Here is a 52,291-nt window from a genome sequence, read left to right as displayed (position 1 = left end):
GTATTTATATAGATAAGTTGTTTCATAATCAGGGCATATGCTGTACTGAAAAATGTTTAAAAGTGTTATCTGGTGTTGAGTCTTGTGATGAAGAGTTGACAGGGCGTGAGCGACAATTTTGCATGCTATTAAAAAGTGAAGATAAAATGAGTCGCCACATTGGTCTAAAAATGATTGATAAAGTTGACTTGGATTATCTGCTGAATACAGGATATATTGAGTTAACCGAACAAGCTATTCAAATGCAGTATCAGAATGAGCGGCAGTCTAAAAATATGAATAGCCTTATGGCAACCCAAGCTTTAACTGCACATAGTCAGGGTAGTGATTTAGAGCTAGTAGATATTGAATATACAGAGGCTAATATCCTTCTAAAAGAAGGTGATGATGCTGTTTCAGCACCATCATCAGTGGATGATATTGATCCAATATTACAGCTTGCCGCTGGCAATATCTAAGCATTTACATACCATCAAAAGGCTCTATTTTTATAGGCTGTATTTTTGAATTTAGAGTCTCCTCTTGTTTTCTACTTGGCTTTTCCTCTAACTATCACTGATTGACTAGTTTTCAAAACATGATTATTTAACCATTATTACTGAGCCATTTGCTCGCTTGGTTAGGGTAAAATTCTTGTTTCCAAATCGGAATGTCTGCTTTAATGGCATCTAATAACCATCGGCAGGCATCAAACGCAGGGTAGCGGTGGCTTGCAGTGACTCCAATCCACACCGCCATATCACCAATGTTTAGCTCACCAATACGATGAATGGCAATGGCGTGTTCAATGTCAAAGCGTTGTTTTGCCTCTTCAATAAGCAGTTTGCCTTGATTCAGTGCCAGTTGCTCGTAGCCATAATAGGTTAAGTGGCTAACCGATTGAGCGTTATTGTGGTTACGTACCCAACCCTCAAAGGTAGCTAATGCCCCGCAACTGTCATTATTTAATGCCTTTTTTAAGCGTCCTTCATCAATGGCAATATCCAATAAGGCAAAGCCATCATTAATGGCAATCTGATACGCCTCGTCATGACTACAGGCAATTTTCATGGCTTGTTGGTGTGGATTGTTTAAGTTTGAATCTGAGTTTTGCAATCCTTGTAATTCTTGCAATTCTGAAGAGTCATTAGACATGATTAACCTCCCGCCACAGGTGGGATAAAGGCAATGCTATCACCTGCTTGAATCTCGCTTTGCCAATCACAAAAGTTATCATTAATGGCGATGCGTAGTTGTGATTGGGATTGTTTAAAGTTGTGTTTGACTTTAAGGGCGGTATACAGCTCGGTTAGGCTGGTGTTTGGGTCGATATTTAGGGTTTCGCTGTCGCAACCTGCTTGCTCGGCAAGGCTGGCAAAGTAAAGTAGGGTAATGGGTTTTAGGGTGTTCATAGTTGATAATCCGATTTTCCGCCTGTTTTCTGTAATAGTTGAATATCACTAATGATGATGTCATGCGATAAGGCTTTGGTCATATCATACAAGGTAAGACACGCCACAGACACAGCAGTAAGGGCTTCCATTTCTACCCCTGTTTTGTGGGTGACTTTGACGGTGGCGGTTACTTGTATGCTGTGGCTGTCGTCTTGATAATCAAAGGTAAGGTTAATGCCGTCAAGGGGTAGGGGGTGGCACAATGGAATCAGCTCGTGGGTGCGTTTACCCGCCATTATCCCTGCAATATGGGCGGTCTGTATGATACTGCCTTTTTTACTCATACCATCATTGTCTTTGATTTGTTGATACACGGCTTGTGGAAATATCACCCGACCCTGAGCGGTGGCTTGACGCTGGCTGGCGGTTTTATGGCTCACGTCTACCATGTGTACATCACCTTTTGCGTCAATATGGGATAGGTTATGGGTTAAGGTGTTGGGCGTTTTTTGCTTATTAATTGACATGATTTTCCTTAGAGATAAAAAGGATATTAGAGTTTAATAACTGACACGCTTGTATAAACTGCTCAGGGGTGTTTATATTGACCAGCCCTTGCCAATCTTTGGGCAAATCAATAGTGATCTGATAAGGCTTGATAAAGCTCATCACCCGTTGTGAGCCTGTGTGCAAATAGTCTAATAACGCCTGTTTTAAAGCGTACGGATATAAGCCGAGTAATGGGTAGCTGTGCTCACTATCAGCAAAACAAAAAATATGTGGCTGATTTAATAAAGGCTTTGTTTGTAAAGTTTGCAAATAAGTATATAACGTTTGCCAAATTTCATTTGCTGTCACCATCGCATCACAGCTCAACACCAATAGATAGGCATTATCTGTTTGTGGCTCAAATTTTTGTTTTGTATTTAGCTTTTCACTAAGTTTCTTATTAGGTTTATCACTGGCAAGCATTGCCCCTGCAATGGCTGATAATGCCCCTTGTCCTGCTTGATAATCATCAATACTGATGATGGGTATCTTACTATTAATAGGTTTTATTTTAGCTAAGAAATTCTTTTGGTTATCAGCAATTAAAATAGGTACACCCAATTTATCAGCGAGCGTTATTGCCCCATCAATATGATGCTCAAGTAAGGTTTGCTTTGAGGGCAACGTGAGTAGGGCTTTATCTGCACCCATTCGCCGAGATTGCCCCCCTGCTAATATTAGTATGGCTTGTAGGTGTATCATTTTTTATTGGTTATGAGCCATGTGATGGATTATTGCGTAAAAAATGTGGCACAAAGTTGCAAGGGCGGGTGCGGTTATCTAGTTGCTCTTTTAAAATACCTTCCCACGCACAACGACACGCCCCAGTCGACCCCGGTAAGCAAAAAATCCCAGTGGCATTTGCCATACCTGCAATGGCACGAGATTGAATGGTTGCCATGCCGATGTCATCTTTGGAGATTAGGCGAAACATTTCACCAAAACCAGCAATCTGTTTATCAAATAACACACTTACCGCCTCAGGCATGCTGTCACGAATATAAAATCCTGTACCGCCTGTGGTGATGATGGCGTGAATATCAGCATTGGCAATCCAATCGCTGATTACTGCTCGAATGTGATAAATATCATCAGTAATCAATTTACGCTCGGCAAGGTTGTGCCCTGCTTGGGTAATTTGCTCAACCAAATAGCTACCTGAGGTATCTTCATCAAGGCTACGGGTATCAGAAACAGTAAGCACAGCAATATTAAGCGGGATAAATTCGGCTGGTTTTTTTGTCATGGGATTGTCCTATTATATGAGTTTAGCTATTTTTATAAATGTCTAACCACCAATCAGCGATAAATTGTGCATTAGCCCGCTGTCTTGCTCTTGTAAGTGGTGATGCTCAGGTTTAATTGGCATTAAAGATTGTAAGGCATCAATCAGTCCCTCAACGTCATCATTTTGCAAATAAGGGCGAATGTCATAACTGGCATTGTCAAATAGGCATAGATGCACTTTACCTTGACTGCTGACCCGTAGGCGGTTGCAACTGTGGCAAAACTGCGGGGCATACGGGGCAATAATACCAATGCGACCTGCGTAATCAGGGTGACAATATTCAATAGCAGGACCATCGGTGATGCCACGCTGTTTGGCTTGCCAGCCATTTCTAATCAGATGCTCGCTAATCAGCGGTGTTTGGGCGTGTTGGGCAAAAAACAAATCGGCATTATCACTGGTCTGCATAAATTCAATAAAACGAAAGCTAATCGGACGCTGTTTGATATAGTCGAGTGCTGAAATCAGCGTGTCATAAGCCGTTTCAGCCATTAAAATGGCGTTCATTTTTAGGCGAATGTCGGTGGTTGCTAGTAATGTATCTACGTCATCTAATAGTTGTGGCAAAATATCAAAGCCAGTGATTTGCTTAAAGGTGTCGGGAGTAAAGCTGTCGATACTCAGATTAAGCTGGTTCAGTCCTGCTTGTTGCCAGTTTTGGATATGTTTACCGAGTTTGTAGCCATTACTGGTGATGGCAACGGTGTTGATGCCTTGAGTTTGTTTGGCGGTAGCGATGATGTCGCTAATATCTTTGCGAATGGACGGCTCACCCCCTGTCAGGCGGATTTTTTGTGTACCAAGTTTGGCAAAAGCGGTCATTAAAGTTGCCATTTCAGCAAGGGTAAGCTCATCATCAGGTCGGCGACCCTGATAACCATTAGGTAAGCAATATTGACAACGAAAATTACAAAAATCCGTCACCGATAAGCGTAAATAGGTCAAATGCCGAGAAAAGCTATCGGTTAGAGTTGGGGTCATAATGCCTGTACCGTTTTGTTATGAGTGAGTGGTGTGCTTTAAGCGTTGCCTCAGGTTGTGAAAAAATTTGTGCCTGCCATTATGTCAAAATAGCACCCATAATGACACTATACTAATGGAATCTCTGATGGAAAAAAGATACTACTTTGGTGGTAGTATTATTAATCTAACATTCCCCCGTCATTGATCTAGTATCAACCCAACCGCCATGTAAATGGTTGTACGTTGACCGTTTCGCCTGCTTGCACGTTACCACTGTCCTCATCCAATACAATTAAGCAGTTGGCATTGCTTAACTGTTTGATGCGGTGTGATTGCTGGCTGGCAAGGGCGGTGACTTGATAGCTACCATCGGTAAGTTGAGTGAGTACGCCCCGTTGAAAATCCAGTCGTCCTGCTGACTTTTTAATGTCATTGTTGACGGTGGCTTTTAGGGTGAGCGTAAGCGTAAGCGGTAAATCATCTTCAGCCACACCACTCATTTGCCATAATGCAGGCATCACCAGTTGCAAACAGCTTACTACTGCTGATAACGGATTGCCCGGTAAGCCAAAGTAAAAGACGGTATTATTATCTTGTGGCGATTTGTCTGCTTGTAGCGGATTTTGTTTTTTGCCTTGTAGCTCACCAAAGACAAAGGGTTTGCCTGGTTTCATTGCCACTTTATAGTGGTTGATTTTGCCCAGTTTTTCAATCGCAGTGGTCAAAAAATCATAATCGCCTACCGATACCCCCGCACTAGAAATCAGCACGTCACATTCTTGTGAAGCGGTGATAAGACATTGCTCAATCTCAGATAAATCATCTTTTAAAATGCCATAATCTTTGATGCTAATAGGTAGCTTAGATAGTAAGGCTTTAAGGGTGGGGGTATTAGAATTATAAATTTGTGCTAACGAGGTTAACGGCTGACCCAATGCCACCAGTTCATCCCCTGTTGCCAATAAACCAACCACTAACGGCTGATAAATTTGCACCTGTGCTATTCCTAGATTTGCCAATAGGCTAATATCAGTGGGGTTTAATAGTTTGCCTTTGTTTAATACCACGTCACCGAGTTCGATTTCATCGCCTTGTTTGCGAATGTTGGCGTTTGCTTTGGCGGTTTGGCTCAAAGTGATGTGATAAGGCTTGGATTTATCTAATACTTGTTGGCTATTTTTATCCGCTTGTGGGTCAGGGTTTTTGAGTTGTTCAAAATTGGTATTTTCTTGAATCACCACTGTATCACAGCCTTCTGGCACAATCGCCCCTGTAAAAATCCGCACTCCTTGTCCTGTTTGTAACTGTTGTTGGTTGGTGAGTTGAAACGGTTGTCCTGCTTGCGATTCACCGATGATTTCTATTTGTTCACCCTCTGCAAGCGAGCTGTTTTGAGCAATGGCAAAACCGTCCATTGATGATAAGTTTTGTCGAGGAACATCAAAAGGGGCGGTGATATCTTCTGCTAATACATGCCCCATACTGTCTAATAAATCCACATTTAACCTTTGCCGATGTTGATAAAATGACGTGTCATAATAACTGGCAATGCGTGCTTTGATGGACGTTTTTAGCTGGGAAAGGGATATCATGATGACCTCTGTTTAATATCAGCAAATAAATGAATAGATAATAAAATTTGTATTGTCGAAATTGTGAGTTATTAGTGGTCTTTACGATTTACGTTTATCTTTTACAAACATCTGTGAGCGATTGTTAGATAACTTGACCTCAAATAAATCAATGGCTTTTACAAGATCACTAAGTTTGGCGTAACCATAGTTTTTACTATCAAAAGAAGTTTGGTTACTGATAATACTACCAACGGCACCTAGATTAGCCCAACCTTCTTCATCACAAGCATGAGAGATGGCATCTCGTAATAGATTCATTAAAGAGGTATCACATTTAAGCTCACTACCTGATTTTTTGGCTATACCAGTATGGTTGGCATTGTCATCTTTTGCATCAAGATATAAAAAACGGCTACAAGCTTTGACCAAAGATAATGGTGTTTTTTGTTCACCAAAGCCAATAACCTGTTTTCCTTCCGCTTTGATACGCATGGCTAAAGGGGTAAAATCGCTGTCTGATGAGACGATACAAAATATGTCAATTTTGCCACTGTATAGTAAATCCATCACATCAATGGTCATTGCCATATCAGTGGCATTTTTACCTTTGGTATAGTCAAACTGTTGTATCGGTTGGATGGCATATTCTAGTAAGATATCTTCCCAACCTTGTAAGGTTTGATTTTTCCAGTTGCCATAGATTTTGCGTATCATGACAGCCCCATAACTAGCCAGCTCATTGATAATTAAATCAATTTTTTTTGCTGGAGCATTGTCTGCATCAATAAATAAGGCAACCGTAATTTGTTGATTCATAATAAACCTAACGTTATTTAAATATCTTGGTATAAATTTTGACACCAGTAAAATCAATAGTTTAGGAAAACAAGTTGAAAGTGGAGTAACTTTATATAGATTTACTTCATGTTTTTTGTAAAATTTATATAAACTTTCCTTGTTTATATATTAATTAATTGGTTAGTATTCCCACTTGTATTAACAAGAGTTACCTGCGTTCATTACTTTGATTAAAACACTGCTTGTAAAATCAGCCTCTCAATTTTTCTACAAAGTTCAACATACCTTAGTATAAAACCATTTCCACCTTGTTCATTGTGATGTACTAAGATAGAATACGATTTATGTCACTCATCGTTTTTTATAAACCGTTGAGTATCATTTATAGACCACTTGTAATGATAAGGTTATATGAAGTTTTAGCAATTTTTATTATTTTAATAAAGTTTTTTAAATTTTGTCATGTATTATCAATTATATGATGTTATATAAAGATTGTATAGGTATCTAAAATTCAAGAAAGGAGGTTTACCTATCAAAAAGTCATAAGTCATATATGTACTGATTAATATATCCCAAGGAGGGGTTATGGTACACACAAAAGGAACAAACAACATACGTTTGCCGTTAATTTTGACCAAACTCAAAGCACCGTCTGACTTTCGGCATTTATTACAGCGTCCACGCCTGATAGATAAGCTTATCAGTGCCATCGACTACCGAGTAATGCTGATTCAAGCACCTGCCGGCTTTGGTAAGACCAGTCTTGCCATGCAATGGCGAGAGCTATTAATTGAGCGAGGTTATCATGTTGCTTGGCTAAGTCTAGATAATGAAGATAACGACCCTGAGCGTTGTATTAGCTATATCGTTGGGGCAATTCATAGTGTCGCTGAGTGTATCAGTGTTGATACCACCGCTCTATCAGGGTGTCATTCTCATCAAGCCATTAAGTTTATTTTGACTGAGCTGATTAATCAAATTACTACCTTTGATAAAAAAATCTATCTGGTACTAGATGATTGGCATTTTATTGACAATCCAGTCATTCATGACGCTCTAAACTTTCTGGTTGAAAGTGCCTCTGATAATTTTCATCTGATAATTTGTAGTCGCAAACAGCCCCCATTACCCATTTATACTCTACAAGTTAAACATCAACTGTGCGTGATTAACAGTACTGATTTGCGGTTTGATGAAAATGAAACTGCGGATTTTTTACGCAAGGTCAATCAGATTAATTTGGGCTCAGCAGACATTCATAGCTTATGGCAAAAGACTGAAGGTTGGGTTGCCTCATTACAGCTAATTTTATTGATATTACGCACCCAAAAACGTGAAGATGGTGTGTTAAATGTATTTGATAATATTGAAAATACCCACTCTATCAGTGAATATTTGACTGAAAATGTGTTGGATAACTTACCTGCTGATACTTTGGAGTTTTTATTAAAAACTTCGATTTTAGAGCGATTAAATGGTGATTTATGTAATGCCATCACTGCTCGTACAGACAGTCAAAATTTATTAAAACAGTTATATAAACAAGGTTTGTTTGTTCGTCCATTGGACCCAGAGCAGCATTGGTTTCAATACCATCATTTATTTGCCGAGTTTTTGCAGCGACGTTTAAAACGGCAAATGCCTGAACAGCTCAAACCTTTGCATTTATTGGCTGCCCAGTGGTTTGCCAATATTGAGCATACAGATGAGGCGGTGCAACATGCCATCGCCGCTCAAGAGATGGAGCTTGCCATCTCATGGGTAGAAAAAGATGCCATGTGGCTGGTTGAACACAGCTTTATGGGTACATTGCTGCGTCTTAAAGACAAATTACCCGCCAAAAATATCCAAACTCGTTGCCAGTTACAAATGGCCATCGCATGGGCATATTGCTTGACCCATCATCAGCATGAGGCACAGCAAGCCTTAGATATTGTCAAGCAGGTATTGGCAGATAAAGAGCATGCCAATGAGAAAAGTATCCGCATAGAAATGCAGGTGTTGCAGGCATGTATTGATATGTATGCTGACCGCTTGGACAGGGTTGAGCAGTTATTACCCACCCAATTTGATGAGGAAGAAAACCTTAATCCTTGGGTGAGGGTAGTTGCTAATAACATCATTACTTATGTGCTGATACATAGTAATTGCTATACACAAGCAATACAGCTACAACAACAAACCAGCCGTTTTCATCAGCACACACGAGGGACATTTAGTAGTGTGTTTAGTGATTGCTTTGCAGGGATTGCTTATCTGGAGCAGTGTCAATTTGACATGGCAGAGCAATGCTTTAAACAAGCCCAACAAAAAGCATGGGAAAAAACAGGCAAACACTCACATGCCGCTTATTTATCGGGGGCATTGTTGGGGCAAGTGTATTATGAACGCAACCAAATTGATGATGCCACGCCCTTATTGCTTGATAGCCGTAAATTAGGCGTTGAGGGGGGAATTGTTGATTTTTATATGGCAACGTATTGTTTTGGCAGTCGGATTGCCATGCAACAGCGTCATTTTTCTGAGGCCCACGCTATTTTAGACGAAGGTCAGAAAATTGCCCAAAAGCTAAAGCTTATCCGTTTAGAGTTTGCTTTAAAAGCTGAGCTAATCAAATTATACCTATTAGATAATAAAGTAAAATCAGCAGAACAACTGATGAGACAGTGGCAACAGCAAATCATACCTGTCGAATATGCTCGTTTGGGTGAGCGAATACTGGATATTCGCCGTTGTGCCAATGCCCGCCTGCTATGTCGTAATGGCAAGCAAATGCAAGCCATTGAACAGCTTAGTACAATGCTACACAATCATATTGAACAGCAAAGACATTATGCTGAAATGGTAACCCGCACATTATTAGCAACCATTATGAATAAGGCTGGACGCTATGCTGAGGCAGAAGAAATGCTACTGCCTGCACTACAGCAAGGCTTTGCACAAGGTATTATTCGTACTTTTATTGATGAGGATGAAGATACCATCAAAGTCATTAGCAGGCTTGCCAAACGCTGTCGTCAAGAACCTGATAGCAAATCCGATATAACAGAAAATAGCGACACTCATGATACGACAACTTATAATAATGCGGAATTTAGCCGTTGGTTAGTGGGCTTAATCGCACTGTATAAAAAGCAGGCAAGTGACAGTAATGCACCATCAGCAAAAGATGATAATGCCACGACAACCAATCAAAACGAGGAAGTATTGATTGAGCCATTTAAAGATAAGGAAATCCATATCATTAAGATGTTAGAAAAAGGACTGACCAATAAAAAAATCGCCCGAAATCTAAATGTCAGTGTTGATACGGTCAAATGGTATCTAAAAGCCATCTATAGCAAGCTGGGTGTATCTCGGCGTACACAGGCAGTGATTGAAGCAAGAAAACTGCGGTTATTGGATTAAGGCTATCTGTTAACACATGGGTTGCGAAGTTGGTTTTGATATGATATTGTTATGTTATAACATTATTTTTATAAAATGCTAAAAGTAGTATTGAAAATAATGCCCTTTCAAATCAAACAAAATCACCTTTAGTCAAAAAATATTGCTTAATCATCAACATTTTTTGGCTGTTTTGTCATGCTACCCATGTATGACTACCCGTTTTTACCCTAATTATTACCCACTTGTGTAGTTCGCTACACCGTCACTCTTGTTATTATTAACTCGTTCTCAATTTATATGCCCACTATTTCATAACATGATGATAGTTATTAATTAGTTGAGAGCAAGGCTGGTTGATGAGAAGGATTTAATCGACCATATAAAACAAACATCGGAAGTGTCTCTAAAATCATGCTGTTTTTGTTGAGCCATTAGCTCAAATACACAGCTTTATTACCCACGTCTTCCTTCTGCCAATCTTATGGCAACACTGGGAATAAAGTGGCATGTTTTAGAACACCACCTAAATAATCAAGGGAGTGAAACCATAATGCTCATAAATATCGATAACGGGGGCACACTGACAGACATCTGTGTCGTCGGTAAAGATGAGGTGTATTACACCAAAACGCTCACCACCCCGATTGATCTCTCAGAATGCTTTTTTGAAGGTATCAACAAAGCGGCCAAAGTTGTGTATGGTGAAGGCAGTTTTGCCACCCTTTTACATAACAGTTCTTTAATTCGTTATTCATCAACTCAAGGTACTAACGCACTTGTTGAGCGTAAAGGCCCTAAAATTGGCTTGATTACTGATGAAGCAGACCTTGTCGAAAGACTTAACAAAACAGACGCTGAAAAAGACATGTTCAAAAGTCTTGTTGGCGACCGTGTTGCTGTCTTAAAACAGACCGATGATCATGAAGAGATGGATCAGACGTTGGTCGCTGCAATTAATGACTTGACCACTGCTGGTGCAGAACGTTTGGTCATTGCCATCCACGATAAGGAAAAAGAGAAGGAATATAAGCATTTCTTCTTACTACGTTTCCCTCGTCATTTGCTAGGCTCTGTACCTGTCTTGTTCTCATGGGAGTTTACCACTGACCCTTCTCGTGAAAGACGTATTTGGTCAGCCATTATCAATACTTTCTTACATCCAACCTTAGAAAACTTCTTATATTCTGCTGAAAACAGACTAAGAGCCCATAAGGTGAAAAACCCACTACTTATTTATCGCAATGATGGTGCATCATCTCGTGTTGCCAAATCTGTGGCATTAAAAACCTATTCTTCAGGCCCTCGTGGCGGTTTGGAAGGTACGCGTGCATTGGCAGAAGCTTACGGCTTTAACCATGTATTGATGATTGACGTCGGTGGTACAACCAGTGACATTGGTGCAGTGGATAATTTAAGTATTGTTGCTGACCGTCGCGGTAAGGTTGAAGGCATCGCTACCTCATTTGAGCTAAGTGATGTGCGTTCTTACGGTGTGGGTGGTAGCTCTATCATTCGTGCTAAAGATGGCAAAATCGAAGTTGGCCCAGAGAGTGTGGGTGCTGCACCCGGCCCTGCGTGTTTTGGCTTTGGGGGCAAAGAAGCAACCATTACTGATGTGAACTTACTATTAGGTATCCTAGACCCATCAACTTACTTAAATGGTGAGCTAAACCTTGATACTGAGCGTTCTCGCCAAGTCATTAAAGCCAATGTTGCCGACCCATTAGGGGTTAGTGTTGAAGAGGCCCTATTCTTAATGCAAGAAGCCTTTGCAACTAAGATGGCAGACAGCTTTAAAGATTGGAAACATGATGGTGATGAAACGGTACTAGCAGCCTTTGGTGGCGGTGGTCCAATGAGTGCCTGTCAAGCTGCTCGTAAAGCAGGTATCAAGCGAGTCATCATTCCAAAATTGGCAGCGATTTTCTCAGCTTATGGTCTAAGTTTCTCTAACGTCTCGCAAGAGTTTGAAGAGGACATCACAGGCTTTAGTGACGAAGAAATGCAGCATTCAAGAAAACGTCTGCTTAAACAAGCCAAACGCCACATGTACCAAGAAGGTTACTCACTTAAAGATGATTGTGACGTTCACTGGAGTGTGATTGTTGAAAACGCTGATGGTAGTGAAGATACACGCTTAACCCTAGAAGAAGATGCCAATCATACCGATGACCAAAGACGGATTTTGGTATTAGAAGCAAGCTATGAGTTAGCACACCCAACCTTAGATGCGACATTACCTGATGGCAGTAATAATGTTGAAGCCAAAGCCTCTGGCACTCGCAAAGTGTTGATAAAAGATGAGGGTGAAAAAGACGTGCCTGTGTATGTGCTTGATGACCAAGACGCTAACGCCTCAGCACAAGGACCTGCCATTGTTGAAGGCCCATTCTTTACCGCTCGTGTTACTAAGGGCTGGAGTTTTGTGGTCACTGATGCAGGCGACCTTATCTTAACTGACAATGCTTAAACCTAATAGTAACTCTTAGGATATTTAGAGTAAAAGCCAACTAGGAAATAAATCTAATAGAAGGAAAAATTCAATGAGAGTTCCAATGACAGAGTATTTGCTGATCGATTTAGACAGCGAACGTTGGGTATGTCGTATCTGTGAGCATGATTTTGGTGATGCTCGAGATACCTATAAAAAAGGTACATTGGTTTACGACCGTAACCCAGAAGAGATTCACCCACCAGTAATTGATCCAAAACGTTACAAATATACATTCTCGCCAGATCCGAATTATTGCCGTATCTACGAGTATTACTGCCCCGGTTGTGGTACACAAATCGAAACTGAGTATGTACCACCAGGACACCCGCCCACCATTGATATGCTTTGGGATATCGACGATTTACGCCGCCGTTGGGAAGAGATTGGCGAAGATCCTGAAGAAATTGTTAACTATGGTCCAGGTGAAAATGCACAAGTTGACTTACGTGAAGGCTGTCGTCATCACGGTCATGGTCATCATCGTGCACCGAAAAAACTATAAAGGGGGAGAACATTATGAAAAGAATATCTGTTGATATTGGTGGTACATTCACCGACTGCTTTTTCGCATGGGACGACTTATACATTGAGTCAAAGTCACTAACCACTCACCACAACTTAGCTTTAGGGTTTAACAACGCACTTGATAATGCGTGTAAACGTGCCGGCTTAACGCGTGAGCAAGTGTTAAAAGAAGTCGATTCAGTACGTTATGCAACCACATTGGGTACTAACGCTTTGATTGAAGGTAAAGGTCCTCGTGTTGCTGCGATCGTCACTCATGGCTTTGAAGACACCATTCACATTTCACGCTCAAAAGGCTATGGTGAAGGTTTAGACCCTATCAAACAAGGGGATATGGCAGATGCAGAACGCCCTGAGCCTATCGTACCTCGCAACATGGTACGTTCCATCAAAGAGCGTATTGATACCATCGGTGAAGTGCTAGTACCACTACAAAAAGAAGACGTACGCGAACAGGTACGTGAGCTGATTAGTAACGGTGCAGAAGCGATTGTGGTTGCTTTGGTTAATGCGACAGAAAATCCAGAGCATGAACAGTTGGTATTAGAAACCATCTTGGAAGAATATCCCGCTCACGAATTGGGTTCAATTCCAGTCATCTTAAGTAGCCAAGTATCTGGTCGTAAAGGTGAATATGTACGGGCAAAAACAGCGATTATTGACGCTTTCTTGCACGCCATCATGTTTAATGCCTTAAACCAGTTATCAGGTAACTTGCGTACTTCAGGTTATGAAAAGCCCATGCTTGTGGTGCATAACTCAGGCGGTATGGCTCAGTCAAACTCAACTGACGCACTACAAACCATCCACTCAGGACCTATCGCAGGGGTTGGTGGGGCTCAGCATTTATCAGAAAGTACTGGTATTGGTGACGTTGTGACTATGGACATGGGTGGTACATCATTTGATATTGGTCTGGTGCCTGAAGGTGGTGTTAAGCACTATGACTTCCATCCTGTTATTGGACGTTGGTTAGTCTGTGTACCTATGATTCACCTAAATACGCTAGGTGCAGGTGGTGGTTCGATTGCCAGCTTTGACCGTATTCACAAAGCTGTGAAAATTGGTCCTGAATCAGCAGGTTCTGACCCCGGTCCTGCCTGTTATGACCGTGGTGGCTTATACCCAACCGTAACTGACGCTGACTTACTGCTTGGTTACTTAGACCCAGAAAACTATGCCAATGGCTTTATTAAGCTAAATCCAAAACGTTCACGTTTTGTGATTGAAGAACAGCTTTGTGATGAGCTTGATTTAGACGTCATTGAAGTTGCTAAAATCATCAAACGCAGTGTTGATGAGCAAATGGCGATTGGTATCGAGATGGAGCTAAGAAGTAACGGTGGTGTGGTCGAAGACTTCACCATGGTTGCTTATGGTGGTAATGGTCCATTACATGCTTGTGGTATTGCCAACCAAGCTGGTATTTCAAAAATCTTATTCCCTCCATTTGCCTCAGTATTCTCAGCACTGGGTGCAGGTAACATGAAACCATTGCACATTCATGAGCGTAGTGCTTATGTGGTGCTATATGAGCCATTATCACGCACCTTGTTTGATGAATATGACCGCTTTAACGGTTATGTCGAAGAGCTTGAGAAAAAAGGCCGTGAAGACTTAGTCCGTCAAGGCTATGATGTGGAAAAAGTTGAGCATGGCTTAGAGCTAGACATGCGTTATGGTAACCAACGTGTCACCACTTCGGTTGCTCTAGATATCAATCGCATTGAAAACGTTGGTGATGTATTGCATGTTATCCGTACATTCTCTGACATCTATGCTGACCGTTATGGTAAAGGTATCGAAGCCCCAGAAGCTGGTGTACGTGTGCAAACCATTCGTGTTGCCTCATACATTGATGGTGAAGTGGTACGCTTTGATGAATTGGAGTACGCAGGAGAGCGTACTGAGCCGACACCAGTGACTCATCGTAAAGCTCACTTCGTTGGTGAAGATAAAGCCGTAGAAACGCCTGTTTATGATGCCACAGCATTAAGTGAGAAATATGTGGTACATGGACCTGCCATTATTACGACAGAAAGTACGACGTATCTGATTGAAAGAAACTGGCGGATTGAGCCCACACCTCAAGGTGCAGTGTGGCTATTAAAGGACAACGCTACTCAAGGTAGTGCAAAAAAATCATAGGGAGATAACCATGACTACAGATACATACAATCCAAAACGTGAATTGACCGATGAAGAAAAAGCATGGGTTGAAGATTTCATGAATGAAACGACCTTGTTTTTGGGTCCTGACCCAGAAATTATGCGTCACCACTCTATCTCAGAGCGTTCTGAGCTAGAAAAAGAAGTCATCGCTAAAGGTAGTGACCCCATTTTATACGACCGTATTCGTCGCAGATTGGTTGGTTCACTCGATGAAGCTTTCGAGATGTGTGAAAGTATGGGGGCAGCTCCGGGTGCGAAATGGGCGGACTTATCAGTTGCCGTTTATACTGCACAAGGTGACGTTTGCTATATGTCAAACCGTGGTGTTATCGCCTTCTCAGCGGTACTGCATCACCCCATTCGCTACATCATGAAATACTGGAAAGATGAGCCTACCGTTGGTATCAACCCAGGTGATGGTTTCTTCCATAATGATGCACGCTTTGGCTGTGTGCATAACACTGACCAATCACTACTAACACCCGTTATCCGTAATGGTGAAGTGGTGGCATGGGTAGGTGCAACTATTCACGAAGGTGAAAACGGTGCCTGTGAGCCGGGTGGTATGCCATCAGGTTCAGAAACCCCATTTGATGATGGCTTACGTGGCTCACCAATGAAAATCGTTGAGCGTGGTAAAGTACGCCGTGACTTATTAACCTTCTTACAGCACTCAACACGTGACCCTAAGCTTATGCTTGCGGATATTAAAGTGAAAATGGGTGCGGTACGCCGTGTGATGGAAATCGTTGACCGCTCTATCGAAGAGCATGGTCTAGACGCATTCATCGGTGCGATTCGCATGACCGTTGAGGACGTGGAAGAAGAAGTACGTCGCCGTATTGATGCCATGCCAGATGGTACGGTCACTGTTAATCAGTTTGTTGACTCAACCTTAAAAGAAAACATCTTGATTAAGTTTGCCTGTAAAATCACCGTTAAAGGCGACACAATGGTTTGTGACTTGCGTGGTACAGGTCCTGAAATCCTAAACCGTGCGATTAACTCACCACTAGCATCGACCAAAGCCTTCTTTGCCCAAGCGGTATTATCTTATTGGTGGCCTGACCTACCACGCTCAACAGGGGCATTATCACCGATTGAGTTTATCAGTGATGAAGGTACATGGGCTGACTGTAGCTATGACGCACCAACAGGACAAAACTTGCAAGCATCGTTCCGTGGCTTTACTGCATTGCAAGCTGCTTATGCAAAACTACAGTTCTCAATGCCTAATAAATACGCCAACGTCATTGCTCCATGGTTTAACCAGATTAATGACTTCTTATGGGGTGGTGAAACACAACATGGTGAACAAGTTGGTAACTTGTGTGCAGACTTAAATGGTATGGGTGGTGGTGCAAAAGCCTTTAAAGATGGCGAAGACGCTGTTGCTCCTCTATTCTGTGCCATGGCTGATACTGGTGAGCAAGAAGTGATGGAAGAAGAAGTACCCTTCCTACAGCTTGTCTCAAAACGTATCGTCCGTGACAACCAAGGCTTTGGTAAATATCGCGGTGGTATGGGCTATGAGATGATTGTTGCTGCTCGTAACACACCTGAGTGGGGCTTTATGACCGTTACTTCTGGTGCGAAGTTCTCCAGTGTTGGTGGAATGTTTGGTGGTTATGGTTGCCCAACATATCCATTATCCATAGTCAAAAATATTAATATCTATGAGATTATTAAAAATGACCCCAGCCAGTTTAACCTATCTATTGAACGCATCATGAATGAGCGTCCTTTTGAAGGTGGCGACTACATCACCTATCACATGGGCTTACAGTTTGAGCGTTGCCAAGAAGGTGAGCTGTACATGATTTCGCAAGGCTCTGGTGGTGGCTATGGTGACATCTTAGAGCGTGACCCAGAGCTTGTGATGGACGACTTGCAACTCAATCGTATCTCAGCACATACCGCAACCAACATCTATAAAGTTGTTTGGGATGAAGAAACCTTTGTGGTTGACCAAGAGGCAACAGAACGTCTGCGTAACGAAGAGCGTCAAGCTCGTCTAAAACGTGGCGTGCCTTATGATGAGTTTATGAAAACACATGTCAAAGATGAGCCACCAGAAGATTTATTCTACTACGGCTCATGGGGACAAGATGACGACGAAGAGCTATACGCTACCATATGGGAAAACAACAAACCGAAGCGAGTTCATGGTAAACTAAATGAGTTACCATTGGTCACTGTTCCAAACCGTCATGTGCTTAGGATTGAAGAGCTTGAAGCTCGGGTACGTGAGCTTGAAGCAGACCTTGGTCTCGAAATTCAACATCTCACCTAACAATGAGAGACGTTGTGTAAGCAATACTTTTCGCTGTGCGTTGGGATTTGGCTTTTGTGGTCAAGTCCCAACAATGCATTAAGGAAGACAACAAAAACCTGATAAATAAGGACATTATCATGCCAAATAGATTAAGAAACTTATTAAACGATTCAGCCACTAATACCAAACTTATTATCAATGCCGAAGACTATGCACAAAAAGTCTTGCTCCAAGGCAAACCCATTCCATGGCATGACGCAACTGCCTACGCCAATCACTTAAGCCAAACGGCAGCATTATTAAAGCCTGAAGTATCCGTCATCTCCATTGACAAAATGATTATGCAAGAGCTTGCCGATAATGAGCAACTGACCAGTGCGATGGGAGAAAAAAGTCGGGCAGGCTATGCTCTAAAAACCTTTATGGGTAATGATGACTTTAAAGCTGCTGTCAGTGCATTGGTTGCCTCAACTGTGCAAACCCAGCGTGTACCCGTATTGGTACAAATGCCATCACCGCTACAAATGCTTTATCTGACTGCTCGTGCAGCCAAGCCAGATGATGAGCATGAATTTGATGATGACTCTGCTGAAAATGCAGCCATTTATTGTGCTGACTGGTTACGTGCTTTTAAAGATGCAAATATTGCCGGTCTTATTTTTGATGAGCGAGAAGGTGATGTCTCTGATGAAGCCTATCAGCCCATCAAAAATACCGCTGAACATTATCAATGGGTTGTTGGTATACGCCGAGACAACGAAATCATCTTTAAAGACCCACAGCTAAGCATTGCTGTACTACCTTCTGATTATTGGACATCAGGCGATAGTAATGTAGATACTTCAGGGGTGGTTTTCACCGAGATTGCCCAAAATGCTGTACCAGAGCAGGTACTAGAATTTAGAGAAAAGCTGGGTTAACGTTAAGTTGGTGTTAGCTTAGATAAGCCATAACCTTATAATTTATTTTTGATAAAAAACACACCCAAGAACCAAGAAGGTGTGTTTTTTGTTATAGTCATAGTCAAATAGTACTAAAGTAGGTATAAGGTGATGTGATAAGAGCTTTGGTTTAACCCTCTGTCTAAAAATGAAATACTTTCATGTTATTAGAAGAAAAAATGAGCACTTTATTTTTTGATAATGATACAGAGGCTGCCGATTGTCATGTAGACAAACATGTGGGCAAAATGATACGTGAATCAGTTCAACTATTATCCACTACACACCGAGTGCTAGATGTGGATGATCTAGATGAACAGAGACAGGACAAACTTTATAGAAAGACTCACTCCAATCAACCTTCAGCAGTCTGGGTAAGAGAATCTTCCGAACATTACAACTGGTCTTACAGCCTATTTTTATCTTTAGTCGAATAGCATAGCTCTTTGGCGGGTATTCCTGCATCGGCTTCTTTTAGTATCGATACTATTTGACTCTCTGTCATTTGTTTACTCATTTTAAAACTCCTTATAGATATTTTATAAGAATTTCTATGTTTGAGCTGTGTTATTTTAGGGGATAGGTACAAAAGTAGCTGTATTATCTGAAATGACTATAGCTTAGAAATTTAGATAATGCTAAGATTTGTTTCTCGCTAAAACTATTTATTAAAATTTTGAGATGGGTGCTAATATTGAACGGTCATACTTAAGGCAAAAATATAAATAAGGAATAAATAATGAATTTTTGGCATATGCAGTTGCATCCTGATAATTTATCTTGGGGTAGAGAGAGAAGGGTACTAGAAGAAACTAGCTATATAGGGATTGGAGTTTGGGAAGATCCAGATGAAGATAAAATACAAGAATACAAATTTGCCAAACAAATGAAAATCGGAGATATTGTCGCTATAAAAAGAGGAGGTACGATAATAGCTTTAACTAAAGTTGTTGGCGACTATAAGTTTGAGAAGAATATTAATCAGGATTTAGATTGGTTTCAACGGAGACGAAAAGTTGAAATACTTGATTGGTATAATAAGGCATATGATTATTATATAGCTCCAACAGCTGCTCTAACAAGATGTGATATGGCTTCTAATAATAGTGCGCCAACTAATAACTCAATTAAAAAATGGTATGAAAAAGTTATGAGTGACTCTGACATTAATGAAGTAATTAACCTTCTAAAATATAAACACCAAGTTATTTTGCAAGGTCCTCCAGGTACGGGTAAAACTAGACTGGCTAAATTAGTGGCAGAACGTATCATTCAGCCCGAAAATAAAGGAACGCCAGATCAGATAATTGATGACTTGATTCAATCATTTGATGCTGATAGTACAGAAACTGAATTTGAGCGTGAAAAGTGTCAACAGTTATTATCAGGTTTTCATAATACATTTCCTAGGGAAAAACTCAAAGATCTTACTTTAGAAAGTTACTGCATAGGGACAGGTGAAAATAACTCTTTTTGTTGGTGGATAGAAAGAGGATTACAAAGCTTGGGCTACTATTTCCCCGGTAGTTCGCTTTCTTATAAGATATATTGGAGCAAAGCTAAGGATATTTATAGTAAACATGGTTTCGTTGAAGATATAGAAAATGATGATCTCGCCATGAAGATGATTGCCGAGACTCTACATGATCTAGTCAACAATCATAATACGGCACAAGCTTTTGAGCGCTTTGGCAATAGTTTCGTACTTAAGGTATTGCAAAGCTATTATCCAGAAGTGTACTTCCCAATTAATAGCGAGACAGCGATTGATAACGCATTGAAGTTACTCCAAGGCTATGATGAGAGTCTAAGTTTACTCGATAAAAATAAAAAATTGACAGAAATATACTTAGATAAAAAGAAGCAATTTAACATTGAGATAACGAAAAATGAGTTTGCTCGTATTATTTGGGATAACTTTGATTTAAAGTCTGGGCAGGATTTGACACAGTCAAATGAAGTTAAAGCACAGGGAAAATATGAAATTATCCAATTTCATCCGGCTTATACCTATGAGGACTTTGTCAGAGGCATAGTTGCTAGTAGTGATGAGGGCAATATTAGTTATCATGTCGAAAATAAAAAACTCGCTGAAATTGCCCAAGAAGCCTGCGACAATCCTAATGGTAACTATGTGCTAATAATTGATGAGATTAATCGAGCCAATCTACCGTCAGTGTTAGGAGAACTTATTTATACGCTTGAATATCGTGGTGAGTCTATACAGACGATGTATGAGCATAATAATTCACGAAATATTAAATTGCCTAAAAACCTATATATCATTGGTACTATGAACACAGCTGATCGCTCAGTTGGTCATATCGACTATGCCATTCGCAGACGCTTTGCTTTCTATAATGTTTTGCCTAACGTTAATGTTGTGAAAAATGAACAGGCTAAAAGGCTGTACAATGAGGTAATGGAGCTATTCGATAATACTTATCTGTCAGCAGATTTTGATGCTAACGATGTGCGTATAGGGCATAGCTACTTTATTGCATCTGATAAGAATATGTCTGATGAAGATTTTATTATTGAGCTTAGACAAAAGCTTAACTATGAGATTAAGCCGATACTATATGAGTATATAAAAGATGGCATCTTATTAGATAGTGCTAAAGACATTGTAGGAAATTTACATGTCTAAGCTAATACAATTTAACCACTTAGAGACCATACGAGAACACAATCAGATAGACTTTGATTGTGAAGGTATAGAAGTATCAGATATATTTTTTCAAGACAACATAAACAATGAGCGTTGCGTTCAGGTTATTTATGGTAGAGGCAGTCAATCACTTAAAATGTCATACTTTATCGGTGCAGACTGGCTTGTTAAGAACCAACAAGCCATTTATGTTGCACCGAAAATTAATGAGGGTGATAAACAAATTGATTATCTTGGCATGCTTCACTCATGTTTGACTCATGGTGATATCGCTAAAAACACCAAAGATCTATACCACATTAAGCTAAACGAACCTTTTATCGAAATAAATCAACAATTTGATTTATTAACACCGCTACTAATCATGCAGTTTCTTCAGTTAGTAAAAGATATTGTGCGTAAAGGCTTGCGGCAATCTTATTATAAGGTTGAGCATAATCTTACTTGTAAGATTAAAGGCAGGGTATTAGTCGCTGAGAATATAAATAAAAACCTGACCAGAAACAAACCTACTAACACATACTGTCGCTATGATGAATTTGGATTTAATAGTGTTGAAAATAGGGTTTTAAAACGTACATTAAAGTTTGTTCAACGTTATTTGGCAAAGTGTCCAGAATATCACCACTCAATGAAACATCTAATGGATTTCTGTATGCCTGCATTTGAGATGGTTAGTGATAAAGTAAACTTGCATGAAATGAAAGCCACTAAGCGCAATCCATTTTATAAAGAGTATCAAGAAGCACTAACATTGTCTCAAATCATTCTTAAGCGCTTTGGCTATCATATTAATGAAATTGAAAATAGCACTACACAAGAGACAACTGTACCGCCATTCTGGATAGATATGTCGAAGCTTTTTGAGCTGTATGTTTTGGGACTTTTAAAAGACAAATATGCAGAGAAGATTATATTTCAAGCCAAAGGTAGCTACGGAAGCCCCGATTATTTACTCATAGATGACGTACAGCCACTTATTATTGATGCAAAATACAAACCTACTTATCAAAAGGACAGAGGATTAAGTAATATCATTGAAGATATTAGACAAATAAGTGGCTATGCAAGAGACAAAGGTATATTAAATAAATTAGGTTATCATACAGAAGAGGTGCAAACCATGAACGTGGTTAGCTGTGTGGTTATCTATACGGACCAAAGAGAGGGAAATGAGCTACCTGATAGCTTAACAGATGGAAATGCAATTAAAGGCTTTACTAAGTTTTATAAAGTTCCGATTGCTGTGCCTATTCTAAATAATAAAGAACTAAATTGTTTTGATAATTAAGATTTGCTTCTTGATACTAGTTTTTAATAGCTTTGGTCACAAAATGGTCACCAGTTGGCTACAGAGCAGATGGTCACCGTGGTTTTTCTAATTTTATTTTATAATTAAATTAAAATATAGAGAGGCATTTTTAAAAGTACCTAAGACCAATAATCCAACTCATCATTACACCCAAAATATCATAAACTCCTGACAAACCAAAAACCTACAGACATAAAAAAACCCCAAGTAAGGGGATACTTGAGGCGAAACTTGTTTAAACTTTTAGTCTAAAATCTAGTTTTGAAATATGGCGCAGCGGACGGGACTCGAACCCGCGACCCCCGGCGTGACAGGCCGGTATTCTAACCAACTGAACTACCGCTGCTTAGGTCGTTTACAACAAGTGGTGGGTGGTGACGGGTTCGAACCGCCGACATTCTGCGTGTAAGGCAGACGCTCTACCAACTGAGCTAACCACCCTTGCTGTGGGTGTGTATTATATAGATTTGAGCTTCAGTGTCAAATGTTTTTTTCAAAAAAATTATATTTTTTTTGATTTTATCATCTTACTTAATTGAGTATATAAAAAAATCTCACCACTTTGTTTAAGTGATGAGATTATCTGACTAAACAACTATTTTAAAAGCAAGATCTAAAAATAATGCGCTATATCATTATGCTTTACTAAAGCTCAGCTCATCATTGTCATCAACATCGACTTTGATAGTATCACCCGCTACAAAATCACCTGCCAACAATAGCAAAGATAATGGATTTTCAATCTGTTGCTGGATAGCACGTTTAAGTGGACGTGCGCCATATACAGGGTCATAGCCTACTGCAACCAATTTATTCATTGCATCAGGGGCTAATACAATATCCATATCACGCTCTTGTAGGCGCTTACGCAAACGTGCTAGCTGAATATCCGCAATACCTGCCATTTGTGCCATACCTAGTGGATGGAAAACGACTATTTCATCAATACGGTTTACAAACTCTGGGCGGAAGTGTTGCCCGACTGACTCCATCACAGCCGCTTTGATTTCCTCGTATTCATCACCTGCCATCTCTTGGATTTTATGTGAGCCTAAGTTACTGGTCATAATGATGACAGTATTTTTAAAGTCCACCACTCGCCCATGTGAGTCAGTTAAGCGCCCATCATCAAGCACTTGCAATAAGATATTAAACACATCAGGGTGTGCTTTTTCTACCTCATCAAACAAGACAACACTATAGGGCTTACGGCGCACTGCTTCAGTCAATACCCCACCTTCTTCATAGCCCACATACCCTGGAGGCGCACCAACCAAACGGCTAACACTATGCTTCTCCATAAACTCACTCATATCAATACGAATCATCGCATCCTCTGAGTCAAACAAGAAGTTTGCTAAAGATTTGGTCAGCTCAGTCTTACCCACCCCAGTAGGTCCTAAAAATAGGAATGAGCCTGATGGACGATTGGGGTCTGATAACCCTGCTCTGCTACGACGAACGGCATTAGCAACGGACTGTACTGCTTCATCTTGTCCAATGACTCGCTCATGCAACTTCTCTTCCATTGCCAGCATTTTATCCCGCTCACCTTGCATCATTTTTGCAACTGGAATACCTGTAGCTGCACTAACTACCTCAGCAATCTCATTATCTGTCACTTTATTACGCAACAGCTTAATACCAGAAACTTCTCCTGACTGCTCTTTTTGCTCAGCCAAATCAGACTCAGTAATGCGTTTTTCTAGCTGTGGTATGGTCTCATATTGCAACTTGGACATGGTTTCATAATCACCTTCACGGCTGGCTTTATCATAAGCAATACGAGCCTTATCCAGTTCATCTTTAAGCTGTTGGCTACCTTTGACCAATGCTTTTTCTGCTTGCCAGATCTCATTTAAATCAGCATACTCTTTTTCTAATGCTTCAATTTGCTCATCCAGCACTTGCATTTCAGCTTTTGCACCTGCATCATCTTCATTTTTCAGCACTTCTCGTTGCATTTTCAGTTGAATCAAACGGCTATCTAACTTACCCAGTGCTTCAGGTTTACTGTCCATCTCCATACGTAGACGGCTAGCGGCCTCATCAACCAAATCAATTGCTTTATCTGGTAGTTTGCGATCAGTGATATAACGATGGCTCATACGTGCTGCTGCAATAATCGCACTGTCTTGAATATCAACCCCATGATGTAACTCATAACGCTCTTTGAGTCCTCGCAAAATAGCAATGGTATCTTCAACTGTTGGCTCATCAACCAACACTTTTTGGAAACGACGCTCTAAAGCTGCATCTTTTTCAATATACTGGCGATATTCATCTAGCGTGGTTGCACCAACGCAGTGTAGCTCACCACGTGCCAATGCAGGTTTCAGCATATTACCTGCGTCCATCGCACCATCAGACTTGCCTGCACCTACCATGGTATGTAGCTCATCAATAAATAAGATAACATTACCTTCTTGCTTAGCAAGGTCATTTAATACCCCTTTAAGGCGCTCTTCAAACTCTCCACGGAATTTTGCACCTGCAATCAATGCACCCAAATCCAAAGATAACACTTCTTTACGACGCAAGCCTTCGGGTACATCACCATTCACGATTTTTTGCGCCAGACCTTCCACAATCGCCGTTTTACCAACCCCTGGCTCACCGATTAATACAGGGTTATTTTTGGTGCGTCGTGACAAGACTTGAATGGTACGACGTATTTCTTCATCTCGACCAATGACGGGATCTAACTTCCCTTGCTCAGCACGCTCGGTTAAGTTAATGGTATATTTATTTAACGCATCTCTTTGATCTTCTGCATTTTGACTATTCACGGTTTGGTCTCCACGTAACTGTTCAATCACAGCTTTTAGCTGGCTTGCTGTCACGCCTGCATCAGTAAAAATCTTTTTAGTATCGCCCTGTTCTGCTAAAGCTAATAGCACCCACTCTGTTGCAATAAAATCATCTCCTGCTTTTTGTGCTTGTCTATCAGCAAGGTTTAGAATTTTTACTGAGCTAGGCGTTAAACTCACATCACCAGTTGGATTGCTAATGGTAGCTTGGTTATTCAAAGCCTTTGCCACACCATTTTTTAAAGCGGGTACACTCCCCCCTGCTTGTTGGCAAATAGCAATATTTGCTTCATCTTCTAGCAATGCTGCCATTAGGTGAATGGGGTCTACTCCTGTATGATCTCGACCTACAGCAAGACTCTGGGCTTGTTGTACAGCAGCTTGCAACTTTTGGGTAAATTTTTCAAATCTCATTTTAGTATCCTTATAATATAAATTTTTCTTAGACAATATTGTTTATCTATTTCTTAATAGCCCTTGTATTTGCTACAAAAGCATTCATTAAATGCTTTATGTTGCTCTATCACTATACAGAAAACAAACTTTATCCACTATGACAAATATCCACTATCGTAGTGAAATTATGTAAACAATATTATCGCCTCTTTTAAATTATATGAGGCTATCTACCTTCAATTTCAATATAAAAATTAAAAATATTTATTATTGTCAAATAAAAAATATTACCAATAAGTCACGCCTCTATAATAGTATGGTCAAAGAAGACTAAAACAGATACAAGGTGACTGAGTGTAGCTAGTACAGTTAGTACAACAAATAAGGTCAACATCGTAGCCATTTAGTAGTTTTTGACTATATTCATGATTCCTCCACAACAACCATTTATTTTTGCCAAAAAAATAAGGTGAATTGTTATCAATCCACCTTATTACTAATTACTAACTAATGACTACGAACTATATGTTACTTGCTACATACTATATAGCATCTAAACCAGTTAGCTTACCAATGCACACACTCAAAAATTAAGCTTACCGCCCTTTTCAACAGCACGTTGATATGCTGGACGTGCCTGACAACGTTTTAACCAGTTCAGTGTGTTGGCATATTTGCTTTTATCTAACGCATGACCTGCATTTGCAGCCTCAATGACAAACCCCATTTGTACATCAGCCGCACTAAATTCACTACCAGCAAACCATTGTGTATTACTTAATTGCTTTTCTACCAAATCCAGCGCTGTATTAATATTTTTTGCAATAAGGTTTGCTTCAACCTGTTTACGAATACCTCTGGTAATTGTCCTAATTAATACAGGTGCTTTCTCAGCAATTTTATGAAAGACCAGACGCATCACTAATGATGGCATGATTGAGCCTTCTGCATAGTGCATCCAAAAGTCATAGTCTTGCCAGACCAAGCTGTCCGCATCTGTTTTTGGATGCAACTGATATTCTGTATCATATTTTGCCATTAAGTAATCAATGATATGTCCTGACTCAATCATTGACACACCGTCCACTTCCAAAATTGGAGCTTTACCAGTTGGGTCTATTTTCTCTAAGCTCTCTGGTGCTAGATATGCTGCTGTACGCTCATATTTAGTCAGTTGATAATCAAGCTCTAGCTCCTCTAACAACCATAATATCCGAAATGAGCGAGAGTTTTCTAAATGATGTAAATGTAATTGACTCATCTTTTATTCCTTATCTTCTAAAGCCTCACTGTCTATATCACTATTGTCTGCACCATCTTCTGCCAAACCATCTTCTTTCAGTGCTTCGATAAGCTCATTATCCTCATTATTTTCGACACGTGCCATGGCAACTAATGACTCATCTTTAGAAAGACGAATTAAAGTCACACCTTGAGTATTACGTCCTGCTGAAGCCACTTGTGCCACTGGTGTACGTACCAAAGTGCCTTTATCAGAGATTAAAATGATGTCATCATCTTCATCCACTTTTGTTGCCCGTACCAATGCTCCATTACGCGCACTGGTCTTAATGGCTATCACACCACCACCACCACGTTTTTGAGCATTAAACTCTTCAATTAAGGTACGTTTACCATAGCCATTTTCACAGGCTATCAATATTTCTTTGACGTCATCATCAAGAACAACCAGTGATTTAATACTCTCATCAGCCTCTAAGCGCATACCACGCACACCTTTTGCAGTACGTCCCATCGCACGGGCATCATTTTCATCAAATCGAATGGCTTTACCACTGGTCGCAAACAACATGACTTCTTGACTACCATTGGTAATACGAGCAGAAACAAGCTTGTCACCTTCTTCTAGCCCAATTGCTATCAAACCATTTGAACGAATATTAGCAAACTGCTCAAGCTCTACCCGCTTCACTGTACCATTTGCGGTTGCAAAGAAGACAAAACGCCCAGCAATATCTGCAGATAAATCTGGAATTGGTAAAATGGTGGTGACTGTTTCATCTGGGTCTAGCGCAATCAAATTGACCAATGGGCGACCTCGTGAGCCACGGCTTGCCAAAGGAACTTCAAAGCCACGTAAGCTAAAGACACGTCCATTATCAGTAAAACACATCACGGTCGCATGTGTGGACGTCACTAATAGATGCTCAATCACATCATCTTCTTTCATCGCAGTGGCAGACTTACCTTTACCACCCCGACGCTGGGCGACATAGTCACTAATAGGCTGTGTCTTAGCATAGCCAGTACGAGAAACAGTCATCACCACGGTCTGCTCTGGGATAAGGTCTTCACGACTAAAGTCATTGCGAGAATCTACAATATCTGTACGACGTTCATCACCAAAGTTATCACGAACTTCGATCATTTCATTTTTAATCACTGTCATCAGCTTGTCAAAATCTGCCAAGATGGCTTCTAATGCAGCAATTTGACGAAGAATATCTTGGTATTCATCCGTTAACTTATCTTGCTCAAGTCCTGTTAGGCGGTGCAGTTGCATTTCTAAAATGGCATTAACTTGGTCTAATGACAGACGATAGCGAGTATTACTTTCTATCAATCCGTAAGGATTATTTAAATCTTCACCCTCAATAAACTCAGGACGTACAGCACGAACTTCATCGCCACCACGACCCGCCGCTGTTAGCATAGCGACAACCGTTCCTGACTCCCATGTTTTCGCAAGTAGTTGCTCTCTTGCCTCACCACGATTAGCAGAATGCTTAATGGTTTGGATAATATCGTCAATATTTGCCAATGCAACGGTTAAACCTTCTAACAGATGACCACGTGCCTTTGCTTTATCCAAATCATAGATAGTACGACGAGTCACTACCTCTTGACGATGACGAACGAACGCAGCAATCAACTGACGCAGTGTCATTAGTTTAGGTTGCCCATTATCTAGTGCGACCATATTAATGCTAAAGCTTGATTCTAAAGGTGTTTGCAAAAATAAATTATTAACAATGACTTCTGCAACTTCACCACGACGTAAATCAATGGCTATACGCATACCATCTTTATCAGACTCATCACGTATCTCAGAGATGCCTTCAATTTTTTTATCACGTACCAGCTCAGCAATACGTTCAATCAGCTTGGCTTTATTGGTTTGATAAGGAATCTCAGTAAATACAATGCGCTCACGGTCACGATTTACGCCTGTCTCACTCATTGGCTCAATATGATAACGTCCACGAACATGTAAACGCCCTTTACCTGTACGATAAGCATCTACAATGCCTGAGCGTCCATAGATGATACCTCCCGTTGGGAAGTCAGGTCCTGAGATATGTTGCATCAACTCTTCACCTGAAATCTGCGGATTTTCAGCATATGCTAAGCATGCATTAATCACCTCAGTTAAGTTATGAGGTGCCATATTGGTCGCCATACCGACAGCAATACCTGTTGCACCATTAACCAATAAATTAGGGATACGTGCTGGTAACACACTGGGCATACGCTCTGAACCGTCGTAGTTATCTTCCCAGTCAACCGTATCTTTGTCCAAGTCTGCAAGCATTTGGTGGGTGAGCTTAGTCATACGCACTTCGGTATAACGCATTGCTGCTGCAGGGTCATCATCTATCGAGCCAAAGTTACCCTGACCATCCACCATCGGATAGCGCAAACTAAAGTCTTGTGCCATACGCACAATCGCATCATAAACGGCTGTATCACCATGTGGGTGGTATTTACCAATGACATCACCAACCACACGTGCAGATTTTTTATAAGGTTTATTATAATCATTAGATAGCTCGTGCATGGCAAACATCACACGGCGATGCACAGGTTTAAAGCCATCTCTGACATCAGGCAACGCCCGTGACACAATCACACTCATCGCATAATCAAGATAGGATTGTTTCAACTCATCAACGATGGCAATAGGATTAACCGAACCGCTCATACATACATCTCCATGCACTGCATACCCACGATGGGCAATAGTAATTATTCATTTTTAATGGATGGCTATTTTACCACATTTTCGTCTCTCTCGGGCATCGCTATTACACCCTAAAGCAGGCATTATATCTGCAAAATAGGCGATTAATGCTAAAATAAAATTTGGAGTAATTTTTCCACCCAATCATCATCCAGTCATCACCTAACTTAGACTTACCTTAGAAAACTAAACAGGATAGCTTAATGAACCAACCTACTCTCAGCGACCGCAACTTTGACCCCATAGCCGATCATTTTACTGACAAAGTTTATGGTGGATTAAAAGGTGACATTCGGCTGGCTGTCCTTAAAAAAGACCTTTCCCAAGCCATCAATACCCTAATCTCTGAGCAAAATCGTCCTTTACGTATTTTAGACATTGGTGCAGGATTGGCACAGATTTCTATTGAGCTGGCTGATATGGGACATGAAGTCACCATCAATGACATCTCAATAAATATGCTGAATAAAGCAAAAGAGTCCATAACAGAATCTACACTTTTAGAGAGCATCAGATGGTTAGCTTGCCCTTATCAACAACTTGCAGACAAACTACAGGGGGAGTATGACCTAATTTTGTGTCATGCGTTATTAGAATGGCTGGCAACACCGGCGGATATTATTGCTTTTTTCCAACAATGGCTTAGCCCTACTGGCAAACTATCACTGTGTTTTTACAACCCAGCCAGTTTTATCTATCGTAACCTCGTTATGGGTAACTTCAATGTATTAAATAATCCAAACTATAAAGCGGATAACAAAAGAAGCCTGACTCCTAATAATCCCGTATCTTATGAAGAAGTAAGCATGTGGTTAGAGCAGGCAGGCTTTACCATCGAATCCGTATCAGGATTGCGAGTATTTCATGACTATTCACCACTAAAACGTGGGGGTCATACTAACCCTAATGCAGTCGTTGAGATGGAAGTACGTTATTCAACGCAAGAACCATTTAAATGGTTGGGACGATATTTACATATCTTGGCAAAATACGAAAGATAAAGATAATAGAGCAATAGGGTCTGTTGAACTATCACCTGCCATCCCGTCAGACTAAAGATGAATGTTCAACACACCCTAATTAAAAAACTTAATTAAAAATTATAGTTAAAAACTATCAACTTAAAGCATCCAGCTCAAAGTCAGATACGTTGCCACAATGCAGTATCAACATCCTGACCAGAAAATAAAATCACATGCTCTAACAGTGGACGAAAACCGATTTGTGTACCAACAGCATGGTCATGATGACTTGGAATTAATGATAATACTTGCTCTCCACTAGAGAGCTGAAGCTGATACAAATAATTTGCCCCACGAAATACACGTCCCATCACAGTTGCTTTTTGTGAACTGGTGTCATCATGTACCACATCATCAGGACGTATCAATACCTTGAATTTAGTACCATTAGGAAAGCTTTTACTACAGAACTTATCAGAGTTAACTGCACGTTGCACATCATCAGAGCTGAAATGAACTGGCTGACGACTAATATCTCCCATGGCTGTTTTGATAATACCATTTTCAATCACACCATCAATCATCGCTCCTTCACCAACAAACTCTGCAACAAATGGACTGTTGGGTTGATGATATAACTCACTAGGGGTCGCCCATTGTGCCAATCTGCCTTGGTGCATCACACCAATTTTATCGGCAATCGCAAATGCCTCATGCTGGTCATGTGTCACCAAAATCGCCGTAGTATTTGTACGTTTTAAAATATCACGTACCTTTGCGGCTAAGGTCTCTCTTAGCATCATATCCAGATTGGAAAAAGGCTCATCCAATAGCAACAAATCTGGCTTTGGTGCTAATGCTCTAGCCAATGCAATACGTTGCTGTTGCCCACCTGACAGCTCACTGATTCGTTTTTTAGCATGTGCTGTTAGCTCAACCAGCTCCAGCATTTCTTGTATCCGATCCAACTTTTGCTGTTTATTCCAACGATGCAGACCAAAACCAATATTTTCACTGACAGTTAAGTGACTAAATAATGCATAATCCTGAAACACCATACCCATACAACGATTTGCAGGTGCAACTTTTTGCTCAGGCTTATTCGGTAATATTGAGGTCAGTGTTCTATTATTTAATACAACCACACCATTTTGTGGTGTTTCTAAACCGGCAATCGCACGCAATGCCGTCGTCTTACCACAACCACTAAAACCAAGCAAACAGCCAATTTCACCTTGTGATAACCTCAATGACAATGAGCGCACCACCTCTGTTTCACCAAAGCTTACAGCAAGGTTGTCCACACAAAAGTAGTCAGTCATCGTATCGAACTCACTAGATGATAAGTTTTTGTCATTTGGTTGCATCATAGTTTTCAATCAATTTAAATGTTAAATAAAATAAAAAATGCTTAAAATTTAGCAGAGCTTTTGCCAGACACAACATATCCAGCAGTCTAAACTTAAAGCCTAATGCTTATCTGACTGGCGAATCAAAAAAATAACTGGAATCAAACCAACCAATACAATCGACAGGCTTGGAAGTGCCGCTCGCTCATACATACCTTCACTGGTCATCTCAAACACACGTACTGCCAGCGTATCCCAACCATGACGACGAGTCATTAACACAATGGGCATCTCTTTTGTCACTTCAACAAAAACCATAATCAGTGCAGTAAACACACCTGGACTAATAATCGGTAAAAATACACGTCGCCAACGATGTAATATACTATCACTCAACAAGCTAGCTGCATGCTCTTGATTTGGAGTTAAGCGTTGCAACTGTCTATCTATTGGCTGGAATCCTACCGTTAAAAAACGTATTGATAACGCCAATAACATGATAAGTACACTACCACTTAATATTTGAGCATCACTAATACCCCAACCAATAAGATGATTATCCAGCCATGCAATTGGAATATATACACCCACTGCCAATACTGTTCCTGGAACTGCATACCCAAGATTAGAAAAAGAAACCAGCAGCTGATTTAACTGTGTCGGAAATTGACGCTGTATCCAAGCAACTATCATGGCTAAAATAGCCACAAACATGGCTGTCATTGAAGCAATCAATACCGTATTAGTCACAAAGCCCCAATAACGACCATCCAAGTCTTGATGATAATGACCAATCACCCAATAAATAAGCTGTATCATTGGCAGACCAAAGGATACTAGAAAAATAACACTACAAAAGCCAAATGCCCAAAGATTTTTCCAGCCAGTTAATTGCACACGTTGATGCTGTCCTGCACTGGGCAGATAACTGCGACGTTTTTGCCAATAACGCTCAAACAGTAATACCACTAAAACAACAAGAATCAATAATGCAGCTAACTGAGCTGCTGTGGTTAAACTAAAAAATCCAAACCACGCTTTATAAATCGCTGTGGTAAATGTATCTAGATTAAATACTGATACTGCACCAAAGTCAGCCAGCGTCTCCATCCATGTTAATAACAACCCACCAATAATCCAAGGCATTGCCTGCGGTAACGCAACCTTAAAAAAAGCCTGTCGATGTGTTAACCCTAACATCTGTCCTGCTTCTAATGCCCGCCGTCCTTGCGATAAAAATGCTTGCCGTGCCAATAAATAAACATAAGGATAAAAGACTAAAGAGAGCATGACACCAGCGCCCCATGCACTGCGAATATTAGGAAACTGAAACGATACTCCCATATCCCGTAAGGTCGTTTGAATAATACCACTATAATCAAACAGCCCCACACCCACAAATGCCAGTACATAAGCAGGTATTGCAAAAGGCAACATCAATGCCCACACAAATACTTTTTGCCCTGTAAAGCGGTACATACTGGTCAGCCATGCCAGATAAGTCCCCAAGCTTCCAGCAATGACTGTTACTAAAGCTAGCAACAAAAGAGTATTCTTCATCACCTGAGGTAACACAAACTCAGTCAGATGAGACCAAATATCTGCCATTGGCTCAAGCCATGAACGCATGACAACTAAGATGGGTATTAACATAAAAAGCGAAATCAATCCTAAGACTGATTTCGCTATTAATGCTCGATAAGAAGAATGTTGCATATCACAAATTTCTTTAAAAAAGCGCTGATTTTATTTTGGATATACGACCAAGTTTATAATGACTACATAAATCAGCCGTATATCACAAAATACGAAAAATAGAATATAAGCTTAATCGCTTACACTTTCTCTTTTTGCTTCTTACTATTATTCGTAACCTGCACGATCCATAAGCTGGATAGCTTCAGCTTGACGCTTACCAAAGATACTAACATTGATGTCATCTTGTTTAAATGGTCCCCAAGACTTTAACATTTCTGACTCATCAGTACCTGGCTTAACTGGGTATTCTTTATCAGCACTTGCATAGATGCTTTGAGCTTGATCTGATGATAACCATTCAATTAACTGACGCGCACCAACCACATTATCAGCATTTTTGATGATACCTGCACCAGATACATTGACGTGTGTACCAAAGTCATCAGCACCATCGCCTTGGTTTGCCCAGAAAAGTTTTACAGGGAAGCTTGGGTTATCTTCTAAAATACGACCATAGTAATAGCTATTTGCAATACCAACTTCACACTGACCAGCATCAATGGCTTCTAGCAGTTTAGTATCATTACTAAATACAGGAGCAGCTAAGTTAGCAACCCAACCTTTTACAATTTCTTCAGTTTTATCAGCACCATAATGCTCAATCATACTAGCAACTAATGACTGATTATATACTTTCTTAGATGTACGCAGACATAGTTTGCCTTTCCATTTTGGATCTGCTAAATCTGCATAAGTTGATAAGTCAGTTGGTTGTACTTTTGAGGGATCATAGAAAATAGTACGTGCACGTAAAGACAAGCCAGTCCATAAGTCATCAGCATCACGATATTTTTCAGGTACATTTTCATTAACAATGCTAGACTTTAATGGCTGTAATAGACCTTTTTCACCCGCTTGCCATAGGTTACCAGCGTCAACAGTTAATAGCATATCAGCAGGTGTATTTTCACCTTCTGCTTCTAGACGTGCCATTAAAGGACCTTCTTTATCAGTAACCAACTCAACAGGTGTTCCAGTTTCAGCTGTGAATTTATCTAAAAGTGGTTGAATCAACTGTTCATTACGTGAAGAATAAATAGTTACTTTTTCAGTTGATGCAGGCTCTGTACCTTCTGAGATTTCAGTTACTTCTGGCTCAGAAGTTGCTGATTCAGTAGTTTCTGTGGCTTCTGGTGCAACAGTATCTTCTTTTGCACCCTTGTCACAACCACTCAATAAAGCCATTGTTGCAACAATGGCAGCACCTAAATATGTCTTTTGCATAGTTAAACTCATGTCTTAATATCCTTTAATGAACCATTTATAATGACTACCAATAATAAATAATTTAACAACAGATTTAGTATATCTATACAGCCAGATAAAATTTAGTTTGCTGTATTTTTCATATCTACCTGATACTGTTGGTGATTACGCCGGATGATATAATAATATAAATAATAATAATTATCAATAGAATAACGAGTGTATCTTTCCTGATAGATACGCTTAAACACACCTTATTACAATACTGTTACAATAAATATATAATCAAATCTATGATAACAAGTGTTAATTTAAATGGTAAGCTGTCTTTGCTGAAATAATTAGTATCACTATCCTCTATCTTTTTATAATCAAACTCATCATAAATAGCCTGCCTGCTCAATGATTTCCTTAATTTCTGCACGTTCATCATCACTTATGGATTTTAAATATGGGGTATTATTATCAGCCTGAAACTTTGTCCATTCAGGGCGTATCGCTAGCCTATTGATATTTGGGTCAGTAATAGATGCTAAAGGGAATGTATAACTATAAAAGCTCAGTAATGCCTGACCTGTATCTTCTGATAACCATTCTAACAAGCGCAAACCATCATCAGGGTTCAGTGCCTCTTTACTAATTGCACCCCCTATCACATCAATTACTGTTCCATTATTAATTTGGTTTGCCCATGCTAGGCGCACAGGTGTCTTAGGATTTTCTGCAACATAATGTATAAATACATCACTACCAACAATACCCACATCACACTGCCCATGAGAAATGGCTGTTATCACTGCCATATCATCAGCCAAAACGGGCTGAGCTAAGTTTGCGACCCACCCTGCTACAACCTCTTGTGTTTTTTGCTCACCACGATAGTTTATCATGTGTCCAATCAATGCTTGATTAGCTGGAAGCTGACTACTAGATAAACACAAGCGACCTCGCCATTTATCACTTGATAAGTCTGCATAATTAAACAGCTCTGCTTCATTTACTCGTTGCTGGTTATAAACTAAGGTACGACCATAATAACTTAATCCATACCATAACTTATCTTCACCCTGTCCTCCTAGTCGCTCTGGTAATACTTCTGAGCTTACAGCCTGCAATATATCAGCATCTTCAGCTTGTGTTAGTAGCACACTTTGATATAAAAGAAAAACATCCACTGGCTCTGATGTCTGTATACTAGGATTATCCGCTTGTGCATTACGAATAAAGCTATGCATATCAATAGAATGTAGTACAACTTGAATGCCTGTCTCTTCAGTAAAGGCTCGCATGGCTGGTAGTAGAAGCGCTGTATCCATATCTGTTGCAACAGAGATGACTTCAGTATTTAGACTCATGCCATCTTCTTCTACTGGCTCTGATGGCGCCGGTGTACAACCACTGATGCCAGATAATACGACAGCACCCATTAATACCAGCCTTGCCTTCTGTCGCAAGCAGTTAAACCAATGTGCCTTAGCACCACTGCACACCTTTTTTAAAACCATCCAACTAGAACGCTGCGTCATGAATAACTGTCCTTTGCATTTGCTAGCACTTGACCACACAATACATTGACCACTGCCTCAGTGCGTAAAATCCGTTGCCCAAGACTGGCAATATAACACCCTTGAGCCTGCATCAACGCAACCTCATAATCTACCCAGCCTCCCTCTGCACCAATACATAGTATCTGAGGTATGCCTTGCTGGATAGTACACTCAAAAAAACTCATCTTAGTATAAGGATGTGCCACAATCGCTATCTGGGACTTGTTATTTAACCATTCTGATAGCTCATCTTCGACAAATGGTTTAAAGCGTTGCCGATAGAGTATTTCTGGTGCTATGGTATCGACACCTTGCTGTAACCCCTCTAGAACAAACTCATCTATTCGAGACAGTAATGGACTTTGCCAATAGCTTTTTTGAGTACGTACACTATTCACCAGAACAATACGCTGAACACCAATCGCCGTCATATCCATAATGAGTCGGCGCAGTACTTTTGGACGTGGTAATGCCAAAATGACTGTTAAATCTAATTTATCAGGAGGATTTTGAGTTAACTGAACATTGGACAACCCAACCATCGTCTCTGTTAGGGTACAAATCGTTCCTGTCCCTAACATACCACCAAGCGCACCTATCTGAAGTGTATCTCCCACCTGACTTTTTAGCACTTGTCGGATATGTGCCACCTGTTTATCATCAGTCAAGACAGCCTGCAATCTGGCATCAGTCCTATTTATCAACTGACCTGATACGTTATCTTGCCAATTTTTTGGTAATAATAAACAGTTCATATGAAATTTTTGACCTTAAATAACTGATTCACAAAATCACTCACCTAAAATCATAGATAGCTGTTTTTGTACTGCCCCGTGATGTTTCTCAACCAGCTCCCGACCTTTTTTACCTGCCTGCTGAGCCTCTTTATCAGAAGATAGCCATTTTTTAACCGCCTCTACCAAAGCGACAACATCCGTACTATCACCAACCTGACACAATGCCCCAGCCTGCTGTAACTCTGTAACCAGTTGCTCACATGACTGCGTATACCGTCCCATTATGATAGGTGTTCCCACACTAGCAGGTTCAATTGGATTATGTCCACCAACGTTTACGCACGAACCTCCAACAAAAGCCACATCAGCTATCTGATACCAACACATCAGCTCTCCCATGGTATCTGCCAGATAGACTTGTGTCTCTGGCTGTATAGGCTGTTGCTGACTACGTCTCACACTTTGTAATCCCGACGCATCAATCAACTTAGCGACCTCATCAAAACGCTCAGGATGTCGAGGAACTATGATTAACAGTGCATTTTCCAGACCTACCTGTCGTATTAACTTTTGATGCGCCTGAATCACGGCTTCTTCTTCACCAGCATGTGTGCTGGCTGCTACCCATATAGGTCGTTGCTCTACCTCAACTGCCAGCAAATGATTTTCGATAATAGGCAATTCTGGTAAAGTCACTGACCATTTTAAAGAGCTTGCCATGCGAATTTTTTTACTAGGCGCACCAAGCTGGCGAAAACGTTTTGCTGATGGTACATCTTGAGCAATAATCAAACTAATATTGTTCATCATACATCGGCTAAGTGAGGAAAATTTTTGATAGCTCTGAAATGACTTTTCAGACAAACGCGCATTCACTAAAACCGACCGAATCTCTCTGGATGTCAACTCATACAATATGGTTGCCCACAACTCTGTCTCAACAAATAGCGCCAAACAAGGAGAAACATGCTGTAAAAATCGTGAAACCACCTGTGGTGTATCAACGGGTACATAGCTATGTGTCATCTGTCCTGTTTGAATAAATTCAGCAAAACGTTGCTGCGCTCTTGTAAAGCCTGTATGCGTTGTATTTGTTAACCAAATACCGTAACCTTTCTCTAATAAGACATCAAGCATGGGTGCAATCGTATTTGTTTCACCCAATGATACTGCATGACACCAAATCACCTGCTCAGTATCTGGACGTTTAGGATATGTCAAAGCGAAACGTTGACTGACTTCTGACAAATAGTCTGGACTCTGACGACGTTGCCACCACACTTTCAGACGATACAGAGGTTTTAACACCTGCATCACCAAACGATAATATAAGGGCGGACGCACAGGATGAGATAAAGAAGGCAAGAGAATCATAGTAAGATAAGAATAAAATAGAAGATAACAAATAAGAAAGATAATCTAAATAAATAAGACTAAACAAGAGAGCCATAAAAGACTGGTACACAAAATAATGTAATGCTCTCTACTATATGCTCACCAATTAGGTAACCACCAAAATCATTGCTTATATCCATTAAAGTACTTAGGCTATCTTTGGGTGGCGTATTTTACTGGCTTATGACTGAGATGAAAAGATGAAGCGGTACCATTCACACACTTTATTATTTAGACTAATGACAAAGGTGTGAAAGTACCAATAGATAAGGATGATTGCCCTTTCCATAATTTCCTAATGCACTGCGCTTACCTTCAACACAGACACGAAATGATTGCATGGGTGTATCCTTTTCAAAATACTGTGACTGGCTTAGTATATGATATGGATCACTGACAAGATAAGTACGCTCATGTGTTTTTAGTGTAATTTCTTTTCCAGCAAAAGTAACGACACCCTCATAGTTACCAGAATGCTCATTACTCACGGTCTGTACTAACACATGTGGTAAACTCTGGATGCTACTAAACGCCATGCTCATAACAGCACTGACACTTAAAATCGTGATGCCAACCACCTGCATTAAAATATGTTTATCAGCAAAAAACCGTGATAAAACATTTTGTTTACCTGCCGGTTGCCGTTTTGGCTGAGTAGGTAACATTGTGACTTTGTCCTTCATGATATGCCTTTCAAACCTATCAATCCATAGCCAAACTTCAAAAATGTAATGCTAGTACACTAAATCAACTAAACCATGCATGATGTATGAGCTTCATTATTTATCGTGCTACACAATAACAATATTAGAAAAATAAGCTACCTTTAGTAGGATGAAATAACAGTTTTAATTGACCAAAACATAAAGTTGCTTTTTTTAACCTAAAAAACAATAAAAAATACTATTGACTACGTCAAAAACCCTTTATCCGTAGAAAAATAAAAGTCCCCATAAAATTCTTTGCCTTCTATTCCCACAATAAAATTAGTGATTTAATAAAATCCGCCACAGACTTTGCTATTTATAAGTTTGAGGTTATCAAAGATAAACAATTACCTTTAATTTCAAAAATATAACTTCAGTAGCAGTCCATTACACTAAAATAAATATCATAACTGCCAAGATAATAACACCCACTATTAGTAATAAATAACGCCTATCGGTGGTTTCATCATACTTACGTTCATCAAGTGCAGTTTGTGCTTGGTTCCACTGCTCTAGCAAAGCTTTTGCCTCAACATGTCCATTATCCGCCGCCTTTTCTAGCCAATGCCGACCAAGCATCATATCTTGAGTATGCCCAAGACCTTGATAATATAAACGACTCAGCTGACGTTGCGCACGTGGGTCATCCATCTCAGCAGCCTTTTGTACCAGCTTAAATCCCTTATGCTCATCCTTTTGAATACCTTCTCCCAAAAAATAGCATATAGACAATCGTAACATGGCACTGGTATTACCTTGCTTGGCTGCTTTAGCTAACTGCACAACAGCTTGCTTTCTAGCTTGCTGATGCTTTTCATCAAAATTAATCTGTTTTAACTCTTTACCAGACTGACACAGCTTAGCGATATGCTTATCAAACTGATTTAATATTTGATTGGCTTTAACATACTCTGCTTTACCAGCAACCTGATCTACAGAAATCTGTGCCAAATCATTACGCAAGTCTGTAAAGTCATCTTGACGAATCAAAGGCTGTGCTTTTTTTACCACTACTGGTGCTTGGCGCTTTGTTTGAACATCCGCTTTTGTCTCTACAGTTGCTACTTTTTGTGATACCCCTTGCTCTATGCTAGTAGACTTTTGCTCGGATATTTGTTGCGTACTTTGTTTTGATGTACTAAATACCCCATCCTGACTTTTAGCATGCTCAGCATGACTATGCTCTACTGTACTCTCTACCGTTTTATGTGAAGGTGTCGCTAATATGTGGTTATTTGAATGTCCTTTATCCGCAACATCTGCCTTATTTGTAATACGACTGTGTGTATGTTGTACAAGGCTGGCTTGTTGTGCCTGCATTTTTTCTAAGATAGCTTCTTTTTTTGCTGGGGGTAACCGCTTAAACACTGCCTGAAAAATACTATTACTGACAGCATCCCCCATGATTGAACGATTAGGCTTTTGCGGATTACCAAATAGACATTGCGCAATTGGCTCTAAAACAAAAAATAAGTGTTTACTCTCATGGGTCGTCTGAAACCGACGTGGCAGATATTCTAAAGCCATAAAGTGATATGGATTATCCTGATCTACTCTAAGATGGGGATATCGCAAATTAACTTCACTACGACTTAACCACTTTGGTGCTACTCCCCATGCTTGAGCTAATATTTTACCCATATAAAAACCAATAAATAACAACAAATTACGGTTTTTAGTATTATCAATAAACACCATCTCCGTCTGCGTTAAAGACTGACGCAACTCTAATAGCAATTTATCTAACCGTTGTAGACTTTGCATGCTACCATTTAGCCGGCATTGTCGAAGTTTATCCTCATACAATATTCCACCATCAATTGGTCGAGACTCCTGATAGTCACTCCAAAAAGCCTCAGCAATATACTCTATAGGGCTTTTTTGTGGTGATGTTGGTACAGTTTCAGACGTATTAGTAAAATTAGACATATGCACGGCAGCTTCAGTTAGGTTATTGTTTATTTTTTATTGTGACGAAAAAAAAGAACACAGTGATTTGATAATACCAAATCAAAATGCTCTTATAAAATTACTAAAATGTAAACCTAACTTTATTTAAATATATCCAAGGTGAAATACAAGCTGATATACCCCTAGATTCGATAACTTAGAATATCAACTTTATACAACTGTCTACACCATACGGATTGCCCCATCAAGGCGAATCACCTCACCATTGAGATAAGCATTACTGATAATATGACAAGCCAGCTTAGCAAACTCGTTTGGCTCTCCCAAGCGTTTGGGATAAGGCACACTGGCTTCTAACTGCTGGCGTGCTTCCTCAGGAATGCTTTGCATCATTGGGGTGCTAAAAACACCGGGGGCAATGGTCATCACTCGGATACCATGACGGGCAAGCTCTCGTGCTAATGGTAACGTTAACCCAACCACACCTGCTTTAGAGGAAGCATAACTGCCCTGTCCGACTTGACCATCAAAGGCGGCAATACTTGCTGTATTAATAATCACCCCTTGGTCAGCATTATCAGTATTATTTGCACCACCTTCGCTAGCTACTCTCTTAGCAATACTGGCAGCAACCAAACGTGCCACATTAAAAGTACCGACTAAGTTAACTTGAACCCCTTTACTAAACTTATCCAAATCCGCAGGGTTATTGTCTCTATCAAGCAGTTTTTGTACGACCACAATACCTGCACAGTTGACCGAGCCATGCAAACTACCAAACTTATTTTCCGCCATTTCTACTGCTTGTTGCACATCCTCACTACTGGTCACATCACAACGCACAAAATGAACAGTATCGCCTAGCTCTTGAGCCAATGTTTGGCCTCTCCCAACCCTGAAGCCCCACCTGTGACGATAAATGTTTTATCTTTTAATTGCATAATTTTTCCTTTATTTATTACATTCAATCATTATATAAGGTGTTTTATATTCACAAACACCATTAACCATTTTGGCGTAGTAAAAAGCGTTGCGTTTTACCGCTGGGTGTTTTTGGCAAAGCAGTCACAAATTCAATATGGCGAGGGTAAGCATGGGCTGCTAGGCGTTCATGAACCAGATTTTTAATCTCTTGAGCCAGCTCATCACTGCCAGTAAAGCCTTCTTTTAATACCACATAGGACTTAATCACATGACCACGCACTTCATCTGGCACTCCAACGGCGGCTGACTCTGCAACGGCTTCATGCTCCAATACGGTATTTTCAACATCGGTCGGTCCAATACGATAGCCTGCGGTAATAATGATGTCATCATCACGCCCTGAGAACCAATATGTGCCGTCACTATGACGCTCAACCACATCGCCTGTCAGATAGTAATCACCATGAAAGGCTTGCTTTTCATCCCAGCTATAACCCGTAAAATAAAATGCTGGAGACTGACTCACCACCACCGCAAGCTGTCCTTGCTCACCATCGGCAACTTCATTCATCTCATCATCAAGCACCACTAAGGTATGCCCCAATAGTGGTTTACCCATTGAGCCCGTGTCTGCTTCATGAGTAAGTGCATGATGCACACAGCAGGTCATTCCTGTTTCTGTTTGTCCATATTGGTCACATACACGACAACCCAAATTATCCGTCACCCAACCTACCACTTCGGTATTTAGTGTTTCCCCTGCTGAATTTGCCACTCGTAATGATAACTTATCACTATTATTATCAAACACACCGCTAGATTTCATCATTCGAAATGCAGTTGGTGATGATGCCAAATTGGTAATACCATGACGCACCATAAAATCAAAGGTATTTTGAGCATTAAATCCTGCTTCATTAAAGTGGGTGGTCATACCCATCAACAAAGGTCCTGTAATCGCATAATACAAACCATACGCCCAACCAGGGTCTGCCATATTCCAATATTTATCATCCTCACGTAAATCAATGGCATAACGTATATACAAATAAAAAGCAGGCAAGGCAGATAATGGCACACTCACCCCTTTAGATTTACCCACTGTACCTGAGGTAAACATTTGCAAAAATGGGGCATCAGTTGTTAATAATACTGGCTCAAAATCGCTATTTTGCGAAGCAATCTCGTCTTGATACAGCACATCGCCCCATGTGTTTTCTGCACTGTTTGCACCAACTAACACCATTTTTGGTAGGCTGGCAAGCTCACCATGCTTTTCTAATTCTGTAAATTTGCCCCGATTGGCAGGATTGGTAAACACCACTTTGGTATCGGCTTTTTGCAGACGGTAATCAATCGACTCATAACCAAAGGCAGTAAATAACGGCTGATATACCGCTCCAATACGCCATGTCGCTAGAACAATCACCAACAGTTCAAGGGTACGTGGGAGCATGGTTGCCACTCTATCCCCTGCCTGCACACCATAGCTTTTCAGCAAATTGGCAACTTGTCCGCTTTGCTCGGCAAGCTCAGCAAAAGTTAATTGACGCAGATTTCCTTCACAATCCTCATGCACTAAAGCAACCTTATTAGCTTTACCATCACGCACATGACGTCCACAACACGCCATATAAGCATTTCTGCCATCATCAGGGTGACTGCCAAAGATTTCTTGCTGTAGATTATCCATGGTGAAGTTATCGTAAGCGTGCTGATAACTGTTTTGAGAGACTGGAGAGTTTGAAGTGTTGGTTTGAGATGTTGTTTGATGATTTTGTGTTGTCATAAGGCTAGTCCTTTAGCTACGTTAACTAATATAAAATCCTATGACCTATTAATAGCGCATTATAACCATTATTTCAATACATATTGTATCATTTTTACGATTATCATTAATCGTCTCTTTTAAGATTTTACTTCTGATTACTTGCCTATTTAGAGTATTTATCTAAATTCGTGTTTACCCAGTCACCTAAATACTTATGACTCTTAAAGCCCAGACTAAACGCCACAAACAAATAATACTCATCATAAAACCAAACCTAAAAAATGATAAACTTTCTCAACCTCTGCTACTCTTCTATCATTTATTACAATAAAGTTATCTGAGACATTATGCAAAAAGACTGTTGGGAAATTCTTGCTATTGAGCCAACTACTGATAAAAACCTTATCAAACGTGCTTATGCCAAACAGCTAAAAGACAATAAACCTGATAAAAATCCAACTGGTTTTCGCCAGTTGCGAGAAGCTTATGAAACGGCATTGGCAAACTTGGCAAATATAGAGTTACTGGCAGAAGATGAAGAATATGTAGATAAATCAGATACTGAATTTACAGTTGATGCAAACCTAGACTATAAGCATCACTATGAACAGGGCTATGACCATAGCTACGACAATGATACAAATGATACGTATCACACTATAGAAAATAAGCCTAACCTTGAGGACAGTCCTACTACAAGCAGTGCTAATCCTGTCTGCAGTATAAGCAAATTAGAAACATGGCAACAAGCATGGGATAGCTGTCACAAACTGCACCCAAATTTAGATGATGCTGACTTAGCCTTATACCACTGCTTGTCTCATCAATTCGCACAGCGACATACTCTAGCCCTTGATGAAACCATAGAATTTGAAGAAACACTATTCAACTGGCATCTGGCTCATGCACCCAATTATCCAATCAGTTTTTGCTTTACAGTTGATACATTACAGTGGCAACAAAAAACCAAGTATATCCACACTGGCTTTGATATGTGGCAATATCTATCATCACTGATTAATTTTTATCAACAAAATAATCAACAAAATTTTTTTAGTGTCTTATCACAACATCATGACCTAAATGCCGACTTAAACTATATCGAAAAACAGTGGCAGGATAGCATTATAAAAGGACATTTTTTTGAGCAATTGCAATGGGATATCGAAAACAACCAACTACTTAATGATGAGCAAAGCCAAGCATATTTTGAGCAATCCCTATTTATCTTCTTTTTTTATAATACCCACACAAACTTGGTGAATGAGTTTTTTCTAGCTTATCAACACTTCTCTTGGCACAAGCATTTACAAGGTATAGATAGATACCGTTTTCCATGGCATTACCTACCTGAACTAATACAAAATTATATCCCTGAGTTTAAAATCAACACACTGCATGATTTTGCAGATTATTTATCCTATCATCATCCGTCCCTGTATAAGCAGTGGTACACAGACAATGGTGATAAATCTAATATCATTGCTGATTATTACTATCAAGAAGCTGATACTAAAAACAATAATAATGGTGATAATGACGATAGCGATGGCAATCATGACCATTCTGATACTCAACAACTTTGCTATCAATGCAATCAATACCAGACAGACTATCAAGCAAAGCCTTCAAAGTGGCAATCTTGGCGGTGGCATTGGCAGTTTTTTTACCGTCTTCTACTGCCCTATAAAGTCATTATCCTTATTAAAAAATTACGTACTGTTGAAAAAGATATCCAACACTATGAATGGTTAAATGCTCATGGCTTAACTGACCCAGACTATATAAATAATATTGCAGAGGCTAAAAAAACCTCAAGTAAACCTTCTAAAGTTTATCAATACTGGCACTGTTCCAAAAAGATAAATTTTTTATATCAACTGTTATTTAATGGATTTTTAAGACCATCGGTGTTTTGTGTATTGGCAGTTATTGCCACAGTTTTTGTCATCACCATATCCTTAATCTATGCTAATCCATTGTGGACTTGGCAACATATCATTATAGATAGTATGGGTGTTTTTTTATTGCTTAGCTTTACTGTTATATTTTGGCAGATACAGCTTAGGCTATTTATGCATAGCAACAGCTTTTTCCACAATCAACCGCAACCACCTAAAAAATCATACTCAACCCTCTCAACTCTGGGTATGATGTTATCCAAACCCATAGCCATTGTATTAATTGTCAGTGCATACCTACTGAGTATCCTATTACCGCAGAAATTAGCTATCACCTTGCCCCTATCAGCAGAAGCAAGTCTGTTTTTATTACAAAATGGGCTGGGACTGATTATGGTATTATTGCTGGCTTACCGAGCAAAAAACATCCACTTAGCACTGGGAGCTTGGTACATTAGTGTGCTATTTAGTGTATGGGTACTGTTAAATATATTGGCTGTACTCACCCAATCAAATGAAACCATATTAATACAACCTTTACACTGGCTATGGATATTTTTATCTATCCCATTATGGCTAAAAATATGGGCAAATAGTAAGTCTATATATAGTGAACTGCCCCTTTATGCTGAAGTTGTTATGTTTTTTATATCTGCGTTTGCTTTATTTTCATTATTTTTCACTATATTTGCTATTGGCACAATCATTCCTAACAATATTAATCTGATTATTACTATCATTTTATTATTATTCTTACTTATATTTTGGGCAATTTCTTTATTTAGAATATGGCATTTTACTGCCAGTTTGGAGTTATAAAACACTATAGCTAGTATGAGAATATAACTGGCAGAAAAATCCCCAGTTACCCTATTTTAAGTATTAAAACAGAACAACTGGGGCTTGATATCATTATTCGCTAATGTCTATTTAGCCAGCTTACTTACCATACGTACATAAATAAGCAGTTTCCATCTCCACTTTGACCGCAAATTTTTGCTGAGCCTCAACGGTAAACTGTTCACCTTCCAAAAAGGTTTGCCAGTCATCACTATCAGGTAGTTTCACCGTTAATGCACCGCTAACAACGGTCATGGTTTCAAACTCGCTAGTACCAAACTCATATTCACCCACTTCCATCACCCCGACAGTAGCAGGCTTATTAGCGGTTTGAAAGCCAATTGAAGTTACTTTGTTATCAAAATACTGGTTAATTTTTGGCATGATTATCTCCTTTTAACTGTTAATATAAATATGACCATAAGTTTAATAGTAACAGCTTAGTAAACTTAATTACTAAGCCTTTGTCAATCACTATTTAACCAACTCACAGCTCCGACAGCCAATCTGTTTGCCGTAACTTTTGCTTAGTCTCACGACGACGTTTTTTACGCACGATTTTGACATCGTCTTTTTCATGTACGCCACCTTTTCTTAGTAGCGGATTGAGTGCCAAATAGTTGCGAGGTTTGACCGCACCTAATGAACGGCTGACAGGAACATCTGTGTTTGATTGTGAGTCCTGCTTATCCTGTTTTTGCATTTCTGCCAAACGCTCTAACTGTTTGGCTTGTTTTAATGTCTCTTTTAAGCTCATTTTTTTGTTTTCCTATTTTCTATTTGATTAAAAATATCATGGTCATGGTAAAAAATAGCAATTGCGAAAATCTGCCTACCAAGGAAGACATGTGAAAATTGTACAAGTTAGTACATTGAACATGTCTGACACAGGTAGGCGGATTTGCAGGTTTGCTATTAGCCTTTAATACACATCACTTGTTTCAGCGTATGCACCACTTCTACCAAATCACTTTGGTTTGCCATCACCTCGTCAATATCCTTATAAGCACTGGGGATTTCGTCCATCACGCCTTTGTCTTTACGACATTCCACGCCTTCGGTTTGCAGACGTAAATCGTCCAAATTAAACTGACGCACTGCCTTACCACGACTCATTTTGCGACCTGCCCCATGCGAGCATGAGCAGAACGATTGTGGATTGCCAAGTCCACGCACAATAAAGGATTTTGCTCCCATCGAACCGGGGATAATGCCAAGCTCCTCGCTATAAGCACTAATCGCCCCTTTGCGGGTCACATAAACGGTTTCGCCAAAATGAACTTCTTCATTGACGTAGTTATGATGGCAATTAATCGCCTCTTTGGTGATTTGAAAACGAGGCAAGCCCGTTTGTGGTGATTGCATGGCTTTGATGACCAATCGCATCATCTCTTTGCGGTTTTGCATGGCATAATCCTGAGCCCATTCCACCGCCTCGATATAATCGGCAAAGCTGTCCGACCCTTCAGCAAAATAGGACAAATCACGGTCTGGCACATGACCAAAACGGGATTGACGCTCCTTTTTGGCAAGGTTAATAAAATACTGCCCGATACAGTTGCCAATACCGCGACTGCCTGAATGTAACATCACCCAAACGTCATTGTTTTCGTCCAAACACAGCTCAATAAAGTGATTACCACCACCCAATGTACCAAGCTGTTTTGCCCATGTACGCTCAAAGCCTTTGAGCATTTTTAATAAGCCTTTGTGCTTATCGGTAATGGGTTTTAGGCGTTTTGCCAATGGGTCAAGGGTCGATATTTTTGCCTCAATTTGCTTGTGCATGTTAAAGCCAACGGGGACTTGTTGCTCAATGGCAAGGCGTAATGGCTTTAGGTTGTCAGGCAAATCATTGGCGGTTAATGACAATCGTAAGGCATTCATACCACAGCCAATATCTACGCCCACCGCCGAGGGGATAATCGCCGACTTGGTCGGTATCACACTGCCCACCGTTGCCCCTTTACCGACATGAACGTCAGGCATCACCGCAATATGTGAATGCACAAATTCAAGCTGAGCAAGATTGCGGAGCTGTTGCAAGGCAGATTGCTCAACATCGCTGGTGTAAATCTTTACTGGCACGCCATGTTTGCCACTTTTATTTAAGGTTAGTTGTATGCTCATCGTTTTTTCTCATTTTTTATATTGGGTTAATTTGACTTATTACTTTTTTATAAAAGGATTTTATTAAAACTGTATTTTTAAAAAACAGCAGACAAAACTATCTCCGTCCCATATTTTTTGTTAAGTACAAAATTTTGGGCAATAAAATCCTATGGCGTTATTAAAGAATTGCCAAAATAAAAAAGCAACACGATAAAACACCAACAAATTAACCTAATAAAGGTTTTGTTTAGTTATTGATTCTGTTATTTACCAGCTCACTATAAAGCGAAGTAAATTTAAGTTTTTGGAATGTGCTAAAAAAAGCGGTTTAAGAGGTAACTTAAAGACAAACATAAGCTATCAAGATAAGGTCTTTTTACCTTATTGTCTTATAAGCTGTCTTGTAAGTTTAAATTTCTTAAGAGAGGATAAAACAAAGACTAGACATCACAACTGACAACATACCATTGTTGCACTTATACCATAATAGCCATTAAACAACAGCCATATGCCATAAATGGACATCACAAGATACGCCAAACAGCCAATTATAAACAATCAGTTTTAGAAAATCAGAGGATATAGCTTAGTAATAAATAAAGCCTACTACTATAGAGCTATACTGATTTTATACCCACAACAGAGTTAAGCGTTGCTGGGGTGATTGTCTGCTTTGTATTAACCAATGCTTTAGTTAGCACAGATGAAAATAACGACATTGCTTTTACTCCTATAAGTTGTGGGTTAATGGGAAAGGTTATGTGCGGATATAATAAAGGCTTAAAAATAAAAGTCAAGTATTTTTTATAAAAAAAGAGATAAAATAAAAACTAAATTAATTTTATCCCTTTATAATCCGCTTAATTTTGGAAACTTTGATTTTAGAATCTAATTTTAGAAATCTTGGTTTTGCTCTTCTTGGTTTTGCTCTTCTTGGTTTTGCTCTTCTTGGTTTTGCTCTTCTTGGTTTTGCTCTTCTTGCAATTGCATTAATTCTTCATAGCTTAATTCATGAATATGAAAAAATGGTTGTGACAATACAGCATTAACCGCCCTTAATGCCTGCACATCACCACCTAGGTAGTGTAACTCTGTTTCACCATTAGTCCCATCACTTGGTTGTTTAACAGCAAGTTGTCTAATGGCAAAGTGTTGTGCATATTGCACCAATAGACTTTGTAGAATTGGGTTATTCTCATCAGCTTGTTGATATACAGTGGCGATAAAGTCACCTTCAAATACTTCAATATTTTTAAAAAAGTCTGAATCAAAAAATTCATCAGGGTGTACCACGTCCCAAATACCACTCCACTCTTCATCGAAGTTTTTTAGATAATTATAACCTTGTGTGCAGTATGAACGCTCAGGGTGACAAATCTGTAGTACATAACGCTTGTCCTGAATGGGGTCAAATTCAGTCAATCGGTAAATATTACAATCCACTGCCAACAACACATCAAGCAATTGCTCATCAGTTAGTGTATCAAGTTGCAATTCTTGACTATCTATAAAACAATCCCAAAAATTTACTTCTTGGCTTTGTATTTTGGATAATTTTTCTTCGGTCGCCTTGCTGACTACCACACCATGTTCTCGTAACTTATCAAACAAAACCTGTAAGTTTTGCAAATTTTTATCACTTTCCATGTCTGCAAAAGGCTCTCTTACCAGCAAATCCAAATCAAGATTATCCCGTTCTAACTTTGCCCACTCACTCATTGCCTCTATTTTATTGGTATAAGTTTTGTGTAATGAGACCGCATTACTTAGCTCGTAATATGCATCATTATATTCAAATCCTCGACTGTGGATTGCATATGCCATATCTTGTGTCCCTTAATACAATGTAAATTATGGTTGTTATTGTAGATTTTGTTTTAGATTATGCTGGTGCATGTTTTGAATATAGCGGGCTGATGGGGGATAGTCCGCCCCTTGATTCATCCATTGCTCAAAACGCATATCAGCAAAGATAACTTCACCTGCCAGCTCAAAATCAATGAACTTAACATCCAACAAAGCAGACGCTAAGATATTTTCTGTAGCTGAAGTGGTTTGTGTCTCTGTTAGGTTGGGTATTCGTGGTAATACTGACAATAAAAACCAACTATTATGGGTAATCAGCAATGACTTTAATTGTCCTGTCAGTGCCAATGGTGATAACAACAAACGACTAATAGATGGTGATAATGCATATTGACTATGAAATCGCTGAATGGCTTGCTGTTGCTCAGGGGTAACTTCACCCTGCATGGCTTGCACAAAGTCAGCTAAGGTAGGAATAAAACGATGACGGAAATCGACCAACAGATGGTCTTTTTCACAGATATCTTTGACATCAACTTGTACACCATCACTATTGGTAATTTGATGACCAAAAATGGGCAAGACAATTTCATTGACTGCCCAGAGTGTATGAAAAATACGATGGCGATTGTCACTACACAGGTTTTTTGTACTGTCAATAAACTGATGAATGTCTAAATAATCTTCTGCCACACCGCCATGACGGCGAGCAGAAATTTGTGCGTGTTTAATAGCATTCATCGTTTAGCAATCCCTTCTAGTGCCATCCCTTATGAATAGTATATCTTGCAAAAAGACTTACAACCCCGCCTTAAGACTTGCCTCAATAAACTGGTCAAGGTCGCCATCAAGCACCGCCCCAGTATTAAAGGTTTCAACCCCTGTGCGTAAGTCCTTAATACGAGAATCATCAAGCACATACGAGCGAATTTGACTACCCCAACCAATGTCTGATTTATTATCCTCAACGGCTTGCTGTTTCTCCATGCGTTTTTGCATTTCCAACTCATACAGCTTGGCACGTAGCATTTTCATTGCTGTATCTTTATTGGCATGCTGGCTACGTTCATTTTGACACGCCACCACTGTGCCTGTGGGTTCGTGGGTGATACGCACCGCCGAATCGGTGGTGTTGACATGCTGACCACCTGCCCCACTTGAGCGATAGGTATCAATACGCAAATCAGCAGGATTAATATCAATGTCAATATTGTCATCAATTTCTGGTGAGATAAACACTGAGGCAAACGAAGTATGGCGACCATTATTGCTATCAAATGGTGATTTGCGTACCAGACGATGCACCCCTGTTTCGGTGCGTAGCCAACCAAAAGCATAATCACCTTTGACTTGAATGGTCGCTGATTTAATCCCTGCCACACCCCCTGCTGATACCTCAATCACATCGACCTTAAAGCCATGAGCCTCACACCATCTGGTGTACATACGCAGTAGCATTTCTGCCCAGTCTTGTGCTTCTGTACCGCCTGAACCTGATTGAATGTCCAAATAGCAGTTATTAGCGTCCATTTCACCGCTAAACATACGTTTAAATTCTAACTCTTCCACCTGCTTTTGAGCGGTGTCTAGCTCACTTTGTACGTCTTTAAGTAGGCTTTCGTCCTCTGCCTCAATCGCCAGCTCAAGCATGGCATTGGCATCTTCTAACGTGGTTTCTAGTCCAACGATGGTATCAATCACCCCATCAAGTTGGCTTTTTTCTTTGCTAATTTTGGTGGCTCGCTCGGGGTCGTCCCAGAGATTGGGGTTTTCTAGCTCAAGGTTGACTTCTTCCAAGCGTTCTTGCTTGCCTGCAAAGTCAAAGATACCCCCGTAACTCGGTCGCTCG

Annotated in this window: 38 protein-coding genes, 2 tRNA genes and 1 pseudogene; 12 read left to right on the top strand and 29 right to left on the bottom strand. The window is 40.0% G+C overall.

The window, feature by feature from the left end; all coding sequences use genetic code 11:
* A partial coding sequence (locus FHK88_RS05295; RefSeq protein WP_227429711.1) for a hypothetical protein occupies positions 1 to 458 on the top strand: 458 nt, incomplete at its 5' end.
* A 127-nt stretch (positions 459 to 585) separates the two neighbouring features.
* Here the strand turns inward: FHK88_RS05295 and FHK88_RS05290 are convergent.
* The 8 genes from FHK88_RS05290 to FHK88_RS05255 form a co-directional block, all read right to left on the bottom strand.
* Positions 586 to 1,050: a molybdenum cofactor biosynthesis protein MoaE gene (locus FHK88_RS05290; RefSeq protein WP_227429712.1), complete on the bottom strand. Its 465-nt coding sequence runs from the start codon at positions 1,048 to 1,050 to the stop codon at positions 586 to 588.
* A gap of 86 nt (positions 1,051 to 1,136) precedes the next feature.
* Entirely contained in the window at positions 1,137 to 1,391 is a 255-nt protein-coding gene (moaD, locus tag FHK88_RS05285; RefSeq protein ID WP_227429710.1) for a molybdopterin converting factor subunit 1, read from the bottom strand.
* Entirely contained in the window at positions 1,388 to 1,900 is a 513-nt protein-coding gene (moaC, locus tag FHK88_RS05280; protein ID WP_227429709.1) for a cyclic pyranopterin monophosphate synthase MoaC, read from the bottom strand. The genes moaD and moaC overlap by 4 nt, the downstream gene beginning before the upstream one ends.
* Positions 1,890 to 2,624 (bottom strand): molybdenum cofactor guanylyltransferase, encoded by a 735-nt coding sequence (locus FHK88_RS05275; protein ID WP_227429708.1) that lies wholly within the window; start codon positions 2,622 to 2,624, stop codon positions 1,890 to 1,892. The genes moaC and FHK88_RS05275 overlap by 11 nt, the downstream gene beginning before the upstream one ends.
* Positions 2,625 to 2,634: 10 nt before the next feature.
* A complete protein-coding gene (gene moaB, locus FHK88_RS05270; RefSeq protein ID WP_227429707.1) occupies positions 2,635 to 3,168 on the bottom strand; it encodes a molybdenum cofactor biosynthesis protein B in 534 nt (177 codons plus the stop codon).
* Positions 3,169 to 3,210: 42 nt separating this feature from the next.
* Entirely contained in the window at positions 3,211 to 4,191 is a 981-nt protein-coding gene (gene moaA / locus FHK88_RS05265) for a GTP 3',8-cyclase MoaA (RefSeq protein ID WP_227429706.1), read from the bottom strand.
* A gap of 194 nt (positions 4,192 to 4,385) precedes the next feature.
* Entirely contained in the window at positions 4,386 to 5,765 is a 1,380-nt protein-coding gene (gene glp, locus FHK88_RS05260) for a gephyrin-like molybdotransferase Glp (RefSeq protein WP_227429705.1), read from the bottom strand.
* 81 nt (positions 5,766 to 5,846) lie between these two features.
* A complete protein-coding gene (locus FHK88_RS05255; protein WP_227429704.1) occupies positions 5,847 to 6,563 on the bottom strand; it encodes an NYN domain-containing protein in 717 nt (238 codons plus the stop codon).
* Between the two features lie 570 nt (positions 6,564 to 7,133).
* Here FHK88_RS05255 and FHK88_RS05250 point away from each other — a divergent pair.
* The 9 genes from FHK88_RS05250 to FHK88_RS05210 all read left to right on the top strand — a co-directional run bounded on the left by FHK88_RS05250 (position 7,134) and on the right by FHK88_RS05210 (position 22,307).
* Complete coding sequence (locus FHK88_RS05250) at positions 7,134 to 9,956, top strand: LuxR C-terminal-related transcriptional regulator (protein WP_227429703.1); 2,823 nt, start codon at positions 7,134 to 7,136, stop codon at positions 9,954 to 9,956.
* A 532-nt stretch (positions 9,957 to 10,488) separates the two neighbouring features.
* The gene (locus FHK88_RS05245) at positions 10,489 to 12,408 is read left to right on the top strand and encodes a hydantoinase/oxoprolinase family protein (RefSeq protein WP_227429702.1); all 1,920 of its coding nucleotides are present in this window, start codon (positions 10,489 to 10,491) and stop codon (positions 12,406 to 12,408) included.
* Positions 12,409 to 12,481: 73 nt separating this feature from the next.
* Positions 12,482 to 12,934, top strand: a complete 453-nt coding sequence (locus FHK88_RS05240) for an acetone carboxylase subunit gamma (protein WP_227429701.1) — start codon at positions 12,482 to 12,484, stop codon at positions 12,932 to 12,934.
* A gap of 14 nt (positions 12,935 to 12,948) precedes the next feature.
* The gene (locus tag FHK88_RS05235; RefSeq protein ID WP_227429700.1) at positions 12,949 to 15,105 is read left to right on the top strand and encodes a hydantoinase/oxoprolinase family protein; all 2,157 of its coding nucleotides are present in this window, start codon (positions 12,949 to 12,951) and stop codon (positions 15,103 to 15,105) included.
* Between the two features lie 10 nt (positions 15,106 to 15,115).
* A complete protein-coding gene (locus FHK88_RS05230; RefSeq protein WP_227429699.1) occupies positions 15,116 to 17,422 on the top strand; it encodes a hydantoinase B/oxoprolinase family protein in 2,307 nt (768 codons plus the stop codon).
* Between the two features lie 119 nt (positions 17,423 to 17,541).
* On the top strand, positions 17,542 to 18,324 hold the full coding sequence (locus FHK88_RS05225; RefSeq protein ID WP_227429698.1) for a hypothetical protein: 783 nt from the start codon (positions 17,542 to 17,544) through the stop codon (positions 18,322 to 18,324).
* Between the two features lie 182 nt (positions 18,325 to 18,506).
* Complete coding sequence (locus FHK88_RS05220) at positions 18,507 to 18,782, top strand: hypothetical protein (protein WP_227429697.1); 276 nt, start codon at positions 18,507 to 18,509, stop codon at positions 18,780 to 18,782.
* Positions 18,783 to 19,084: 302 nt separating this feature from the next.
* On the top strand, positions 19,085 to 20,995 hold the full coding sequence (locus tag FHK88_RS05215; protein ID WP_227429696.1) for an AAA family ATPase: 1,911 nt from the start codon (positions 19,085 to 19,087) through the stop codon (positions 20,993 to 20,995).
* A 157-nt stretch (positions 20,996 to 21,152) separates the two neighbouring features.
* Positions 21,153 to 22,307 carry an McrC family protein gene (locus FHK88_RS05210; protein WP_227429695.1) on the top strand — a complete coding sequence of 385 codons (1,155 nt, stop codon included), beginning with the start codon at positions 21,153 to 21,155 and terminating at the stop codon, positions 22,305 to 22,307.
* A gap of 290 nt (positions 22,308 to 22,597) precedes the next feature.
* Here FHK88_RS05210 and FHK88_RS05205 read toward each other — a convergent pair.
* The 5 genes from FHK88_RS05205 to gyrA form a co-directional block, all read right to left on the bottom strand.
* Positions 22,598 to 22,674, bottom strand: a tRNA-Asp gene (locus tag FHK88_RS05205).
* Between the two features lie 19 nt (positions 22,675 to 22,693).
* Positions 22,694 to 22,769: transfer RNA gene (locus tag FHK88_RS05200), tRNA-Val, on the bottom strand.
* Between the two features lie 194 nt (positions 22,770 to 22,963).
* A complete protein-coding gene (gene clpB / locus FHK88_RS05195) occupies positions 22,964 to 25,552 on the bottom strand; it encodes an ATP-dependent chaperone ClpB (RefSeq protein WP_227428761.1) in 2,589 nt (862 codons plus the stop codon).
* A gap of 565 nt (positions 25,553 to 26,117) precedes the next feature.
* Positions 26,118 to 26,795, bottom strand: coding sequence for a glutathione S-transferase (locus tag FHK88_RS05190; protein ID WP_227428760.1), 678 nt, complete (start codon positions 26,793 to 26,795; stop codon positions 26,118 to 26,120).
* A 3-nt stretch (positions 26,796 to 26,798) separates the two neighbouring features.
* A complete protein-coding gene (gyrA, locus tag FHK88_RS05185) occupies positions 26,799 to 29,477 on the bottom strand; it encodes a DNA gyrase subunit A (protein ID WP_227428759.1) in 2,679 nt (892 codons plus the stop codon).
* Positions 29,478 to 29,719: 242 nt separating this feature from the next.
* Between gyrA and FHK88_RS05180 the strand changes: the two genes are divergently transcribed.
* Positions 29,720 to 30,517 carry a methyltransferase domain-containing protein gene (locus tag FHK88_RS05180; RefSeq protein ID WP_227428758.1) on the top strand — a complete coding sequence of 266 codons (798 nt, stop codon included), beginning with the start codon at positions 29,720 to 29,722 and terminating at the stop codon, positions 30,515 to 30,517.
* A gap of 140 nt (positions 30,518 to 30,657) precedes the next feature.
* Here FHK88_RS05180 and FHK88_RS05175 read toward each other — a convergent pair whose 3' ends face one another.
* The 10 genes and pseudogenes from FHK88_RS05175 to FHK88_RS05130 all read right to left on the bottom strand — a co-directional run bounded on the left by FHK88_RS05175 (position 30,658) and on the right by FHK88_RS05130 (position 43,801).
* A complete protein-coding gene (locus FHK88_RS05175; RefSeq protein ID WP_413680419.1) occupies positions 30,658 to 31,845 on the bottom strand; it encodes an ABC transporter ATP-binding protein in 1,188 nt (395 codons plus the stop codon).
* A 102-nt stretch (positions 31,846 to 31,947) separates the two neighbouring features.
* Entirely contained in the window at positions 31,948 to 33,543 is a 1,596-nt protein-coding gene (locus FHK88_RS05170; protein WP_227428757.1) for an ABC transporter permease, read from the bottom strand.
* 147 nt (positions 33,544 to 33,690) lie between these two features.
* Positions 33,691 to 34,821, bottom strand: a complete 1,131-nt coding sequence (locus tag FHK88_RS05165) for an extracellular solute-binding protein (protein WP_227428756.1) — start codon at positions 34,819 to 34,821, stop codon at positions 33,691 to 33,693.
* Between the two features lie 350 nt (positions 34,822 to 35,171).
* Positions 35,172 to 36,317 carry an extracellular solute-binding protein gene (locus FHK88_RS05160; RefSeq protein WP_227428755.1) on the bottom strand — a complete coding sequence of 382 codons (1,146 nt, stop codon included), beginning with the start codon at positions 36,315 to 36,317 and terminating at the stop codon, positions 35,172 to 35,174.
* Positions 36,314 to 37,093, bottom strand: a complete 780-nt coding sequence (locus tag FHK88_RS05155) for a 16S rRNA (uracil(1498)-N(3))-methyltransferase (protein ID WP_227428754.1) — start codon at positions 37,091 to 37,093, stop codon at positions 36,314 to 36,316. Before FHK88_RS05155 ends, FHK88_RS05160 begins: the two co-directional genes overlap by 4 nt.
* Positions 37,094 to 37,129: 36 nt before the next feature.
* Positions 37,130 to 38,440, bottom strand: coding sequence for a 3-deoxy-D-manno-octulosonic acid transferase (locus FHK88_RS05150; RefSeq protein ID WP_227428753.1), 1,311 nt, complete (start codon positions 38,438 to 38,440; stop codon positions 37,130 to 37,132).
* Between the two features lie 266 nt (positions 38,441 to 38,706).
* Complete coding sequence (locus FHK88_RS05145; protein WP_227428752.1) at positions 38,707 to 39,153, bottom strand: hypothetical protein; 447 nt, start codon at positions 39,151 to 39,153, stop codon at positions 38,707 to 38,709.
* 411 nt (positions 39,154 to 39,564) lie between these two features.
* Complete coding sequence (locus FHK88_RS05140) at positions 39,565 to 41,106, bottom strand: tetratricopeptide repeat protein (RefSeq protein ID WP_227428751.1); 1,542 nt, start codon at positions 41,104 to 41,106, stop codon at positions 39,565 to 39,567.
* A gap of 204 nt (positions 41,107 to 41,310) precedes the next feature.
* Positions 41,311 to 42,029: pseudogene (locus tag FHK88_RS05135) on the bottom strand (SDR family oxidoreductase).
* A 62-nt stretch (positions 42,030 to 42,091) separates the two neighbouring features.
* On the bottom strand, positions 42,092 to 43,801 hold the full coding sequence (locus FHK88_RS05130) for an AMP-binding protein (protein ID WP_227428749.1): 1,710 nt from the start codon (positions 43,799 to 43,801) through the stop codon (positions 42,092 to 42,094).
* Positions 43,802 to 44,130: 329 nt separating this feature from the next.
* On the opposite strand from FHK88_RS05130, the gene FHK88_RS05125 reads away from it, so the two are divergent.
* Entirely contained in the window at positions 44,131 to 46,503 is a 2,373-nt protein-coding gene (locus FHK88_RS05125; protein WP_227428748.1) for a hypothetical protein, read from the top strand.
* Between the two features lie 120 nt (positions 46,504 to 46,623).
* Here the strand turns inward: FHK88_RS05125 and FHK88_RS05120 are convergent, their stop codons facing one another.
* The 6 genes from FHK88_RS05120 to prfB all read right to left on the bottom strand — a co-directional run.
* Positions 46,624 to 46,908 (bottom strand): pyrimidine/purine nucleoside phosphorylase, encoded by a 285-nt coding sequence (locus tag FHK88_RS05120; protein ID WP_227428747.1) that lies wholly within the window; start codon positions 46,906 to 46,908, stop codon positions 46,624 to 46,626.
* Positions 46,909 to 47,011: 103 nt separating this feature from the next.
* Positions 47,012 to 47,281, bottom strand: a complete 270-nt coding sequence (locus tag FHK88_RS05115; protein ID WP_227428746.1) for a hypothetical protein — start codon at positions 47,279 to 47,281, stop codon at positions 47,012 to 47,014.
* Positions 47,282 to 47,439: 158 nt separating this feature from the next.
* The gene (locus FHK88_RS05110) at positions 47,440 to 48,654 is read right to left on the bottom strand and encodes an RtcB family protein (RefSeq protein WP_227428745.1); all 1,215 of its coding nucleotides are present in this window, start codon (positions 48,652 to 48,654) and stop codon (positions 47,440 to 47,442) included.
* Positions 48,655 to 49,530: 876 nt separating this feature from the next.
* Positions 49,531 to 50,460: a hypothetical protein gene (locus FHK88_RS05105; protein WP_227429694.1), complete on the bottom strand. Its 930-nt coding sequence runs from the start codon at positions 50,458 to 50,460 to the stop codon at positions 49,531 to 49,533.
* Between the two features lie 36 nt (positions 50,461 to 50,496).
* The gene (locus tag FHK88_RS05100; protein ID WP_227428743.1) at positions 50,497 to 51,183 is read right to left on the bottom strand and encodes a DUF6915 family protein; all 687 of its coding nucleotides are present in this window, start codon (positions 51,181 to 51,183) and stop codon (positions 50,497 to 50,499) included.
* Positions 51,184 to 51,240: 57 nt separating this feature from the next.
* A protein-coding gene (prfB, locus tag FHK88_RS05095; protein WP_227429693.1) for a peptide chain release factor 2 occupies positions 51,241 to 52,291 on the bottom strand; the annotation gives its coding sequence in 2 pieces (ribosomal slippage) (positions 51,241 to 52,263 and positions 52,265 to 52,291; 1,050 coding nt annotated over the 2 pieces). This gene is flagged as partial in the annotation.

Origin of the sequence: Psychrobacter sp. I-STPA6b, from assembly GCF_020662265.1 — a bacterium.
Classification (GTDB): Bacteria; Pseudomonadota; Gammaproteobacteria; order Pseudomonadales; family Moraxellaceae; genus Psychrobacter.
This window is presented reverse-complemented; position numbering and strand designations above follow the sequence as displayed.

What these genes read in the sequence shown, in the direction of transcription:
- FHK88_RS05190 (WP_227428760.1), bottom strand. Translation starts at nt 26,795, where the DNA reads ATGAGTCAATTACATTTACATCATTTAGAAAACTCTCGCTCATTTCGG.
- FHK88_RS05125 (WP_227428748.1), top strand. Translation starts at nt 44,131, where the DNA reads ATGCAAAAAGACTGTTGGGAAATTCTTGCTATTGAGCCAACTACTGAT.
- FHK88_RS05175 (WP_413680419.1), bottom strand. Translation starts at nt 31,845, where the DNA reads ATGCAACCAAATGACAAAAACTTATCATCTAGTGAGTTCGATACGATG.
- FHK88_RS05140 (WP_227428751.1), bottom strand. Translation starts at nt 41,106, where the DNA reads ATGTCTAATTTTACTAATACGTCTGAAACTGTACCAACATCACCACAA.
- FHK88_RS05255 (WP_227429704.1), bottom strand. Translation starts at nt 6,563, where the DNA reads ATGAATCAACAAATTACGGTTGCCTTATTTATTGATGCAGACAATGCT.
- FHK88_RS05240 (WP_227429701.1), top strand. Translation starts at nt 12,482, where the DNA reads ATGAGAGTTCCAATGACAGAGTATTTGCTGATCGATTTAGACAGCGAA.
- moaA (WP_227429706.1), bottom strand. Translation starts at nt 4,191, where the DNA reads ATGACCCCAACTCTAACCGATAGCTTTTCTCGGCATTTGACCTATTTA.
- moaD (WP_227429710.1), bottom strand. Translation starts at nt 1,391, where the DNA reads ATGAACACCCTAAAACCCATTACCCTACTTTACTTTGCCAGCCTTGCC.
- FHK88_RS05110 (WP_227428745.1), bottom strand. Translation starts at nt 48,654, where the DNA reads ATGAGCATACAACTAACCTTAAATAAAAGTGGCAAACATGGCGTGCCA.
- FHK88_RS05245 (WP_227429702.1), top strand. Translation starts at nt 10,489, where the DNA reads ATGCTCATAAATATCGATAACGGGGGCACACTGACAGACATCTGTGTC.
- FHK88_RS05130 (WP_227428749.1), bottom strand. Translation starts at nt 43,801, where the DNA reads ATGACAACACAAAATCATCAAACAACATCTCAAACCAACACTTCAAAC.
- FHK88_RS05155 (WP_227428754.1), bottom strand. Translation starts at nt 37,093, where the DNA reads ATGAACTGTTTATTATTACCAAAAAATTGGCAAGATAACGTATCAGGT.
- glp (WP_227429705.1), bottom strand. Translation starts at nt 5,765, where the DNA reads ATGATATCCCTTTCCCAGCTAAAAACGTCCATCAAAGCACGCATTGCC.
- FHK88_RS05160 (WP_227428755.1), bottom strand. Translation starts at nt 36,317, where the DNA reads ATGACGCAGCGTTCTAGTTGGATGGTTTTAAAAAAGGTGTGCAGTGGT.
- FHK88_RS05170 (WP_227428757.1), bottom strand. Translation starts at nt 33,543, where the DNA reads ATGCAACATTCTTCTTATCGAGCATTAATAGCGAAATCAGTCTTAGGA.
- FHK88_RS05235 (WP_227429700.1), top strand. Translation starts at nt 12,949, where the DNA reads ATGAAAAGAATATCTGTTGATATTGGTGGTACATTCACCGACTGCTTT.
- clpB (WP_227428761.1), bottom strand. Translation starts at nt 25,552, where the DNA reads ATGAGATTTGAAAAATTTACCCAAAAGTTGCAAGCTGCTGTACAACAA.
- moaC (WP_227429709.1), bottom strand. Translation starts at nt 1,900, where the DNA reads ATGTCAATTAATAAGCAAAAAACGCCCAACACCTTAACCCATAACCTA.
- FHK88_RS05275 (WP_227429708.1), bottom strand. Translation starts at nt 2,624, where the DNA reads ATGATACACCTACAAGCCATACTAATATTAGCAGGGGGGCAATCTCGG.
- FHK88_RS05115 (WP_227428746.1), bottom strand. Translation starts at nt 47,281, where the DNA reads ATGAGCTTAAAAGAGACATTAAAACAAGCCAAACAGTTAGAGCGTTTG.
- FHK88_RS05290 (WP_227429712.1), bottom strand. Translation starts at nt 1,050, where the DNA reads ATGAAAATTGCCTGTAGTCATGACGAGGCGTATCAGATTGCCATTAAT.
- FHK88_RS05105 (WP_227429694.1), bottom strand. Translation starts at nt 50,460, where the DNA reads ATGGCATATGCAATCCACAGTCGAGGATTTGAATATAATGATGCATAT.
- FHK88_RS05220 (WP_227429697.1), top strand. Translation starts at nt 18,507, where the DNA reads ATGTTATTAGAAGAAAAAATGAGCACTTTATTTTTTGATAATGATACA.
- FHK88_RS05225 (WP_227429698.1), top strand. Translation starts at nt 17,542, where the DNA reads ATGCCAAATAGATTAAGAAACTTATTAAACGATTCAGCCACTAATACC.
- FHK88_RS05165 (WP_227428756.1), bottom strand. Translation starts at nt 34,821, where the DNA reads ATGAGTTTAACTATGCAAAAGACATATTTAGGTGCTGCCATTGTTGCA.
- FHK88_RS05180 (WP_227428758.1), top strand. Translation starts at nt 29,720, where the DNA reads ATGAACCAACCTACTCTCAGCGACCGCAACTTTGACCCCATAGCCGAT.
- FHK88_RS05145 (WP_227428752.1), bottom strand. Translation starts at nt 39,153, where the DNA reads ATGAAGGACAAAGTCACAATGTTACCTACTCAGCCAAAACGGCAACCG.
- FHK88_RS05215 (WP_227429696.1), top strand. Translation starts at nt 19,085, where the DNA reads ATGAATTTTTGGCATATGCAGTTGCATCCTGATAATTTATCTTGGGGT.
- FHK88_RS05230 (WP_227429699.1), top strand. Translation starts at nt 15,116, where the DNA reads ATGACTACAGATACATACAATCCAAAACGTGAATTGACCGATGAAGAA.
- FHK88_RS05120 (WP_227428747.1), bottom strand. Translation starts at nt 46,908, where the DNA reads ATGCCAAAAATTAACCAGTATTTTGATAACAAAGTAACTTCAATTGGC.
- FHK88_RS05250 (WP_227429703.1), top strand. Translation starts at nt 7,134, where the DNA reads ATGGTACACACAAAAGGAACAAACAACATACGTTTGCCGTTAATTTTG.
- FHK88_RS05100 (WP_227428743.1), bottom strand. Translation starts at nt 51,183, where the DNA reads ATGAATGCTATTAAACACGCACAAATTTCTGCTCGCCGTCATGGCGGT.
- gyrA (WP_227428759.1), bottom strand. Translation starts at nt 29,477, where the DNA reads ATGAGCGGTTCGGTTAATCCTATTGCCATCGTTGATGAGTTGAAACAA.
- FHK88_RS05210 (WP_227429695.1), top strand. Translation starts at nt 21,153, where the DNA reads ATGTCATACTTTATCGGTGCAGACTGGCTTGTTAAGAACCAACAAGCC.
- moaB (WP_227429707.1), bottom strand. Translation starts at nt 3,168, where the DNA reads ATGACAAAAAAACCAGCCGAATTTATCCCGCTTAATATTGCTGTGCTT.